This is a genomic window from Nocardia sp. NPDC058519 (assembly GCF_042719755.1).
In the GTDB taxonomy this organism is placed as follows: Bacteria; Actinomycetota; Actinomycetes; order Mycobacteriales; family Mycobacteriaceae; genus Nocardia.
Map to the genome: position 1 here is coordinate 56,769 of NZ_JBHXNK010000018.1, position 57,671 is coordinate 114,439.

Consider the following 57,671-nt stretch of genomic DNA (forward strand, 5'->3'; position numbering starts at 1 on the left):
CAGTTCGAATCCCCACCGCAGGCTCTGCGGGCCGCCGTAGTCGCCCAGTGACCAGGACCCGAGCATTTCGAACACGGTGAGGTGGGTGTCGTCACCGACCTCGTCGAGATCGGTGGTGCGCAGGCATCGCTGCAGGCTGGTGAGCCGTCGGCCCAGCGGGTGGGGCCGACCCATCAGATACGGGGTCAGCGGATGCATCCCGGAGGTGGTGAACAGCACCGGATCCCCCGGCGAGGGAACGAGCGATCCACCGGGCGTGGGCTCATGCCCGCGTTCGCGGAAGAAGTCGTGGAAGGTCTGAACGGTCTGGTCTGTCGTGATCATGGTGGTTGCTCCATCGATGTGAAATCGACCGGAAGCGACCGCACCTGGCAAGTCCGGCACCAGGACCGACGCACACCAGCGGACCGTTTCCGGTCGCCGGCATGGGAGAAAGAAGGTCAGGCGGCTGCGACCGGCGAGCTGAGAGCTCGTGCGGCCGCGGCGGCGATTCGTGAAGTGACCTTCATGCCTGCACGGTAGCAACCAGGCCGTGCCGAGCACGACCGATTATCTGCGCACCGGCCACCACGAGTGGACCCGAACGCATCAAAATCGAGGACGCGCGGGCGACTTGTTGATACAGTCCCAGACAGCTAACTACGGATGCGTAGATATTTGGTAAACATCCGTGTAGATCAGAGGTCGGATTCGGTCGAACAGCTCTGCGGCCGCATGGAACACGGGGTGATCGACATGGTATCGACAGACGGCAAAGTTGCTGTTCCAACGGATTTTGAGCTCGTCGTCAGGTTCTGTCTCGACTGGTGGCGTGACCATCCGCGACAGTCGGCCGAGACCGCTGGCCGACAGGTCACCATGGCGTGGCAAGCCACCGCAGAGCTGGTCCGGGCACTGCTGCAACGACGTTTTCCGCTGTCCGAATTCCTCCGGCAGAGCTCATTCATGGCAGGTGTCTCAGCCACCCCGACGCTGCTGGTCGCCATCCCGATCGCGGCCATCGTTTCGATCCAGATCGGTTCGCTGGTCAGCCAGGTCGGCGCGACGACCTTCATCGGCGCGGTCAATGGCCTCGGCATCATCCGGCAGGGCGCGCCGCTGGTCACCTCGCTGATGATCGCGGGCGCGGTCGGCTCGTCGATCTGCGCTGATCTCGGTTCCCGCACCATCCGCGAGGAGATCGATGCCATGCGGGTGATGGGCGTCGATCCGGTGCGCAAGCTGGTCGCGCCGCGACTGCTCGCCGCGGTGCTGGTCAGCGTGCTGCTGTGTGGGTTCGTGGTGTTCATCGGCTTCGCCACCGGCTATCTGTTCAACATCTACATCCAGGACGGCACCCCCGGTTCCTACATCAGCACCTTCGCCTCGTTCGCCGTCGCGAGCGACCTGCTGGTCGCGCTGGTGAAGGCAGCGGTATTCGGCGCACTCACCGCGATCATCGCCTGCGATTGCGGCCTCAACACCAAGGGCGGACCGGGAGGGGTCGCGAACGCGGTGAACTCCGCGGTGGTCAGCTCGGCGATCGTGCTGTTCGCGGCCAATATCGCGCTCACCCAGATCTACAACACCCTGTTCCCTTCCAAGGTGCTCTGAGATGACGAACTACCTACCGCCCCTGCTGCGTCCGCTCCGCGCTGTCAAGGCCGCGACCGACCCCATCACCGAGGCCAACGCGAGATTGGGACATCAGGGCGTCGTCTTCGTGGAGACGTTGCTGGCGATCCCGTTCGTCCTCCGGCACTACCGCAAAGAGGTCGTGCGGCTGATCATCGACGTCACCTGGGGCAACGGCGCGCTGGTGGTCGGTGGCGGCACGGTCGGCGTGATCCTGATCCTGTGCGGCTTCGGCGGCATCACCGTGGGAATGGAATCGCATTCCGCCTTGGATCTGCTGACGATGAGCCCGCTCACCGGCGCGATCTCCGGCTTCGCCACCACCCGTGAACTGGCTCCTCTGCTTGCCACCATCGCCTTCGCCGCCCAGGCGGGTTGCCGGTTCACCGCCCAGATCGGCTCGATGCGGATCGCCGAGGAGATCGACGCACTCGAGTCGATGGCGATCCGCCCGCTCCCCTACCTGATCACCACCCGCATGCTGGCCGCCGCGGTCGCGATCCTGCCGCTCTACAGCATCGGCATGGCCACCGCCTACCTCACCACCAAGGTCACCGCGTTCTTCCTGGGCGGCAACGGCATCGGCACCTACGACCACTATTTCCACCAGTTCCTCGACCCGGGCGACATCGTCTACTCGGTGCTCAAAGCGGTCGCGTTCGTGCTCGTCGCCACCTTCATCCAATGCCACTTCGGCTACATCGCCGCGGGCGGACCGGAAGGTGTCGGGGTCGCGGCCGGGCGCGCGATCAAGATGACGATCATCGTCGTCGTTTTCCTCAATCTGCTTCTCACACTCGCGATCTGGGGCGTCGACTCCGGCATCCGGATCTCCGGATAGGGGACAACTATGTATCCGGATCCCAGTGGACGCGGCTGGTCGCGCGGGCGGCTCAGCGTGGCCGGTGTAGCGATGACGCTGAGCCTGTCCGGCGTCGTCGCGCTGCTCGGGCTGCGCTACACGGGCCATTTCGAGGAGACCGTCGCGGTGACGGCACGGATGACCAGCACCGGCGACGGGCTACCTGCCCGCGCCGATGTGCGTTTCCGCGGACTGCTGGTCGGCGCGGTGTCGGAAGTGCAGATCGCCGAAAAAGGGCTGAGCCAGCGTGTGGAACTCGACCTCGAACCTGCCGCTGCCTCGGCCATCCCGGCCTCGGTGACGGCTCGTGTCGTGCCTGCCAACATCTTCGGAGTCACCTCGATCGAACTCGTGGACAACGGCCCGGCCGCGACGCCATTGCGCGCAGGTGCTGTCGTCGAGCAGGACACCAGCCGCGCGACGGTAGCCCTACAGACCACGCTGACCACGTTGCGTGACGTCCTGGATCGCATCCAGCCCGCCAAACTCGCCCGGGTGCTGGCCACCCTGGCCGAGGCACTCGACGGTGACGCCCGGATGCCCGGCTCCACGATCGAACGCCTCGATCAGTGGATCACCGAGGTCCGCGCGATGCCCGGGATCGGCGATCTGCTCGGCGACCTCGGCGCGGCAACCGCGGCGGTGAATCAGTCGGCACCCGAACTCGCTGATGCCCTGGGCAAATCGGTGCAGACGGCACACACGATCACTGTTCGCCGCAACCAGGTGATCGAACTGCTCACCTCGGCAGGCGCGGCCACCGACGCGACCCAGGCGTTGTTCGCCCGCAACCCGGACGCGGGCAAGGAGCTCGTCGTCGGCTTGGACGAGACATTCGGCGCACTCGCGGCGGATCCGTCGGCGTTGAGCGAAACCGTCACCGCGCTCGGTGATTCCCTGAGTCGCCTTGCCACCGTGTTCAATTGGGGGCCGAGCAAGCAGATGCAGTGGGACGTCACGGTCTCGTTCACTCCGTTCCGCCAGTACACCGCGGCCGACTGCCCGCGTTACGGCAGCCAGGCCGGACCACGGTGCGATACCGGCAGCGTTCCGGATTCCCCTGCCCCACAGTCTTATCCGGCCCAGTTGCTCCCCGGCTGGCTGGCGTCGGCGGGTCCTGCGCCGATTCCCACCATGCCCGCCCTGCCTGTCCTGCCGAACATTCCGGCCCTGCCGAACATCCCCGGACTCTCGCTACCCGGTCTGGTGATCCCCGGCATCACCGCACCGGCGAGTTCCGCTCCGCAACAGCCCGACCACCGAGCCGGACCGGTCGCGCTCACCGGCCCCGCCGCGGTAGCCGCGTTCCTGGGCGAGCGCCCGAACACCACCCAGCAGCTTCTGCTCGGCGCCGTCCTCACCGGTGCGACCGTGACAGTCGCACCGCCACCGTCAGGAGGTCACTGAGATGCGCAGCCGCACTATCTATTCCGGGCTCGCCGTCTTCGTCGCGCTGTCCATGATCGCGACCTACACGATCTGGTCGACCTTGCAACGTTCGGTGCCCGGGGACACCCATCGCTACAGCGCCACCTTCACCGACGTGCTCGGCCTGCGCACCGGCGACGACGTGCGGATCGCCGGCGTGCGCGTCGGCCGGGTCGACGCGATCGACCTGGTCGACCGCCGCAATGCCAGGGTGACCCTGTCCGTGCAGTCCCGCCAGCACCTGAGCACCACCACGAAAGCGCTGATCCGCTACCAGAATCTGATCGGCCAGCGCTATGTCGCGCTGGCCGTGGGCGAATCGGCGGGTGAACCGTTACCCGCGGGCGGCTCGATTCCTCTGGAGCGCACGGAATCATCGTTCGACGTCTCCACCATGCTGTCGGGCTTCGAACCACTGTTCAGCCTGCTGCAACCCGACGAGGTGAACTCACTGTCGGAAACCCTGGTGCAGGCGCTGCAAGGCGACGGAGTGTCGTTGTCGGCCTTGATCACTCAGGCCGCCGCGCTGGCAACGACCTTCTCCGAACGCGACGAGATCCTCGGCGCGGTGATCACCAACCTCAGCGATGTCATCACCAGCCTGGCCAACCGCAGCGGCGAGCTGGAGACCCTGATCACCCAGTCCCGCGCTCTGGTCAGCGGGCTGTACGAACAAGGCGCGGTGCTCGAGAGCTCGGTCACCGGGATCGCCGAGTCGACAACGAAACTCACCGACCTCATCACCAGGGTCGCACCGGGTATGGCGCAGGCACAGCAGCAGGCGAGCGAGGGCGTCGACCTCCTGCTGTCCAATGGTTCGCGCCTGGATCAGTCGGCGATCGAACTCCCGCTGATCCTTGCCGGGCTCGCGCGGATCAGCGGCAACGGCACCTACGTCAATACCTACGTCTGCAGCCTGGATGTCTCGCTGTGGGGCGTGCTGTTTCCCCGCGGAATGTTCTCCCAGGTCGGCGGCAACGAACACTCGGAGGTCTGCCGATGATCAAATTCCTGGTCTCCCTCGTCCTCACGACCCTGCGCGATGCGTTCCGCAACCGGAACTTCGCCCTCGGCATCGCGGCCGGGGTCACGGTGATCGTGCTCGTCCTCGGATCCGGGATCCTCTCGCGCGCACACCTCGGCGAGGACACCGTCCACGCGGAATTCGCCCAGGCCGCTGGTTTGCGGACCGGCAACAGCGTCGACGTGGCCGGGATCGAAGTCGGCACCGTCACCGCCGTGCGACTCGAACGCGACCGCGTTCTGGTCACGATGAGTGTGCGGCCCGACCTCGACGTGGGTCACGACGCGAAAGCGGCGATCAAGATGTCGACCATCCTCGGCAAGATGCATGTCGAGCTCGATCCGGGAACCGAGGGGCAACTACCGGGTTCGCGTATCCCGTTGTCGGCCACCACCGTTCCCTACAACCTGGCCAAGGTCGTGAACGATCCGAGATATCGCAATTCCTTCGAACATCTCGAACGACTCGATCCGAACGCGCTGCGCGCGAGCCTGGACGCGGTGAGCACGCAATTGGGCGATTCACCGCAGCTCACCGCCAAGTCGCTCGACAGCGTCGGCGCGCTGGCCAAGGTGATCGCCTCCCGGCGTGACGAAGTGGACCAGCTCCTCGGCAGCATGGATCAGGTCTCCGGACTGATCGCCGACAACCAGAACAGCGTGCTGGTGCTGCTGACCAACGGCCAGGCGATCGGCGACTCCGTGATCCAGCGCCGCGACCTGATCAGAGAACTACTCGACAACATCGCCGCCGCCTCGAAGATCCTGCAGGACATGGGCGTCGACGACGGCGGCAGGCTCGGCCCGCTCATCCACAACCTGAACACGATGTCGCAAGGGCTGGAAAAGAACCGCGAACACCTCGACGCGCTCTATCAGGTGATGCCGGTAGCGGTCCGCCAATTCAACAACTCGTTCGCGCAGGGACCCTACGGCGACATCTACCTGCCGTGGATTTTCCCGGACAACTGGCTGTGCCTGGCCGACGCGGTAGAAGGGTGCAAATGATGCGCAGAGTGCTCCAATGCCTCGCGCTGGCGATCGTCACCGGCATCGGTGCGGGCTGTTCCTCGATTCCGGTATCGCTACGCCCCGATGCTGTCCACCTCAGCGCCGACTTCGAAAGCGCCGCAGGCCTGTTCGTCGGCAATGACGTCTCGGTGCTCGGCGTCCCCGTCGGGCGGGTCGACGCGATCGAGGCCAAGGGCGCCTTCGTCGAGGTGCGGATGACCATCGAGCCAGGCGTCGAGCTGCCCGCGAACGTCATGGCCGCCCTGGTCTCCCCCCCAGCTCATCACCAACCGTCACGTCGAATTGACCCCCGCCTATACCGGCGAAGGGCCCACCCTCACCGACGGCACCCACATACCGCTGGCCAACACCAGGACACCGGTCGAACTCGACCGCATCCTGCGCAACTTCGAACAACTCGGCGAAGCCTTGAAGGGCGACAACGCGAACGGCCCGATGGCCAGCCGGGTGCTGTTCCCGATGCTCGACGGCAACGGTGACCGAATCCGCGAGACCCTCGACGCCCTCTCCACGACGTTCGAGGTGTCGCTGGCCAATCGCGACCAGATCTCGCGCACCATCGTCGAACTGAACGAGCTCACCACGATGATCGCCGTAAACGACCAGACCGTCCGGGACTTCAGCGGCCGGCTGACCGAACTCGTCGCACTGCTCGCCGAGCAGGCGCCGGGCCTGGCCGCGGTCCTCACCCAGGTGAACGACTTCATCGCCAACACCTCCACGGTGCTGGCCGAGAACCGTGCACCGCTCACCGACGCGGTGAACCGTCTGGTCACCATCACCGGCCAGATGCGTGACAACGCACGCGGACTCACCGAGATCGTCGATGTGACACCGCTGATGGCCGATAACTTCGCCCGCGCGGTCAGCACCGATCAGCGGGCGCTACGGCTTCACCTGCTCACCGATAAGTCGTTGCTGGACAACGAAACTCTGTCGCTGTTGTGTGCGCGGGTCGCCTTGCGCGCCGACGGCTGCCGGACGGGCAAACTCATGGACTTCGGTCCGGACTTCGGTCTGACTGCCGCCCTGCTGGGACTTTCCGAATGAACAGAACCACTCACCTCACCGTCACCGCGCTGGCCGCGCTCAGCGTCTGCTCGTGCACGGTCACCGTCGACAATGTCCCGCTGCCACGCCCCGGTGTCGACGGACCCTCCTACCGCTTGCACGCGGTGTTCGACAACGCTCTCAACCTGCCCGAACGAGCAAGGGTCAAGATCGGTGGCACCGACGTCGGGGTCGTCACCAGAATCGATACGACGAACTTCCTGGCCGATGTCGAGCTCGAGGTGCGCCGCGACATCGCGCTACCGCAGGGCACCCGTACCGAACTGCGGCAGCCGACCCCACTGGGCGACATCCATGTCGCCATCGTGCTGCCAGAGCACCGCCCCGGCACCCCGTTGCTCGCCGACGGCGATGTCATCGACCGCGAGCACACCTCGGCGGGCGCCTCGGTCGAGGAGTTGATGATGGCGATGTCGATGCTGCTCGACGGCGGTGCGATGAACCAGGTCGCCCGCATCACCTCGGAACTGAACGCGATCGTCGGCGGACGCGGACCCCAGCTGTCGCACCTGCTCACCGAACTCACCGCGACGCTGAGCGCGTTGAATCAGCGCACCGGGCAGATCGATTCGGTCTTGCACGGACTCGACGGGCTCACCTCCACCCTGCGCGCCCGCAAGGCCGAACTCGGTCAGGCAGCCGATACCTTCCCCGATCTGATCGCCGTGATCGCCGAGAACAATCGCGCCATCACCGATCTCACGACGAAGGTGTCCACGGTGACAGCCGCGCTCGGCGATTTCACCTCGACGACCGGCCCCGAATTCCTCAGCCTGTTCGACAGCGTGCAGGGATTGATGACCGGATTCACCCGGATGGGCGACAACTTGGGCACCACGCTGGACAGGCTCAACACACTGGGCCCGGTGGCGCGGGCGTCGATGCAGGGGTCGAGTCTGGCAGTCGCGGCGCGGATCTCGTATCTGGACATCGGCGCGCTCACCGATACCGAGGGCAGCAGGTTGCCCGACGGCACCGACGTCACCGCGTTCATCGGCAGCCTCGCCCAGGTATTAGCTCGGGTGCTCGGTCGGCTGCAAGGAGGCCACCGATGATCGCGCGCGCCGCTACCCTCATTGTTGCGTTGGCTCGCTGGGCCCAGCGCCACAAAACAGCCGGGGCCATGCTCGGCATGATCGGGATGCTCGTCATCGGATCCGGCTACATCGCCATCGACGTCGTCGGCGTGCGGCCACTGCACACGACCTACATCGTGCGGGTCCAGCTCGACAGCTCCGGCGGCCTGCTCCCGAACAGCAACGTCACTGTGCGCGGAGTGCGGGTCGGCGCGGTACGCGCCATCGCGCTCGACGGTGCCGGCATCCTCGCCGAGACCGAGATCGACAGCGCCACAGCGATTCCCGTCGGATCACCGGTAGCGATCGGGCGTCTTTCGGCCGCGGGCGAGCAGTATCTCGACTTCCGGCCGACCTCCGGCGAGGCGCCCTACCTCGCCGATGGTGCGACTGTGGCCGCCGACCAGGTGAGCACCCCGGTCACGATCGATTCGTTCCTGGACAACACCGGAGCCCTCATCGCCGGGATGAACCCGGACCGGCTCACCGTGATCGTCGACGAACTCGATCGCGCGCTGCGTGGCGGCCCCGATGTCCTGCGCAATGTGATCAGCGGTCTCAGCCAGGCGATGACCGGCCTCACCGGACTGCTCCCGCAGACCACCCAGTTGATCAGCAATCTGCGGGTCATCGCCGACACCACCGCCCACGCTCAGCCCGACCTCGCCACCCTGGTGCGCGGGTCGAGCGCGCTGTTCGACCAGATGAACGCCGCCGACCACGAGGTCCGCGAACTCCTCGACGACGGTCCGGGCAGGCTCACCACACTCGGCGGCGTGCTCACCGAAACCAGCGACCCACTGACCAGCCTGGTGACCAATTTCGTCGCCATCACCCGAGCGGCCCGCTTGCGGACCCCAGCCATGTCGGCACTGTTTCCCGCCTTGCGAGCCGGTGTCGTCGCCCTCGGAGTCCCGGCCCACGACAATGCCTTCCACACCATGGCAGACATCTGGCCGCGTCCCACCTGCGAGTACGAGACCATCCCGGTCTCCCCCGCCGGAGTCTCCGATGGTCGCGGCCGCCTCTACAACTACTGCGTCACCAGCCATCCCGAGCTGCAGGTCCGCGGATCGGCCAACGCGCCGCGCCCCGCCGGGCCCGACAACGGATCGGGCCCACCACCCGGCGTCACCGGCGACGAGCTCTCGGTCCCCCTGCCCGCCAACTGATTCCACCTACCGAGGACGTACCGATGACCACCGATCTCCAGTCACCTACCACCGACGACTCGACCTCCGATACGGCGCGACCTCGGCGAATTACCTTCCGCCGCATCATGATCCCGGCGGCTGCGGTGATCACTGTCGTCGCCGTCGCCGCCGCCTCCTTCCTCGCCGTGGACAACCACCGGATCCGCGCCCGCGAACAGGCGCGCGAGTCCGCGCTCCAGGCGGCCTGCACCTACGCCCCGACGCTGGCTCGCTACGACGCCAAAGATCTCGACACCTATTTCGCCGCGGTGCTGGCGGGCGCCACCGGCAGCTGGAAGACCGAATTCGATGCCACCAGTAGGGATCTGCGCGAGGTACTCACCCAGGGGCAAGTGGTCTCCACGGTCGGCAAGGTCACCTGCGCCATCGAGTCCGCCGACGAGACCTCCGCGACAGCGGTGGCCGTCATCAATCAGACCATCACCAGCCTTGGCACCAAAGGCGCGCCCGCTCCCGGACAGCTCTCGGTGAGCATGTCCCTGCGCAAAGACGCCGGCCGCTGGCTTGTCAGCGAAGTCAGCACCCCGACGCTTTCGCACTGATCGACAGGATCTTGGTGTACGAAATGCTGTCGATCGTGAAATGAGATGTCCGTCCGGCATTTTCGTTCGAAAAATGCCGTGCGACCCGTAGCGGCTCGCGATATGCACTGCTATCGTATTACTTGAAAGCTACACGCGAGTAGTAATTGATTCGACCGGCTCGCGATCGACAGCAAGAAATTTGGGGAGAATCGCATGGCAACATTACGCACCTGGTTGTCGCTACCGGCGGTGGAACCGGCCGAGGACTACGGATTCTTCGGACCCGATTCCGTCGCGTGGCGGGTATGGAGTTACCCGACAGGATTGACCATCGGCTTTCAGCGAGCGGTCGTCATCGAGGAACTCGACCCCGCACTGATCGCAGCGGTCGACAAGACCAGCGCGATCTATAGCCGCCCCCGCACCCGCTACGACCGGACATTGCGCTACTTCGCCATGGTGATGTTCGCCGACAGCCGGTCGACGGCAAGCGCGGCCGATATCTTGGTCAAGATCCATTCCAAGGCGGTGGGAATCGACCCGGTGACCGGTCGGTATTACGACGCGAACGATCCGCAATCACAGCTGTGGATTCACCTCACCGCGTGGCACTCACTGCTGATCGCCTACGAGAAATTCGGGCCGGGAAGGCTCAGCGCGGACGATGAATCGCAGTACTGGCACGAATGCGCCCGTGCCGCCGAACTCCAAACCTGCGATACAGCCGATATTCCCCGCACTCGCGAGGGCGTCGCACAATACTTCGAACGCATGCGGCCGGAACTCATCGGATCCGATATCGCCAAGAAGGCGATGAATCATCTCCTCGACGCCGAAGTGATGTTGCCGCCGATGCCGCTCGTGCTGCGACCACTGTTCAAGATCGTCGCGGCATTCCTTCGGCGCGGAACCTTGGCCACGATGCCGCGCTGGATGCGGGAGATGGCCGGCTTGCCGACCGGGCGCGTGCTGGACCTGCTCGTTGTCCCCTGGCTGAGCGCGGCGATGACAGTGGTCAGCTTGAACATCCGGCTGCAATTGCTGCTGCTGCAATTGATCTCCCCCTCGACCGTGCCGGTGGCGGCACCGGTGCTGCGCGCGGTCGCGCCGAAGAATCCGGTGACGATGACACCCCGACAGGCACAGAAGACATACGGATTCGACATCCCGTCACAAGCCCACCACGCACTCCGCGAGAAACAACGCAACCGCGTGCTGGGCGAGGGCCTCCCCCCTTCCGATGAGGGGCTCATCGAGTCACAGCCGATCCTCGGCGACATCGCCTGAATATCGAAGAGAGAGCAACAGTGTTGACAAAGATCATGGATCGACAGATCAGTATCCGTCAGATGATGTACCTGGCAATCGCCGGTGGCGTCCCCTATTTTGCGATCGGCGTGATCTGGTTGATCACCCATAACAGCCATGTGGGCAAGTTGCACGGGCTCGACCGGGTGTTCTCCCTCATCGGCGAGGTAATCGCGTGGCCGGTGCTGATCATCGCCGATATCGACCTGCGGTAATCGACCGGCACGAATCCGATAGTTCTCGGCTCAATCAGACCGAGTATCGGGGTCGCCCGCTCGAACAGCGTCGGGATCGTTGGGCAAGGTATGAACCATGGATCGCACAGTGGCACGCAATCTTTCGGGCGGAAAGCGTTGCGGATCCGACAACACCATCCGCCCCAGCACTTCGGTGAACCCGAGCATGACGTGCGCGATCAGTTCGACATCGGCCTCGCGGGGGCCACCGCGCACCGCGAAACCCGCCGTCAACAGCTCGACACACTGATCGACGAGCTTGTCGCGAGCCGCGCCGAGCAGCTCGCGATAATCGGTCGGCGCACCGTCGGCGTGCAGCAGAATCAGGCGCCAGCGGGTCGGCGCCGCGGCGACGGATTCGAGAAAGGCCATCACTGCCGCGACGTACTCCCGGTCGGGATCGGATTCCTGCAGGTCACGCGGCATGGCCGCGAAGACCTGTCCCATTCCCCGTGAATGTTCCCGGTGCAACAGGTGCGCCACCAACTCCGGTGCCGAGGGATACATCGCATACAGCACCGGCTTGGCGACGCCCGCCTCCTTGGCGACTGCCTGCATGGTCAGGTTCGCGAGCCCGGCATCACCGACGACACGGAGCGCGGCGTCGAGCAGTTGGGTTCTCCGCTCATCCGGCGGCAGCCGCGGCCCGTTGCGGCGCTTCGGGCGAGCGTTGGTCGGCAGACTCTCGGTACTCACCACAACATCATCTCTCACACCAGCAGTTGCCGTCAGCAATCCCTCTTGGAGAAATACCCGAACAACCGCCGCGTGAATTCGTTCATTCGGGAACGGGAATTAGCATCACCGCTCGCACGAAATTCGCGATTCCTAGGGACTCAGCACGAACTCAGCGGATTCGAGGGCCGAATCATGGGCCGGATATCCTCGTTTCGGCTTTCATGGGTCACACTGCGCAGCGCGCTTGTACCGGTGGGGTTTCGAGGTCGATGAGGTACGCGGCGACGATGTCGTCGACGCACCGGCTGGTTCCTGCCGAGGCGATGGTGTGGCGTTCGCCCTCGACCGTCAGCATGCTGCCGCCGAGCGCATTCGCCAGGCTGATGCCACCCTCGTATGGAGTGGTCGGGTCGCCGGTGATCGAAATCGTCAATGTCGCGGGCAAACCCTCGATGTCGGTGGCGTACGGGTAGTCCAGAGTCGGTGCGGCCGACCAGGATTCGCACCCGTCACGCGCGCCGTCGGCCCCTCGGCCGGGGTTCATGAACGGTGCGACTCGGTGGATCTCGCGCCGAAGCTCGGTTTCCTGTTCGGGGGTGTGGCGTTGTTCGTCCATGCAGTTGATGGCATAGAGCGCCTCGTTGAAGTTGGGCCAGCGGCCGTCCGGCGTCCGCTGAGCGAACACATCGTTGAGAGCGAGGAAGATGTCTCCTCGACCGGTACCGACTTCGGTGATCGCTCTGGTGATCGCCGGCCACGCGGCGGAATCATACAAACCGACGATGACTCCGCCGATAGCCAGGTTGTACGTCAATTGCCGTCCCGCACCGGCGGGGATCGGCTGGTCGATCAACGGGCTGATGACCTTCTGAAGATTCACCGCGGCCGCGACCGGGTCTGTTCCGAGCGGGCACTCGGGGCGAGTGGCGCAGTCGGTGGCCATGGCATCGAAGGCGCGTTGAAAGCTCGTGAACTGTGAAATTCGCCTTTCCGCAGTACCGAGCCGTGGGTCGACGGCGCCGTCGAGGACCATTGCCCGCACATTCCGGGGAAACATTTCGGCGTAGACCGCTCCGAGTCTGGTGCCGTAACTCTGGCCGAGGAAGCTCAGTTTCTCGTCACCGAGCGCGGCACGCAGAACATCCATGTCGCGAGCTGCGTCGCGGGTACCGACATGGGTGAGCACGTCCTCGCCGCCTGATCGTTCGGCGCACCGCTCGACCAGGGTCCTGGTGTCGTGCTCGGTCCATTTTCCGCCGACGGACGCACTGGGGAAGACATCGGGACCGCCGTTGTCCAGCTCTTCGTCGGTGAGGCAGTCGATGGCCGGTGTGGACGCACCGACGCCGCGGGGATCGAAGCCGATGAGGTCGAACTTCTCGGTGACGGGGCTGTCCAGCAACGCTGTCGAGGTGCTCGCGGCCATGCCGACCCCCGGCCCGCCGGGCCCACCTGGATTCAGTAGCAACGAACCGAGGGGTTCACCGCGGGCGGGCGCTTTCATCACGGCGATCCGTGCCGTGCGTCCGGTGGGGTCGTGGTAATCCAGTGGCACTTCGAGGCGGCCACACCGGAAATTCGGGTTACTTGCGATGGCTGCCTCGTCGGCGGCAGTCGTGGCGTACCCCGCACACGCTCCGAACCGCAGATCTTGTGCGTAGAAGCGCTCCAGTTCCGATGGTGGAGCAGGTGGCTGCTGCGATTGCGGAGAGACCGGGGACTGGGTGCACGCGGCCAGGGTGAGCGATACCAGCATGGCCGAGATTGCCAATGTGTGGCGCATCGGTCAGACCCTCTCGACAGGCCGGTCGCTGGTAGCAGCGACCAGTCGCTCGGTGGTGCGGCGGAAAGCCCACACCGTCACCAGCGCGGCGAGTGCGAGTAGTGGTGTGCCCATGGCGATTTTGGCGAAGGCGAGCCAGCCGGTGGCGTCGGTGTCGTAGAGCCTGTCCTGGACGATGTAGCGGGCAGCGAACAGGGCGGTGAAGGTGAGCGTCGCGATGTCGTGCAGGCGCAGTACCCGTCGATCATCTCGCCAGCGGTATTTGTTGCTGTGCAACAGGTTCCAGAGCATGCCGGTCAGTGGCCGCCGGGCCAGCACCGAGACGAGTGTGGTCAGCGCTCCGGCGAGGCTCGACCAGATACCCACGAGGAAGAATCCGTTCGCGGAACCGGTCCACGCGGCGACGCCACCGGCGACCAGGACGCCTGCGAGTCCGCCGCTCGCCTGTGCGATCGGCTCGCCGTTGATCGCACGCAGTGCGGTGAGAATCAGTGCGACGACAACCGCGGTTCCGATCGCGATGGGCAGTGCGACAAGGGCATTGGCGACTACGAATACAACGATAGGCACCGCCGTGTAGATCATGCCCTTCGTGCCGCCGAGGTTGTCGAGTATGGCCTGGGTCGGGTCGGCCTGTTCGGGCTTGTGCGAGTGTCGATCGGAGATGGTCATGTCGTTCTCCTCGTCAGGGTGTGCGCTCGTACCTTCACGCTGACAAGCCTGGCCGTGGAACATGACGAAAAACAGTGCGCGCCAACATGATTTGACCATGACGCGGTCACAGGTACGCCATGACGTTTGTCATGGCGTACCTGGAACCGGGCTGCCGCGCCCAAGCCTCAGATATCGACCATCTGGTGCTCGCCGAGACGCCCCGTGAGGTAGCGCAGGTGATCACCGGAGTCGCCGAGGGTGTGCTCGATCGCGGTGAGGCGGGCGGTGTAGTGCCCGACCGGATACTCGGCGGTCATGCCGATACCGCCGTGCATCTGGATGGCTTCTTGGCCGATATGCCTGCCGGAGCGGCCGATCCGCAGTTTCGCACGGGCGGCGACAATCGGATCGGCGGTGCCGTCGGCCAGCGACATCGACGCGTACAGGTTCATGCTGCGAGCCAGTTCCAGCGAGACGTACATGTCGGCGGCCCGATGGGTAAGCGTCTGGAAACTGCGCAGCGCGACACCGAACTGCTTACGGGTCGAGAGGTACTCGGTGGTGAGCCGCAATGCTTCGGCCATCGCGCCGACCGCCTCGGCGCCGAGGGCGGCCTGGGTGATGACGGTGATCTCGGCGATGACGGCTGAGGTGTCGACCGGTGTGCCGAGCGGTTCGGCGGGCGCGTCGGCGAAGGTGATGTCGGCGCCGCGTCGTCCGTCGTGGGTGCGGAAGCCTGTCCTGGTCACACCCGTTGCGCTGGGGTCGACGAGGAACAAGCCGGTGCCGCCCTCGGGCAGTGCGGCGCTGACGATGAGCTGTTCGGCGCAATCACCGTAGGGCACAGGGTGTTTGCGTCCGGTGAGCTGCCAGGTGTCGCCTTCGCGCTCCGCTCGGGTGTCGACCGTCGTCGTCGGTCGACGCACACCGGGCTCGGCGTGGGCGAAGGCCAGGCGCAGCGCACCCTCGGCGATCAGCGGCAGCAGTTCCTTGCGCTGAACGGCCGACCCGGCCTTGCTGATGATCGCGCCCGGCAGCAGCGCGCAGTCCAGCACCGGTTCCGGTGCCAGTACGCGGCCGAGTTCCTCCATGACCAGCATCGTCTCGATGGGCCCGGCGTCCATGCCGCCGTCGTCGGCGGAAATGGTCAGCCCGAGCAGCCCGATCTCGGCGAAGGTGGACCACACCTGGGGGTCCCAGCCTTGTTCGCCCGCGATGACCTGGGCGCGGTGTTCATGGGTGTAGTGGCGCGTGAGCACGCTGCGAACGGTGTCGCGCAGCATGTTCTGTTCGGTGGTGAGTTCGAAATCCATGGCCGTGTCTCACAATCCGAGGATCGTCGAGGCGATGATGCTGCGCTGCACTTCGCTGGATCCTCCGTAGATCGATGTCTTGCGGTAGTTGAGATAGGTGGCGGTGCTGCGCCGCGCCCAGTCGGCGGTGTCGCCTTCGCGGGCGAGGGAATCGGAGCCCGCGATATCGACGAGCAGCTCGGTGACCGCCTGCTGCAGCTCGGTGCCACGCAGTTTCAGAATCGAGGAGACCGGGTCCGGCGTCCCGTCGGTGGTGCCCGCGACGACCCGCAATTGCACGAGTTCCAGTGCGAGCAGCTCGTTTTCGAGTTCGGCGATCCGGGTGGCGAAGACCGCGTCGTCGAGCAGGGTGCCGCTGTCGAGCCGGGTCTGCTTGGCGTATTCCTTGGCCAGCCACAGCCGCACCTTGGTCTGGCCGACCGCGGCGATGCCGGTGCGCTCGTTGCCGAGCAGGAACTTGGCGTAGGTCCAGCCCTGGTTCTCCTGGCCGACCAGCTGGTTCGCCGGTACGCGCACGTTCTCCAGGAACACCTCGTTGACCTCGAAACCGCCGTCGATCAGTTCGATCGGGCGCACCGTCACCCCGGGAGAATCCATGGGGAACAGCAGCATCGAGATGCCTGCCTGCTTCTTGGGTGCGGACGGGTCGGTGCGGGCCAGGCAGAACATCCAGTCCGCGCTCTGGGCGGCGGTGGTCCAGGTCTTCTGGCCGTTGATCACGTAGTCGTCACCGTCGCGCACGGCGACGGTGCGCAGCGAGGCCAGGTCGGACCCGGCATCGGGCTCGGAGAAGCCCTGGCACCACCAGATGTCGAGGTTCGCGGTGGCGGGCAGGAAGCGTTGCTTGAGCTCTTCGGAACCGAACTGGGCGATCACCGGCCCGATCATGTTGGTGTTGAACGTGAGTGGCTCCGGCACCGAGGCGAGCTGCAGTTCGTCGTGCCAGATGTGGCGCTGCACCGGAGTCCAGTCGCGGCCGCCCCAGGCGGCGGGCCAGTGCGGCACCGCCAGCCCGTGCGCGTTGAGGATGCGCTGGGTGGTGACGATGTCGTCTTTGCTGAGGTCGGCCATGCGCCTGGCTCGATTGCGGATGTCGGCGGGGATTTCGCGCCGGAAGAAGGCACGCAGCTCGTCGCGGAAGGCGAGCTCGTCCTCGGTCAGTGCCAATTGCATGGCGAGTATGTTACACAGAGGTCCAAATGTTTCAAATAGCAGCCGGCGAGCAGCCCCTATGCTGAGCGGTGTGACGCGAGCCGAGGGAACCAGAGCGCCGGGACGACCGGCCGCGGCCAGCCGCGAAGATGTGCTGGCAGCCGCGATCGAGATGTTCCTGGCCGGCAAGCGGGTCGACGTGAACGCCATCTCCGCCCACCTCGGACTCGGCCGGACCAGCATCTATCGCTGGTTCGGCTCGCGCGACGGCCTACTCGGCGCGGCCATCGCCAACCAGCTCGAGCGCATGATCGCCCACGCCGAACGCAACAGCACCGTCACCGGCGGCGAACGGCTCAACGACATCCTCGACCGCACCATCTACTGGCTGGTCGAAGACGATTCGCTGCGCACCTATTTCGACAACGAATCCACCGCTGCCCTGCGCCTGATCACCCGCAGCGACGGCCCCGTCCACCAGGCCGCCGTCGCGATCGTCGATCAACTCATCGCCCGCGCCGAGGAGCAGGGCTACCGTCCGCCCATCGAGCGCGCCACCCTCGCCTACGCCCTGGTCCGGCTCTGGGAAGCCTTCCTCTACAACGACGCCGTGGCCGGTTTCCGCGGTGACGTGGAACGGTTGCGCCTGGTCCAGGCCGCGCTGCTACGGACCTGACCGGGCCGAACCCGGGCAGTCACTTGCGGGTGGCGAAGTCGGGGTGCGCTCGACCGGTCATCAAGGGCAGGTCGAGATAGGTTTCGATGCCCGGCTCGGCGCGGCACACGTAGGGAATCGAATTCACCAGGTGGTTGGCGGTGGCGACGATGCCAGGGGTGGTTTCCCCGGGTGCGCCGGAGTTGAATCCGGTGAAGGTCATCAGGGCGCTCGGGCTGCCCTCGACAGCCACTTCGTAGCGTTCGCCCGCCGACCCCAAAGTCCATGGCGGATCGAGGTTCTCCTCCCCCATCAACCAATTGACCGCGATCCGCGCGACGGACACGCCACCGATCACCGCATCCCACTGGAACCGCTGGGCTGCCACGGTCCCCGGCTCGATGATCCCGATCGGACTGTCGATACCCGCCGTCGCGACCGCGACCTCGTGCGTGGTGACGATCTCCGCGTCGGTATCGAACCCCATGCCGTCGAGAATCAGGCGCAGCGATTGGATGAAGCCACCGCCGAGAATCTTGAGCATGGGGCCGGACCTGGCGTGCTCGGGCGTGGCGCCGAACCGCATGATGTGCCGCAAGACGTCGGGCGCTTCGTAGTCGCGCATGTCCGAGAACTCTTCTGCCCGAACGAAAGTCACCGCCGAGGTCATCACCGACAGGGCCAACGGGAACAGATCGGTGATTCCGCCCGGCCCGATGCCGGTGCCGTGCAACGTCACCCCCGCCTCCCGTGCGGCGAGTGCGAGATCGGCATCGCGGTCGGTCGGCCGGAACCAGCCCATCGGTGTCACCACGTTCTTCCCCGATCGCAGCAGCGCGAGGACCTGCTGCTTGTCGGGGAGCAGCGGCGAGTAGACGACGCAGTCCGCGTCCAGTTCGCACAGCGCTTCGGCGTCGGTGGTGGTCACCACGCCCATCGGCTCGCCACCGAGGAGTTCGCCGACGTCACGGCCGTCCTTGTCCGCGGAATGGACCCAGCAGCCGACGAGTTCGAGTTCCGGATGTCGGGCGATGGCCGCGATCGCCGATTTCCCGACGCCGCCGGTCGCCCACTGCACTACCCGATAGGTCACAAGCGCCCCTAGCTGTTCCTTGCCGCGCGGCGGCCCGCGCAGAGCCGACACTGGCCGGTTTCCACACTAGAACACGTTCCAGAATGATCGGGCGGATCGGACAGAACCGGCTAATCGGCACCACGGCGCGGCTCGACCGCGCCCTAGGCCATCAGGCTCAGCAACCCGAGGTTCTCGGCCAGCGCGCCGTCCTGACCGAGCGCGGTGAAGTCGGCCTCGACGTCGGAGCGGGCGAGCTTGCCCGCGCGCACCGCCCGGTAGCGCACATACGACCAGAGGAAGACGTCGAGGTTGTCGAAACGGGTCCCGCCCTCGACCACATCCTCCTCGTGGAACCACACCGCGACCTGACCGGTGGTGAGCACGACATAGAGGTTGCCGCCGCCGTCGGCGCCGATGGAGAACACGTCCGCGTCGGTCAGTTCGGTGGTGTAGTCCGCATCGAGAATCCCGCAGCCGTTGCCGGCGAAGTCGAACGCGTAGGACCAGTCGAAGATGTCGAGGAACTGCGGCAGCCGACCGGAACGGACCCGGCGGTCGAAGGCCGCAAGCGCGGCAGCGTCGGCAGGTGCCAGCCTGTCGAGAAACGGTACAACTGAACGGGTTTCGGCGGGAACGACGACGGGTTCGACGTCAGGGAACCAGCGGGCGAGATCGTCATCGAGGCCGCGATCGGTATAGCCGACAAGGTCGGTGAGAGTGAGCGTCACGCCGAGATCATAGAAACGGCATCCGACATGTGCGCGCCTTCACCCGATCACCGTCGACTCCTCTCGGCGAGAACAGCTTTCACGATGCGCGCCGGATGATCGGGAAGGGGTAGGTGCCATCGACGACGGCGGTGACGGGCAGGTAGGCGCGAAACATCAGGTAGAACTCGGTCGCGGGGGCGGGTAGCCAGTTGGCTTTGTCGTCGGTTGGTTCGGCATGGCTGACGGTGATCGTGATGTTCCCGTCCGGGTCCGCGCGGAGTTCGCTGTGACTGCTGATTTTGAACCGGTGCAGGTCATTGGGCACCAGGTAGCCGTCGAGGTCGTACGTCGTGACCGACCAGAACCCGGCGGGGTGATTGGGCAGGTTCGCGGTGTCGACGGTGAGGGTGTAGGTGTGGGCGGCCCCGTTCATCCGCTCGCCGCGCTCGTCGTAGAACGTCGTCGGGTACAGCGCTTCCTCGGGCGGCAGCATGCCGTAGTAGAGCAGGTTCACCCAGGCCCGCAGGGTGTAGTCGGTCCCGTAGTCGCGAACGCCGGTGTTGTCCGGGTCGCCGCCGACCGCGGACCAGTCCCAGCCGTTCCGGTGCAGGAAATGCACGCCGAGCTGCTCAGCCTTGGATTGGTCGGCGCCCATGTCTGTGAGGAACTGCCAGCCGTCGAGCGTGCCCTGATAGAGCCCATCACGCACGGCCGGGTCCGTCGGTTCGGTGAAACCGTCACGGGTCAGACCGAGTTCGGCGAATCGGTCGAAGTGGGCGCGGTCGCGTTCGGGGATCGGGGTGCCAGGCATCATCTCGCCTACGGCTTTCCAGAATTCAACGGGGTCGGCCTTGACGCCGGGCACCGTCGATCCGCGTTCGGGCCATGATCGGTCGCCTGCTTCGGTGTAGGTGATGCCGCGCTTGCCCGCTTTCCAGTCGGCCAAGGTGGTGACCGACATGGAGTCCTGGATGGCGTGGATGGTGGACAGGTCGTCGGGACCGTAGACCAGGAACCGGCCCAGCATGGCACCACACTCGGTGGGTGATTGGATCACCGGCATTCCGTCGGGTACCTCGCCCTCGTAACGGGGGCCGACGAGCAGGTGCGGGCCTGGCTCCGACTTGCCGGTTCGGGTGCCGTAGGAGGCATAGACGTTGGTGAACGCGTCGTAGAACGGCAGCACGTAGTAGCGGTCGGGTTCGACCTCGGGGAACACGACCACCAGTGGACCGTCGGCGAGGGTGTAGCCGAAGGCGGTGTAGAGAGTGTCGCTGTTGGGGCTTGGCACCGTGCGCACCGTGTCATCCAGGAGATTCCGGAACGCGGTCAGCGCGTTGTCGGGGCCGAATCTGGCGTTGTGCATCCGGTGCTGGCGGCGGGTCTCCACCAGCGGCTGGACGTAGAGGAACGCGTCCAGGATCAACTGCTGGTCAACCGGCTCACCCATGAAGGCCTCCTCGCACGACGGATCGGATCGTGGCTTCAGGCCCGATGACAGTGCCGGGCCCGCGTCCCAGGTTCACTCTGGCCCTGACGCCACGTCACCGCCTCATCCGTTGCGGGTGATCGCAAGCAACCAGCGCTGCTCGACATCGAAGCTCACCGGACCCATCCGTGGCTGTGTGCACAGCGAACTCCGTCCACCTTGCGGATCTCGACCACCGACAACCTGTGGCCCAACCCTTACGGCTGCGCTCGACAACTGCTAGAAGACGCGACTGCCGCTCGTCGTACTCGACCGGCCGGCGCGACCAAAATCTTGGAGGATCTATGAACAGCGAACCCGTTGAGTTAGCTATCGCCAGCACCGTCAGAGACGGCGATCGTGAGTTGCGCATAGAAATCGCCGAACCCCAGCAGGACCACACAACGCGAGGCTGGCGGTGCACTTACCGCGTCGAAGGCGCGCGGGCGCACGTAGCGCACGGCCCGGACAGGTTGGCCGCCATCTACGCCGCGATGATCGATATTCCGAACGCGGCGGCACGAGCCGGCTCGGTAGGCCGCCCGACCGACTCGGGCCGATCACGAGTACCCGAAGGTTCTCGGCCCCGTGTCGGCACCTCCGCCGGATCCGCGGCGCAGGCCCGCGAGTTCGGCCCACATCTGGCGGCGCGGGCGGTTCATACCGCCGAAGGCCCGGTGGTGATCGCACTCGGACGGCCACGCCAAGACCCCGATCGTCCGTATACCTATCTGTGCCCCTTCCGGATCGACGATCGCACCGAAGCATTCGGGCAGGGAATGAGCGAGGTGCACGCTGTGATGTCGGCGATCCGCGGTGTGGGCGCGATCCTGGGTATTCCGCTGGACTGGCCCATGCCGAGCCCATCGACCGGCAGGTAATCCTTCTGGTCCGAGTTCGGATGCCGTGGGGTATTGAAAACACGACTCGCCTCGACCGGCAATCCGGTCGAGGCGAGTCCTTCCCCGTGCACCCACACTCCGCCGCCACGTCGCGCGGGCGTGCTCCAGCGTAGACGCTGCGGCCTCCTGTACCTGGGAGCCGCGCCCAGCCTCACTCGAATGAGCGCGCTGAGCCGGCCCCCTCTGATAGCAAGTACCACAGGAATTTTCGTTGGCCGATCAGCGGTGGAAGCTAGGCAGGCGGCCGATAGGTAACGTCTCTGGCTATCGCTTCGTCGATCTGCTCAGGAGTGAGCAGACCCACGGTGTGCGACACAGCCGCGCCGGCGGCCGCGGTGCGAATCGCGAGCGCAGCGGCTGAGACATCGTCCGGGACGTCACCGATGACGAACAGGTCGTCGTCGCCGAAAGCGAAATAGCACGCTTCTACCCGACCACCCACGCTCTCCACCATTTCGGTGATGGCCGCGCGGCGGGCGCTGCCGCCCTCCGCCAGTAGGCCTTGCGCCCCCTCCTGGAGATAGCTGACTCGCCACATGTATTTGGGCATACCTACCAGCCTCCTCTGTTCCGGGCGATCTCGGCGAGACCGACCCTACGGGCCGACCACCCCCCGAACCATCCAGCGCGAACACCGTCGTCGCAATGATGCTGCAACGTAACTGTGGCGATATCCGAGATCCGAGGGACAGATCGCCGCAGCCGTCGAGTTCCGGAGGATCTCGTCAGCGCAGCCGCCGCATTGCTCGTTCGGCCGCGTTGGCGCCGCACATGCCGTGCGCGCCGGGGCCGGGTGGAGTCGCCGCCGAGCACAGATAGTGGCCGGGTAGGCCCATGTCGTAGGGCTGCAATGTTTTTCGGGGGCCGAACAGCAGCTGTGGGATGTTCTTGGCGCCGGTCATGATGTTTCCGCCGACGTAATTGGGGTTGTAGTCGGCGAATTCTGTGGTGGAACGGGTGGTCAGGCCGACTACGCGGTCCCGGAAGCCTGGTGCGAAGCGTTCGATCTGGGCGATGATCGCTGCGGTGGCGTCACCGGTGTAGCCGTTGGGGACGTGCGCGTAGGTCCATATCGGGTGTACCGAGCCCGCGGACCGTTGCGGGTCGGCGAGGTATTGCTGGCCTACCAGGACGAAGGGGCGCTGCGGCATCCGGCCTGCGTGGATGTCGCGTTCGCCCGCGGCGACCTCGGCGAAGGAGCCGCCGAGGTGCACTGTGCCCGCGCGTCGTGCGGTCTCGGTCGTCCACGGGATACCGCCGTCGACGGCGAAGTCGACCTTGAAAGCGCCGGGGCCGTAGCGGAACCGGCGGTAGGCACGGACAATCCGCGTGGGGAGCTGATCGCCGAGGATCTCCGCGACCGCTGTCGGTGCGAGGTCCCAGATGGTGATATCGGAGGGTGGTAGGTCGGCGAGAGAGCGCACTCGGACGCCGGTCTCGATCTTGCCGCCGTGATCGGCCAGTACCGCGGCCATGCTGTCGGCGATCTGCTGGGATCCGCCGACCGCGACCGCCCAGCCGTGCCGGTGTCCCGCGGTCAGGATGCCCAGCCCGATGCTGGCGCTCAGCGGGCGCCCGAGGGGGTGGAAGGCGTGTGCGGCGATACCGCCGAACAGTGCCCGTCCCGTTTCGGTACGGAAGGCTCGCGCCAGGAGCGTGGCGGGCGCGGTCGCCGGAATGCCGAAGCGCGCCAGGTGGACCGGGTGCCGGGGAATCCGCAGCAGGGGGCGCATGATGTCGGCGCCGATCTCGTCGTAGTTCGCGACCGGGCGTTCGAACAGTGCGCGCCAGAGCCGTTCGTCGGCGCCGAGGCCCGTGGCGGTCTCGGCGACCGAGCGGTGCAGCACTCCGGCGGTGCCGTCGTCGAGGGGATGGACGCAGTCGAGTTCCGGCCACGCCCAGCGCAACCCGTACCGTTCCAGGTCGATGCGCCGCAGGAACGGCGACCCCACGGCCATCGGGTGGATGGCCGAGCAGTGGTCGTGCAGCAGACCGGGCAGGATCGCCTCGCTCGAGCGGGTGCCGCCACCGATCGTGTCGGCCGCTTCGAGGACCGTCACCTCCACCCCCGCCAGAGCCAGGGTGATAGCCGCGGCCAGTCCGTTGGGGCCACTGCCGACCACTGTCGCCGTTGTCATCGACGTTCCTTTCCTTGTTCGGAATCTCCTGCGGTGCCGAGTTATTCGGCCCGAACCACCACGTCCTGGTGCGGCGTGTCGGCGCCGGTGACGTCTTCACGCCGCCAGGTCACCGTGAGGGGAATGGGCCCGTCCGGCAGCCACGGCATCGCCGCTACCGCATCGGCGACCTCCCATGTCCCGCGTTCGATGACGCCCAGCGCCGCGTCGACCACCATGTACTTCTGGGTGCTCTTGTGAACCGGTTGCGACTCCACCCACACCACGATCCATTCTCCCGGAGCGAACCCGACCCGTGCCTGGACCGCGTCGATCAGGTCGAGGTTGTGCAGGTGGCCGTCGCCGAAGTTGAAGCCGATCAGGGAGTTGCAGGCGAACTCGGCTTCGCGCACGGTCCAGCGATCGATGTCGGGAAGGTGCTTGTACAGCAGGGAGAACAAACCGCGGCCCTGGCTGTGCATGGAACGCCAGGCGATGGTCTGCTGCATGGTGATCTCGGCGACCGCGGGCGGATATCCCATGGCCAGCAGTTGGTCGACCTGGTTGTCGGCGGGGCGGTGCGCGATGGTGTTCAGCTTCGCCTCCGCGCCCGGCGCGAATGCCCACAGCGCCGAGGCCCAGTTGCCTGCGTACTGGCGCATGGACGGCAGGAACGACACCAGATCGGGGCGCAGGTTGCCCAGCACGGGGAAGAAAGCGAGCCCGGCCGCTATCGCCACCGTGAGCCACGGAGACGACATGTCGAATACGCCGTAGCCGCCCGAATTAGGGAAGCCGAGGAACAGGAAAACGGTGAGGTAGGCGAACAGGATGTTCCACTCCAGCGGTACGGCCAGCGGGAAGGTGGAGGTGATGAACAGGTGGAAGATCACCATCATCGCGACACCGGCCAGGGTCAGCCAGTGGTTCGTCGAGAACAGCAGCACGATCGGGGTGACCACCTCCACTGCGGTACCACCGGCGTGGGCCAGGAACGAGGCGACCCGTGACGGTCGGATATCGCGCGGGAAGTCGCGGTAGTGGGCGCGTTTGATCGACCGGAACGGCATGGCGGGACTGTTGGACACCATCGGAGGCACCACATTGGTGAAGTGCTTGCCGAACTTGGAGACGCCCGCGCCGACCCACACGATCACGATCAGCAGCTTGGCCGCGATGATCATGTCGGTGAACGGCAGCACCGCGAAGAACAGCAGCGCAGGCAGGTACTGCTCGCCGCGAGCTGAGAGGAAGATCGTCTTGTCCCGCAGCCCACACAGGATGTAGAGCACGATCGGCGCGATCAACAGCACGGGTCGGACCAGCCCGGATGTGTTGTCCGGCAGCGCTTCCAGCAGCGAAGCGGTCGCTCGGCCCGGTGCTACCAGAGCGATCACCAGCGAGGCGATAAAGCCGAGGTACAGGCCCACATCGACCGCGGTGCGCGAGTCACCGTTGGTGAACGGCACCCGATGCCACGGACGCAAACGGATGCTTCCCAACCGGGCGAAATACAGGATGCCGCCGGTCATCGGCTTGAACTTGCCCGCCAGCGGCCCCCAGGAGCCCGCCACACCGACGGCTTCCAGCAGCACAGTCCACAGGACCAGCTTCTGGTAGACGACCGGCTGGTTCCACCACTGCGCCACATCCCAGAACGGACCGGTACCGGAGGTCGCCGTCGCGATCGCGACACCGCCGATCATATAGAGCACAAGCACTTTCGCGAGATACACGGTATGGATCATCTTCGGCGTACCGAAACCGTATTCCGCCCAGTGCAGCGCCAATGTTCGAATACGTTCGCGCAGTGGCAAATCCAAGAATGTCTCGGTGTCCACCGGCGGGAAATCTCCCGTCTTGAATCCCATGGCTCGATCCCTTTCTTTCCTGCATCCGGGCGCGAGTGACCGCGACCGAAAGGTGGTCTTTCGTTCGAATCGGGTTGTGGTGCAGAACTGCTCAGGCGCGTGCGGCCATGACCCGCAGCTGCTTCTTGTCGATCTTGCCGACCGGATTGCGCGGCATCTCCTCGGTCAGCACGATCGCGGCGGGGACTTTGAACGCGGCGAGCTCGGCGCGGCAGTGCTCGGTCAGCTCTTCGATGGTGACCGTGGCCTGCGGTGCGGTCACCACATGGGCGACCGGCACCTCGCCCAGTACGACATCGGGCACACCCACCACGGCGGCTTCGTGGACGGCCGGATGCCGGTAGAGCGCGTTCTCGATTTCCTTGGGGTACAGGTTCTCGCCGGCGCGGATGATCATGTCCTTGATCCGGTCGACCAGGACCAGGTAGCCGTCGTCGTCGAAATAGCCGACGTCGCCGGTGTGCAGCCAGCCGTCCACCACGGTGTCGGCCGTTTCCGTCGGCTTGCCGAGATAGCCGCGCATCACATTCGCACCGCGAACGACGACCTCACCGGGTTCACCGGGCGGCAGCAACGAGCCGTCGGCATCCATGATCGCCACCGTCTGGCCGGGCAGCGGCAGCCCGACAGTGCCCGGCTTCCGTTGGCCCGGTGCCGGATTGAGGGTCGACGCGCAGGTTCCCTCGGACAGACCGTAACCCTCGACGATCGGCACGCCGAAGCGCTGCTCGAACCGGGCGATGAGCTCGGCGGGCATGGGCGCGGCACCGCAGATCGCCAAGCGCAACGAGGAACTGTCGGGGCATGGACCTTCGGGCTGAGCCACCAGCATCGCGTAGATGGCAGGCACCGCGGAGAAATAGGTGGGCCGGACCCACTCGACCGTGTCGAAGAACCCGGAGGCGGAGAACTTCCCGGCGATGGTGGCGCGCCCGCCCGCCAGCAGTGGCGACAGCACGCTGACCACGATGCCGTTGACGTGGAACAGCGGCAGGATCAGCAGACTGTGGTCGGTCTCGTTCAGACCGATCGCGTCGATGATCATCGCGCACATGGCGGCGAGGTTCTCGTGGCCGAGTAGCACGCCCTTGGGCCTGCCCGTGGTGCCGCTGGTGTAGATGATCAGGGCCAGGCTGTCGGCCGATATGGCCGCGGCGACGGGGCCCGCCTGCTCCGAGAGCGCTGCGACGTCGAGAGTGACTGCGGCCCTGCCGGATTCGCCGATTACTACTTCGGCGCCCGAGTCTTGGATCTGGTACCGGATGTCGTCGTCGGTGAGCCCGGGATTCACGGGAGTGACCGCGGCGCCGAGCCGCCAGGCCGCGAACAGGGCAACCACGAGGTCCACCCGGTTGGGCAGCACGACCGCGACGACGTCGTCGGGCCGCACTCCCGCGTGATGCAGGACCGAGGCGGCGGTGTCGACCCGAGCGCGGAACTGCACGTTCGACAGTGTGTCGGTGTCGTCGGCGATGCAGTTCCCGTGCGGGTCGACAGCCGCTCTGGCCTCGGGCAATTCCGCGATGTGTCGCATGATTCCTCACCGATAGTGAATGTGATCTGGGTTACATCACTCACGGTAGGACGCGGATTCGGCGCCGACTACGGGCCCGCGACCCAGCGCTGCGCCGCCGTGTTGTGCCACGAGCACAAACCGCGCCACGCACTCGAATGCCGGGGGTACTGTCTGCGGCCATGGCCCACGACAACGATCCACTCGTGCGGGCGGTGGCGGGCCGGATCAAGGCCGACATGGACCACCTGTCACCGACGATGACCACGATGTTCACCGAGGTCATCCCCGAATTCCGGCACGACGACGAAGTGCGCAGGCTGATGGTGGCCAGCACCGAGTCCAACCTCGCCGCGATCCTGGACATGCTCACCCTGGCCATCGGCCTCGACGACATCACTGTCCCACCGGCCGCCGCCGAGTACGCCCGCCGCTTCGCCCAGCACGGCCTGGCGCTCGAGGCACTGCTGCGTGCCTATCGGCTCGGCGAGAACATGTTCGTCCAGTGGACGATGGCCCTGCTGGCCGAGCTGAACCCGCCCACCGACGTCGCGCTGTCCACCGCCGCGCGCATCGCCTACCTGGTCAACAGCTATATCGACCAGGTGATCGAGGGCTTGATCGACATCTACGAGAACGAGCGCCGGCGCTGGGACGCGCGCACCGACGCCGCCCGCGCCGCGCAGGTGCGCGCCGTCGTCGACGCCGACGATCTGGATGTGGGCTCGGCCGAGCAGATGCTGTCGGCTTCCCTGCGCGGCTGGCACCAGTTCGCGATGCTGTGGACGCCGCCCGGAACCCGCGATCCTCGCGCGTCCTTGCGCGCGGGCACTGCCCTGTTGGCGGCCGCGACCGGCAAGACGCCGATGACCGTCGAGGTCGATGATCACAACCGGTGGGTGTGGATCTCCTCGGTGGCACGACCTGTGCTCGACACCGAACAGCTCGCCCTCGATCTGCGCGCCCAGCCGAATCTGTCCATCACCCTGGGCGATCCGGCCACCGGCCTCGAAGGATTCCGCCAGACCTTCCGCGACGCACAGCAGGCCAGGGCCGTCGCACTGACCAGGCGAGACCATGGACTCACCGTCCATTCCGACGTGGCATTGACCGCCCTGTTCGCCGACCGGGTACCCGAGATGCAGGTATGGGCCGGGCGCGTCCTCGGCGCGCTGATGGGCACCGACGAGACGGCCGTACGGCTGCGCGAGACCGTTCGCGCCTTCCTCGACGCCCGCGGCAGCTACACCGACGCCGCCGCTCGGCTACACGTCCACAAGAACACCGTCCACTACCGGGTGCGCAAAGCCGAAGAGCTACTCGGATATCCGCTCGGTGAGCGCAGGCTCGACATCGAAGTGGCCCTGCTGACCTGCGCCCAACTGGGCATCCCCGAGGCTCCGCACAACCTTCGTCGAGGCCGTCGTCCCTCGGCCGAGGCGAAAGCGGACGACGCAACCTGACGTCCCGCCCTGGTCGCGAGATAGCCGGGCGGGCACCTACGCGTGGGATTACCGGTCGAGTTGCCGAAGCCAGGCGAGATAGGCCGACGTTTCCGCCCGGAGATCGTCGACCGGCCAGCCTTCGGGTTGCAACGCCGCAGGAAGGGCGGGGTCGGTGGTGAGCAGGTCGAGCGCGGCGCTCACCACAGCGAATCGTGCTGCCGGGTCAGGGTTTTCGATGGCGTCGAGCAGGGCGTGAGCACGCGCCGACCAATCGGTCAGCGGCCACAGCGCAGCGGTGAGTTCGGCGGGATTCTCGACGGCTCGAAGTCGAAACCGGGTCGTGGTGGTGGCCAGGTCCGCGGGCAGCGCGCGGACGAGGTTGGCCGGCCGCAGCCAGACTCCCTCGCGGAGTTCGGCCAGACGAAGCGAGAGCAGCCTCGCGCGCAGGGCCGCGCGCTCGGCCGACGGGCGGCCGACTGCGGTGATGACGACCTGATCCCAGTCACCGTCCCAGAGACGAACAGGCGGCGCGGCGAGCTCGGTCCGACGCGCCCGCAACGCGGGGTCGAGTGTGTAGGCGCGATGTTCGCGGACCAGCTCCCCCGCGGCCACCATCCGCGACACCGCGACACGCACAGCCGGTTCCGGATAGCCGACAGCGGTGGTAGCGGCACAGATTTCGCTCGAGGTCATCGTGGGCGAATCAGCCGCTATCAGAATCCGGATCACCGCCGAACGAGCCGACACCGGGCGGACCCGCGCGTCGAAGCCGGTAACAGCGGATTTCACGAACCCGAGTCTACATATTTCACTATTGCCACGACTGTCGGTCAACTGTAACGTCGCACAGCATGACAACGAGCACATCCACCACCTCGTTCCCGCTGGCCGGGCGCACCATGATCATGTCGGGCGGCAGCCGCGGCATCGGGCTCGCGATCGCCGTCGCCGCCGCCCGCGAAGGCGCCAACATCGTGCTGCTCGCCAAGACCGATACGCCCGACCCCCGGCTGCCGGGCACCATCCACACCGCCGCCGCCGAGATCGAAGCCGCCGGAGGGCAGGCGCTGGCCGTGGTCGGCGACGTGCGCGACGAAACATCGGTAGCCGATGCGGTGGCCCGCGCGGTCGAGCGTTTCGGCGGCATCGACTACTGCGTGAACAACGCCTCGGCGATTGCCCTCGCCCCCACCGAGGAGCTGCCGATCAAGCGATTCGACCTGATGCAGCAGATCCAGCTGCGCGGCACCTACCTGCTCTCGAGTGCGTGCCTGCCGCACCTGCGCCGCAGCGACAATGCCCACATCCTGAGCCTGTCGCCGCCGCTGAATCTCGCACCCGAATGGCTCGGCGCCTACCCCGCCTACATGCTCGCCAAATACGGGATGTCACTGCTCACCCTGGGCTGGGCCGCCGAATACGCCGAGCACGGCGTCGCGGGCAACTGCCTGTGGCCCGAGACCCTGATCGCCACCGCGGCGGTACAGAACCTGCTCGGCGGCGACGACGCGATCGCCAAAGCCCGCACCCCGCAGATCATGGCCGATGCCGCGGTGGCACTCTTGCGCAAGGACGCGCGGAACGTCACCGGGAACACGTTCCTCGACGTCGACGTGCTGCGCGCCGAAGGCATCACCGATCTCTCGCCCTACGGTGGTGCGGGCGATCTGGAATACGACATCTTCGTCGACCCGCCACAGAAACGCGATCCCGCCTGAACGGCGAGCGCCTGAAACCCCTCACGCCCCCCGAGCTTCAGCGTTCGTGTCCACGCTGACGAACGAAGTGGATGGATCGCTTGCGGTGATCGCATTTTCGAACTCGCTGACGGTTCCAGGCCACGCATTGGTGATCGTGCCATCTGCACGCTTCCACCACGCCGTCGCTACACCACCGCACCAGATGGTCTGGGCGAGAGCATGATCCAGACGATCGAGGTAGGTCGCCATTGCCCGCTCGGTCACCTCCAGCGGTGCACCCAAGCCGGTGCTGAGGGCCAGGCACCGCATGATGTACCGGGCCTGATGCTGTTTGAGCGAGGGGTTGCTGTTCGAGGGGGTGAACGAATGCGGGCCTGCGATCATGTAGAGATTCGGAAAGCCCGGTACCGCGAGACCGTAGAAGGCGGTCGGTCGTCCTCGGCGCCGCCACTGGTCATGCAGGTCCAGACCACCGCGGCCACGGATCTGCACCCCACCGAGAAACGCAGGCGCACGGAACCCGGTGGCCCACACGATGACATCGGCGCGGCGCTCGGTGCCGTCGACGGTGCGGATTCCGTCCGGGCTGAGCCGATCGATGCGATCGGTGACCAGTTCGACGTGTGGCTGGGTCAGCGCCGGATAGAAACCGCTGTCGAGGAGGATGCGCTTCTCCCCGATCCGGTAGTCCGGGGTGAGTGCGGCGCGCAGCTCGCGATCGCGCACCTGCCGCCGAAGATGGCCCCGCGCAACGAGTTCGGCCGGTCTCGCTGACCACCCGCCGCGCATGATCGGTGCGAGCACCATGTCGGCAGCATGGGAGATCCCAGCCCGGTACAGCTCGTGCAGACCGGGGACATGCGTCAGTGCCCACCGCGATATCGGGCCGAACGACGCGGCCGGTTTCGGCAGGACCCAGGACGGGGACCGCTGATACACGGTGACACCGGCCGCGACGCGGGCCAGCTCGGGAATCATCTGTGCCGCTGAGGAACCGGTGCCGACGACCGCGACCTGCCCGCTCAGGTCGGCGGTGTGGTCCCATCGCGCGGAGTGGAACGCACGACCGCCGAAGATCTCCGTTCCGCGCAACTGCGGAATCGCGGGTCGATGCAACTGCCCGAGTGCCCACACGACCGCGTCGGTGCGGATCAGGTCCCCCGTGCCGGTACACAGTGTCCAGGTGCGGTCCGTGTCGGAGTAATGGGCGCTCACCACGGAGGCGTTGCAGCGTAGATGCTCGCGCAAACCGTTGCGGTCGGCGACCTCCCGCATGTAGGTCAGGATCGCCTGCCGGTCCGGATAACGCACCCGGACATCTCGATAGGGGTCGAAGGCGAAGCTGTACAGGTGCGCGGGCACGTCGCAGGAACAGCCCGGATAGGTGTTCTCCCGCCACACCCCGCCGACCTCGGGTCCTTCTTCGAGGATCAGGAAGTCGCGTGCGCCGGCCTTTTTCAGTTCCGCGGCCATGGTGAGGCCGCCGAACCCGGCCCCGACGACTACAACGTCATGCTTGATCGTGGGCCCGGTCAAAGCCGCACCTGGGCGCTGCCCGATCGCGTGGCACCGACGGCGGCTGCGGAAATCGGCAGGCGTGCCTCATTGGGGCACGCGAGAACGACAGGTACATCTACTGTGGTCATCGCAGAGTTCTCCAATTGTCTGCATGTGCTCTGTGGGCGGTGGCAACCGCTGCGCAGAGTTGTTTTTCGGGTGTCTCCCCGTGCTCGCGGGGAGACACCCGATCCGGTATCCGAAGAGAATGTGCGCAATCATTCAGCAATCGGTTCGTTCGACAGGTGTCCGTCGGTCGAGTCGGGGTGTCGTCATATTTCGGGCGCGATATGAGAACTGGGGCGCGACGAATCGACGCTCGCCGCGATCGCGGGCGTGGCGCGGTAGTTCTTCCTGATTCGACACGCCACCGGGAACGAACGAATCAGGTTATCCAGCGGCTATTGCACTTGGTTGAAGTCTGTAGCGGAAAGTGCGCGATCCACGTAGGCGATTAGCACGACTTATTGTGTGCGCTAATCGAATGGGCAGGGTGGTGACCCTGGGTCGCACGATCAAGGACTCGGCGGCGCATCGGCGCCGAGTACCTCTCGGCCGATTTCGCCGGCCAGTACCTCGGTCGAGTACGCCATGAGTTGCCCAGCCTCGGCGTCGCGCAGGTGCCGCTGAATCGGTGACCCACGCAGATAACCCGATGCTCCACCCACGCGCACACCCAGCTGCGCGACATCCACAGCGACCTTGTTCGCCAGATACTTCGCCCGAGACAGGGTGGAGAAGAAGGCCGGGTTCGCATTGTCGGCTTCGCGCAGACCCTGGTCGTAGAGGGCGTGTGCGGCGGCGAGCCGGATCTGCACGTCGGCGACCTCGTGTTGCACCCACTGTTGGTCGGCCAGCGGATTGCCAAGGATCATCCGCGACCGCGCGTGTGCGACCAATGCGGCAAGCGCCGCGTCGGCGATGCCGAGAGAGATGGCGGGCAACCCGGCCGGGATCACCGCGAAATCACCCGGTCCCGGTGCGCGACCTCGGTATTCGGCGCGCAACACGGTGTTGTCGAAGGCCAGCAGTTGACTGCGGGTCGCTCGCAAACCGAGGGTGTCCCAGATCGGGATGATCGAAACGGACTCGTCCGGTTTCACCCCGAAGAACGTCGGCGCCCCCGAGACCAGCGCGTTCACCAGTAGGTAGTCCGCGATCTCGCTACCGGAGACGAACCGTTTCGCGCCGGTGAGCGACCAGCCGCCCGCCACGGGTTCGGCCACTTGCTGCGGCTGCAGGAAGCGGTTCCCGCTGCCCGGTTCGGACAATGCGTTGGCGAACCGCTTACCCGCGAGGAACTCCTCGGCGAAGAACGTCCCCGCCGAATCGGCGGTCAACTCCGCCAATGCGACGCCCGCGCCGGCGTGCATCACCCAGATCGTCGCCGTGGACGGATCAGCCTTCGCCAGAATCCGGACCACTGTCCCGAACGACTGGTAGCTCAATCCCAGCCCACCGAGCCGTCGAGGCAGCACCGCCCGATCGACCTGCGCATCGTGCAGCGCGGTCAGCTCCGCGACCGGAATCTCGGCCCGCTCGTCGTAGTCGGCCGCGTCGGCGGCGAAACCCACCGCCAGTTCGGCCACCCGATCCAGGATCTCCTGCTCACCCGACTCCCGCGACGAACCGACTTGCGCGCTGATCACGAACTGCCCTCCGCTCCACCGGGATTCGATCACCGCCGCGATGGCCGCGGAGATCATTCGACCAGGATACGCAGCGCGCCGCGCTATGCCTCGGGATACGAGAACAGACAACCACGGCGAAACCGTACGGACTCGTAATTACAAGGTAGTCAACATAATTCACTCCCGCGAATGCCAACCGAGGAGGTTCGAGCGCGGATATTCTCAGGGCATGGACACCTCGGTTGTCATCCAGCGTCCGCCTGTCGCAGTGTTCCGGACGGCGCGGGACGGGGGAACCGTCGCGAGCCTGAGCGCCGCGGTCCGGGCCGCGGCGACGCGGACCGCGGGCGCGCTGGCGGAGGTGCCGACCCACGCCGGTCCGGTCGAGCGCACGCCCGCGTTGCAGCGAGGGGTGGCCGCTGTGGGCGAGCTGGTCGACGCTCTGGCCGCCGAGGCGCCACCGGTCGTCGGTGAGGATCTGCCCGCGGAATCGGTGAGTCAGTCGTTCTTCCGGGTCCGTGAGGTGGAGCTGTCCGACCAGCAGGCGGCACTGCACGGTGCCCTGGTCATCCATCGCGGTGTGGCGGACCTGTGCAGGGCCCCGCTGTCCGGTGCGGATCTGGCGGTGGAGGTCGCGGGCATGCGGCAGGCCGTGCTCGACCTCACCGGTGCCGCGGAGGCCGACGGGCCGACCGATGCCCTCCCCGTTCCCGCTGCGGTGGAAGGTGTTTCGCTGGAGAGCGAGTGGACGGCCCGGTGGCTGGTCGGGCATCAGGTGCACGTCCTGTTCAACATCTGCGCGGCCATCGCGGTGACCGATGCCGCGCACCATCTCCGCCACGGCGCGACCGAGGCCGCGCTGGACCGGCTCGACCATGCGACCACCTACGTGCGTGGCTTCCCGGCGGCGATGACCCACGCCAGCACGATCCCGGTGGACTACTACATGGCCGCCGTTCGCCCCAGCATGCAGCCACCGGAGGTGTCGATCCCCTTGAGCGGGCGGCAGCATCGCGGCTACAAGATCTTCCGCAGCGCGATGAAGGACCTGCTCGCCGTGGTCCCGGACTCCTACGATGCGCTCTCGGCCCGCGATCCAGAGCTCGCCGCTGCCCGCGACGCACTCCTCGAGGCCGACCTCGTCGACAGCGAACGTCATGTCACGCTCGCCTACTCCATGGTGCGACTGCGCCGTTCCATCGCGCAGTTGCCCACCGGCCCGGACAATGCCGTCGGTGAGCTCCGGCTGATGCGCCATCGGCGGGCCGCGCAGTACGCACCGCTGATCCGGTTCGGCGATCACTACATCGCCAACGCCGTGTCCGCCCTGCGGCACGGATGAGAAGCAGATGTGCTGAACCGGGAGAGCGTCGATGCACGAAATCACTGACACCGTCGATATCGCAGACCTGGAGTTGACTCCAGCTGATACCTCCGAGATCGATCAACTCGCTCGTGCGCTGTGTTCCGGAGAGCAGGACCGGGTGGACGACCCGGCGTGGGTCGCGCGCGCCCGGCACTCCTCGGATGCGTTACCGCTGACGCTGCGTCGCGGCGTTCGGCAGTTCCGCCGGCACTCGGGACCACTGGGATCGCTGGTGATCCGCGGCCTGCCGGTGGACGAAACGAGGTTGCCCGACACACCATCGACGGCGGACTCGGTGCAGCGTGCCGCGGTGGTCTCCGCTGCCGTACTCACCATGATCGCCTGCGGGCTCGGCGACCCGATCGCGTATCTGGCCGAGAAGTCCGGCGCCCTCGTGCAGGACGTGGTACCGGTGCGTGGCAAGGAAACCTTCTCGGGGAACGCCGGTTCGGTGTTGCTGACCTTCCACAACGAGAATGCCTTCCACCTGCACGAACCCGACTATGTGCTGCTGCTGTGCTTGCGCGGCGACCACGATCGGATCGCCGGTCTGCGGACCGCGTGTCTGCGCCGAGCACTGCCCTTGCTCAGCACCGCGGCCCGGGAAGCGCTGTTCGCACCGGAATTCGTTACGGCACCACCACCGTCGTTCCCTTCCGACAACGCCGTGCGCTCACCGCAGCCGCTGCTGTCGGGTGCGGTCGACGACCCCGATATCCGGATGGCCACGATCGCTACTACCGCGCTGACCCCGCGCGCCGAGGCAGCGCTGACCGAATTCGGCCGAGCCTGCGACTCGGTCGCCCGCACCACGGTGCTCACCCCTGGCGACCTGGCCATCATCGACAATCGGGTCACTGTCCACGGCCGCACCGCCTTCCGGCCTCGCTACGACGGCGCGGACCGCTGGGTACAGCGCACGTTCGCCGTCTCCGACCTGCGCCGCTCCCGCGACCACCGACCGGACGACGGATACGTCCTCACCCGATGACCTTCTCCACGATCAATCCACAGCCGCCGTCTCGGTCGTAACAGGCTGCGCCGCTGAGGCTTTCGTGGGCGATGCAGGCCACCACACCTTGTCGCCGAGTAGCGCGAACAGTGCGGGGACGACCAACGTCCGCACCACGAACGTATCGAGCAGGATGCCGATCCCGACCACGATGCCCAGCTGGGTCAGGGTGATCAACGGCAGCACACCGAGAACGCAGAACACCGCGGCGAGGACGACGCCGGCGCTGGTGATGACAGCGCCGGTCGAGGCGACGGCGCGCACCATCCCCTGGGTGGTGCCGTGCGCGCCCGCCTCCTCGCGCGCCCGGGTCACCAGGAAGATCGTGTAATCCACACCCAGCGCGACCAGGAACAGGAAGCCGAACAGCGGCACGTTCGTGTCCAGCGCGGGGAAGCCGAAGACCGAGCCACTGATCCAGCTGCCCGCACCGAGCGCGGCGAGCGCGCTGAGAACCGTGACGCCGACGAGCAGCACGGCGGCAGGCACCGCGCGCAGCAGTGCCAGCAACACCAGCAGCACGACGGCGAGGATCAGCGGAATGACCAGCGCCTGGTCTCGGCGGGCAGCGTCTCGGATGTCGAGTGCTTCGGCGTCGGAACCGCCGACGAGGGCCTCGGCGCCGGGGACCGCGCCGACCGCGGTCCTGATCGCGGCGATGGTGGTGAACGCTTCCGCCGAGCCCGGCGCGGCGTCCAGCACAACCGACCACCGTGTCGAACCGTCAGCGGATACAGCGCCTGCCGTGGCGCGCGAAATGCCCTGTACGCCATCGAGTGCCGACTGTATCTGTGCGGTGGTCGTGCTCCGCGCGATCACCACGGCCGGATCCGACGAGCCGGACGGGAAGTGTTCGGCCATCGTCTCCAGCCCATCGACCGACTCGGCCTCGACCCGGAACTGCTCGGTTTGCGAAAGCCCGATGTCGGTGGCCGCGAGCCCGGTCGCGAACACGATCAGCACCGCCGAAGCCGCCCCGGCGACCACGGCCGGTCGCCGCACCACCCGCTTCGCGACGACCGCCCAGACGCCCTGCTCGGCCGCGTCGCGACCGTCCGCGCGCGGCACGAACGGCCAGAAGACCCGCCGCCCGCACAGTGCCAGCATGGGCGGCAACGCGGCGAGCACGAAGATCAGCGCCACCAGGAGGCCGGCCGCTGCGAACGCGCCGAGGCTGCGGGTGTTGGGCAGCAGTGCGAGCAACAGGGTCAGCAGGGCAAGGACCACGGTGACATTGCTGGCGACGATGGCGGGCGCGGCGTGACGCACCGCGGCGCGCAACGCCGCTCGGTGGTCGGTGTGGCGATGCAGTTCGTCGCGGTAGCGCGACACCAGCAGCAGTGCGTAATTCGTTCCCGCTCCGAAGACCAGAACGCTGGTGATGCCCGAAGTCGAACCGTCGAAAGTGAGGCCGGTGAGCTCGGCCAGCAGTGTGCCGACGCTGGTGGCGACGCGGTCGGCGAGACCGACCACCGTCAACGGCACCAACCACAGCACCGGCGATCGATAGGTGACGATGAGCAAGGCCATCACCACGATCGCGGTGACGATCAGCAACAGCGCGTTCGCACCGGAGAAGGAGTCGGCGATGTCGGCGCCGAAGGCCGGTCCGCCGGTGATCTGCACGCGCAGGGTATCGGGTAGGTCGGTGGCGACGGCGGCGCGCAGTTCGCCGATCCGGTCGGTGAGCGCGAAGCCGTTGAGCTGCGCGGACACCGGAATCTGGGCGAGCGCGGCGCGCCCGTCGGGAGCCAGGATCACCCGGGCGCTCTCGGTTGACGGCACGCCGGCGCGGGCGAGCGCCGCGTCCATCGCCGCGAGATCGCCGGGTGCCAGTGTGCCGTCGTCGGTGCGCGTGACCACCATGATCGCGGCGGCCGTTCCGGCATCGGGAAACCGTGCGGCGGCCTCGGCCGCCGAGGCGGATTCCGCCGACCGCGGCAATGACACCGGCGCCTGGCCCGCGCTGTCGTTGCTGCCCGCCAGTGCCATCACCGCCATGGCTGCCGCGACGACAACCAGCAGCACCGCCCACGATCGCCGACCGGTGACCAGCCCGGCGAAGCTGTCCCATCCGTTTCCGGAGTTCACTCGCATCACGCGGAAAACTATTTCAGAAACTTAAGTATTCGGCAATGCCGACAGTTTCGGCAGCTAAGCTCGCTGTCTGGCAGAGAGAGGAGATCGCGCGTGGGTGACGACACCACCGACCCGGAACCAGCCGTCAGCCGGTCGGAGTTGGAAACCGAGATAGCTCGGGATCTGCGTGCGATGACCGCGATCTCCGAACAGATCGGTCACGTCTTCGCGCAATCGAACGACCTGCGCCCCAACGATTTCCGGGCCCTGATGCATGTCGCGACAGCCGACGCCGAGGGCTCGCCGGTGAGCGCGGGCCAGCTGAGCAAGCTGATGGGCGTCTCCGCACCCGCCGTCACCTACCTCGTCGAGCGGATGATCGAATCCGGACACCTCGAACGCGTGTCCGACCCGGCCGACCGGCGCCGGGTCCACCTGAGCTATACCGACCAGGGTATGTCGGTCGCGGCCGGATTCTTCGGGCCCCTCAGCGCTCGTACCCGCGCCGCGATGGCCGCGCTGCCCGATGCCGACCTGACGGCCGCCCACCGCGTGCTCGTCGCGGTCACGGCCGCGCTCCGCGAGTTCTATACCGAACTACCGGACTCGGGGCACGCCGCCGAATAAGACCTGGTAGATGGCCTCGTCGGGACGCTGGGCAACATGAGCCCGATCACAACCGACGTCTCGACCGATCGCCGAGCCTGCTCGCTACGAATAACGAGGAGCTCTCAGGTCGATCGGATTAGGTGATCTATGACAACCACAGTGGGAATATCAGCGGAGTTCGCTGTCATCCGCGGGGTACTGCTGTCGAGCACGCCGAGTGCACGACCGGAGGTCCTGCAGTCCGTCGAGCAGCGCGTCGATCACGGTGGGTCGATCGTCAGCGCACTGGACGCCCTCACCGAGACGGAACCGCGCATCGCGGACGTCGCCGTCGCGTACCACACGCCACAGGAACGGAAGAAGATCGTCTCGCAGCTGGCGTCCGGCAGCTGGCAGACATCGTCGCTGGTCTCGATCCGATCGGCGCTGTTCGCGCTGGTCGGCGGCACGCCGGAGCTGGACGAGTTCAGGACCGTGGTGGTGCTGAACCTTACCGATCGCATCGCGACCGCCGTGCTGGTCGGGGCAGATCGTGGGCAGATCCTGGCGTCGGACTCCTGGACCACCCAGTTCGGCGGCGACACCGCCGCCGATGGTCCCACCGAAGTGGTCGACGCGGACCCGATGAGCGAGACGATCGGTCGAGTGCGGTCGATGCTGGCTTCGATTCCGACACATCCCAGCGTGATCGCCCTCGGTGGCTCGGGGGCGGCCGAACCCGATATCGCGGCGATCTTGCAGGACGAACTCGCCGCGCCTGTTGTCCTCCTGCCGGACTTCGCCGACGCGGCCGCGCGGGGAGCGGCGCTGATCGCTGCCGACCAGGTGCACAACCGGTCCGCCGCAGCACCGAAAGAGCCCCGGAGCCCCAGGCGGGCACCGCTGGCCGCGGCAGTCGCCGCGGCGCTGCTCGTCGCGTCCGGATTCGCGGTGACACAAGTGCTGGACGACAGCTCATCAGCTGTGGGTTCTCCCGACACGACCAGTGCGTCGCCGCCGCCGAATTCAGCGACGGGCATCGAGCCCACGACCGATGCACAAGGTCCGATCTCGCCCGCGGGCTCTGCCTCACCATCGACGGCCGCCCCGACCCCGGCACCAGACCCTGGCCAGGCGGCAGGCGTCGGCCCCGCTACCGGGGCGCCACCGGCGACCGCCCCGACCCCCGCTCCGCAGTGGGATCCAGTGGAACCCGAGTGGGTGCCGGAGGAACCCGAGTGGGCTCCCACCACTGCGGCGAACCCGAGAGCTCCATCCACACCGGCGAGCTCACAGCAAGAGGCCACCCCGACTGGCACGCCGACACCGACAAAGGTCGGCGCCCCCGACCAGAACGGGCTGTTCCCAGGAGAAGCCCCACCCCCACCGGCCGGTGCCGACCCCGCAGCGGAACGCGCATGGTGGGACAACCACTGGAACCTGAAGCAACGTTGGTTGCACGGCCGCTGAATCGCCCCACCTGCCCGCCCAGCCGAACCCCACACTGTCAGCCGGAACGCGGATTCATGGGAATCACATAGGGCGCGATCGAACCGAGCTTCTCGCAGGTCTCCTCGAATTCACGTTCGGGTACGGAGTCGGCGACGATACCCGCGCCCGCCCGCAGCCACGCGCCGTCACCCTCCTGATAGACGGCCCGCAGGACGAGGGCGGCGTCGAGGGCGCCGCTGTGCGATATCCGCAGGACCGCACCGGAATACAGGCCGCGGGGTTCGTCCATCCGTGAGATCGCGTCGAGCGATTCGCGCTTGGGAATGCCGGAGGCGGTGACCGCCGGGAACACCGCTTCCAGTGCGTCCCAGGCGGTTCGGTCGTCGGCGAGCACGCCCTGGACGAGCGATGCCAGATGCTGGACGCTCCCGCGTTCCCGGATGCCCATGAACTCCTCGACGCTGACCGACTCCGGTGCGCAGATCGTGCGCATCTCCCCCACCGCGGCCAGCACCGACACCGCGTGTTCGTAGATCTCCTTCGGATCGGTGCGCAGCTCGGTGCGGGCAGCGGCATCAGCTCGCGCGCCGCGACCGAACGCGCGCGTGCCGGCCAGCGGCTGCGTCGCGACCCGGCGGTCCTCGTCGACGGTGACGATCACCTCGGGACTGAAACCGGCTGCCGCGGCACCATCGAGCCGGAGCAGGAACGAGCGAGCAGGCGTATTCGCCCGCCGACCGAGCTCGTAGGTCGCCGGGAGATCGACCGGGAAGGGTAGCCGCACCGAGCGGGACAGGATCACCTTCTGATACTGACCCTGCCGAATCTCCTTGACGGCCTGCGTAACCCGGCCTCGATAGGCGGATTCCCCTGTCCGGATGTCGATTCCGACCGCGGCGTGATCAGCCGACTGCGCGGGAGCGGTGAGCTGGGCACGGATGCGGTCTCGGTCACTCACCTCCACACTGCGGATCGACACGCGCCGACCGTTGAGCCGTACCTCGGTGCGGGGGACGATGAGTCGAACCAACGGTCCGCTCGGCGGCGCGGCACCACGGCGACGCACATGCGCGAGCAGTTCCGCGAATCCGAAGTTCACCCGGCCGTACGCGTGCCAATCGTCGATCGGCAACTGCGCCAGCGCCGCGTGTAATGCGCTGCCCGGCGACCCGGACCACTCCCGGACGTACTCCGTGTCGCCGCAACGGCAGTAGATCCGCTGTGCGTCCATGGTGACGGTCGCGAGTCTGCCTGCGGCGAAACACCATTCACCGGCACCCTCGTAGAGCACATAGTCGTCGACGGCCTCGCGTGCCAGGCCGACGGCCGAGGCGATCGGGTCGTGGGCAAGGGCGAAGGACTCGAAGTCGTACTCGATCATCGGTTCGCCTCGTTCAGTGCCGCGTCCGCGGCGCGGTCGGCCGACAGCTCCGCGCCCGGGTCGCGCCGGTCCAGGATCGAACGCAGGATCTCGCCCGCGCGGACGGCGGTGGCCGACAACAACGACGAGGTGATGCCGTGCGAGTGCTCGGTCCCGCCTTGCAGGTACAGCCCGCCGATCGAATCGGGCATGGCCAGCCGGTAGTCCCGTTCGATCTGCCAGCGGCCCTGTTCGTCGGTCCGGCAGTGCTGGGCCAGCTCCCCCAGTAGCGGCGACGGGTCGGCGGGCAGGTAGCCGGTGGAGTAGACGACCACATCGGCGTCCAGCACGGTCTTCTCGCCGCTGGTCGAGGACTCGACGACGACCCGGACTCCGTCGCCGGTTTCGACCACCTCCGTGACCCGCGACGCGTTGAAGATCCGTAGCCGCTGCTCACCGCCCACCTTCTCCCGGTAGCAGCGGCGGTAGAGATCGTCGATGAGGTCGAGATCCACGACCGAATAGTTGGTGTTGCCGTGGTAGGCCATCAGCTGCTGCTTGACCTCTTCCGGCGCGGAGTAGAAGGCGTCGACCCCGTCCGGGTCGAAAATCCGGTTGGCGAACGGACTGTCGTCCGACGGGCTGTAGCCGTAGCGCGCGAAGACCGAACAGACTGTGGCAGCGGGGAATCGGTCGTGCAGGAAGGCGGTTACCTCGGCGGCGCTCTGCCCCGATCCGACGACCACGCACATCGCGGGGTCGGTCAGCTCACCGACGCGGTGCAGCAGCTCGTGGTTGTGCCAGACGCGGTCGGTGGGCGTGATTCCCTCGGGCAGGCGTGGCCGCAGACCGGTCGCGAGCACGACATTGCGGCCGTGGAAGACCCGGCCGTCGGCGAGGCGCACTTCGAACAGGTCAGCCACCGGCGTCACCGAAACGACCTCGCTCCCGTAGGACACCAGGTGCTCGACGCCCGCGGCAGCCCACTCCAGATAGTCGTGGAACTCGACCCGAAGCGGGAACAGCCGCTTGTGGTTGATGAAGTCGACCAACCGCCCCCGCTCGTGCAGGTACGCGAGAAAGCTGTACTCGCTGACCGGGTTTCGCATGGTGACCAGGTCCTTCAGAAACGACACCTGCATGGTGGCGTCCTCGATCAACATCCCGCGATGCCACCCGAAACGCGGCTGGCGCTCCAGGAAATGGGCCGACACCGCAGCGTCGGTCTCGGCATCGAGTTCGCTGACGGCGATGGCCAATGCGAGGTTCGAGGGGCCGAAGCCGACCCCGATCAGGTCATGGACCGGAGCATCGTGACATACCGGCATTTTTGTCCCATCCACTCGATGAAAGCGCAAAGCTAGCCTAGCCTAAGTTAGGTCAGGATTGGCTTATTACGTTGTCGGACAAAGTGATCCGGCGCGAGGAGGAAGCATGCGAGTCGCGATGTTCGGGTACCAGACCTGGGGTCACCGCACCCTCGAGGCACTACTGAACGCGGGCCACGAGGTGGCGCTGGTCGTTACCCACCCCAGGAGCGAGCACGTCTACGAACGGATCTGGGCCGACTCCGTCGCAGATCTCGCCACCGAGAACGGCGTACCGGTGGTGATCGCCAACCGGCCCGACGACGACATGGCCAGAGCGGTCAAGGAGGCCGAGCCCGACATCATCGTCGCCAACAACTGGCGCACCTGGCTGCCGCCGGAGATCTTCGCGCTGCCGCGATACGGCACCCTCAATGTGCACGACTCCCTGCTGCCGGCCTACGCGGGCTTCTCGCCGGTGATCTGGGCACTCATCAACGGGGAGAAGGAAGTCGGCGTCACCGCGCACATGATGAACGAGGACCTCGACGCAGGCGCCGTCGTGGTGCAGCACTCGGTGCCGGTCGGCCCGCGAGACACCGGAGCCGACCTGTTCCACAAGACCGTCGATCTCATCGAACCGGTCGTGACCGAAGCCCTGGCGCTGCTCGCCGACGGACAGGTCACGGCGACCGAGCAGGATCCCGCCATGGCCAGCTTCTTCCACAAGCGGTCGCTCGAGGACAGCCGCATCGATTGGACCTGGCCGGCCGAGGACATCGAGCGACTGATCCGCGCCCAATCCGACCCCTATCCCAATGCTTTCACGCTCCACCAGGGCCGACCGCTGCGAATCGTGCGCGCCTCGGTCTCCCAGCGCGCCTACGGCGGCACGCCCGGCCGCATCTTCATTCCCGAAGGCGAGGGCGTGGTGATCGTCGCCGGTGCGGACGCGCGGCGCGGACGCAGCCACGGGCTGGTGATCGAACGCGTCCGGACCGAGGACGGCACCGAGGTCGCCGCCCGTGACCACTTCCGCACCATGGGCGGCTACCTCGGCAGGTAGGCGCTCAGCCGCCACTCGACGGCTCGGACATGGCGACGGCGATCTTGCGCGGTCCGGCGAACGGCTCACGGCCGTGCGCCGTCGCCATGTTGTCGACGATCAGCAGATCGTCGCGCCGGTAGTCGAATCGCGTCGAGGCCTCGCGGTAGCACTGGCGCAGATGGCCGACGACGTCGTCGGGAATCGGCGCGCCGTCGCCGTAGTAGGTGTTGTTCGGCAGTCCGTCCCATCCGTAGATGTCGAGCAGCCCCTCGCGCACCGACGGATCGAGGCTGCTCTCGTGGAAGAGCACGATGTGGTTGAACCACAACGGTTCTCCGGTCACCGGATGGGGGTGGACGACATCTCGAACAGCCTTGGTCCGCAGGGCATTACCCGCGCGCCACTCGGGTTCGACGCCGCCCGCCGCGCACAGTCGCTCCACCTCGCGGCGGTCCTCGGTGCCGAAGGCGGTCCACCACCGCAGACCGATGTCCTCGCCGTAGTTGCGCACGACCATCCAGCGTCGTCGCTCGAACTCGGCCCGGACGGCCGGATCGATCAGTTCGTAGACCTTCCGCGTCGAGGCCAGCGGTGTGGCGCCCTGGGTCTGCGGCGGTTCGACGCAGTGGAAGAACAGGGTCAGCGGCCAGATCGCCTGATAGGACATCTCGTTGTGGAGGGGGATCTCGGCGTGCTGGGGGTATTCGGTGGAGGTGTAGACATTGCCCTTGATCCGGGTCCGCGGCGAGGACTGCTCGACGTAGGTCAGCAGTTCCCCCGATACGGCGCGCACACAATTCGCGAACCCGTCGGCTCCCCCGATGTCGAATCCGCGCAGCAGCACCGCGCCGTGTTCGGTGAGCCGAGCACGAATCGAGGCGCGGTCGTTGCGCAGTTGTTTCACCGCTGGGCCTGTTCCGTCGACAACGAAGGGCATTGCCAGTGGCGCCGATGGCGTATCGATGGTCATCCATCCTCCAGAACCTCTGAATGATTAGGTTAGCCTATGCTATTTTGACGCTCAGTTTCCGTCGATTTCGACGAAAACCGTTGAACCCCTTACCGACAGCCGCGGCATCTGTGCCGAGACCGGTCGCGCAGCCCTGCGAAGGAGCACTCATCCATGAATCAACAACCCGTTTCGCGGCGGTCCTTGAACCGTCGCCAGTTCTTCGGGTTCGGCGCCGTGACCGTCGGGTCGGCGGCGCTGCTCGCGGCCTGCGGCACCAGCGGTGGATCCGACAACGATGCGGTGCAGCCTGATTCGGCAGACTCCTTCCCGGTGACCGCCACCGACAAATTCGGCCCCGTCACCATCGACCGGGCGCCCGCGACGATCGCCTCCGTGGGCCGCACCGACCACGATGTGCTGCTCGCACTCGGCATCACCCCGGCCACGGTGTACCGCTTCGTCCCGCCCATGACGAAAGGCGTCGGCGTCTGGGCCGAATCGAAACTCGGTTCGGCGAATCCGACGATCCTGACCAACCCGATCAATATCGAGCAGGTACTGGCCGTGCGGCCCGACCTCGTCCTCAATGTGCAGTCCGCGGGCGACGAGACCGAGTACCGGGCGCTGACCAAGATCGCACCCACGCTCGGGCTGCCGCCGAACACCGCGCCGAACACGGTGACCTGGCAGGACTCCACGCGGATCATCTCCGCGGCGGTGGGACGAAAAGCGGACGGCGAGAAGCTGATCAGCGACACCCAGGCCGTCCTGGACCGGGCGAAGGCCACGAATCCGGCCTTCCACGGCAAGACCGTGTCGATTCTGCTCGGCAGTGCGCGGCAACTGGGCGTGTACACCGTCAACGACACGCGGATGAAGATCGCCACCGCACTGGGCCTGGTGCCCACGGCGTACGTGGCCGGGCTGGACTCCTCGAAGTTCTTCGTGGAGATGTCCTCGGAACTGGTCAACCAGGCCGACGCCGACGTCGTGGTGGTGTTGACCAGGGAGGGGCTCAGCCGCACCGACACCCTCGCGCAGTACCCGGCGCTGGCGGCGTCGCGGGCCGCGCAGGAGAACCGTCTCGTCGTCGTCGAAGACTTCAACATCTCGTTGGCGCTGGCCGCCGGTTCGGTGCTGAGCGTGCCGTATGCCGTCGACGGTCTTGTGCCGCTGCTGGCGCGCCGCTTCGCCTGATCCGGCGTTGTCGCTTGCCCGGCCGCGCGTCCCAGCGTCGCGGCCGGGCAGGGGCGCCGTCATCTCCCGCGCAGATGGTCCGCGACGATCGGACCGATCTGCTTCAGTGAATGCGGAGCCATCAGCTCGTCGTGGTCGAAGTTCACCGGGTAGTCGTCGATCCGGCCGGACAGGTAGGGACGCCAGCCGGCCAGTGCCGCGCCTTCGCCGTCTTCGGCCGCGAAGAACACCACGTCACCGGTGAATCTCGACGGCGCCGCGGTGCGGTCGATCCGGGTGATCGCGAGCAAGCTGTCGACCAGCTCGCCGATCTCGCCCTCCGCCAGACCACCGAACACCCCACCGAATTCGGCGGCGTAGCCGCGCACGGTCGCCGCGGTGACGGTCACCGGATCCAGACCGCTCACGTCGTAGCCCGCTCGTTCGAGCCAGCGGTAGTACAGCGTCGACAGGTCCGGCGGTGGATCACCCACTGCCCCAGGCGGATCCACGTCCGCGTAGGCGTCCAACAGCACGAGCAGCGGTACCTCGTGCCCCCAGCTCTCGAGCACGGTGCCCACCATCTGGGCGATCCGCCCGCCCAACGACCAGCCGAGCAGGTAGTACGGCCCCTGCGGCTGGAGCGCGACGATCCGGGCGGCGTAGCTGCGCGCCAGGTAGGGAATGCCGGGGGCGGCCAGGTGGTCGGCGTCGATGGCCGTGGCCTGGAGCCCGTAGACCGGCCGGTCCCGATCCAGATGCGGGAGCAGGCCCGAATACATCCACGCCAGACCGAGTTTGGGGTGCACGCAGAACAGGGCGGGCTTGTCGCCGGTGCGGCGGATCGGCAACAGCGGCGCGAACGCTCCCTCCTCCCTGGTACCGGTCGGCAGTGCCGCCACATCGCCGATATCGACGATGCGCGCCAGCGCGGCGACAGTCGGGGCATCGAAGACGGTCCGCAGCGCGACCTCCACACCGAGTTCGGCCTGCACCCTGGCCACCAGCCTGGTCGCCAGCAGCGAATAGCCACCGAGCTCGAAGAAGGAGTCGTCCGCGCCGACCCGTTCCACGCCGAGGATCTCGGTGAACAGCGCGCACAGCGTTTCCTCGGTCGAGGTCGTCGGCGCGCGGTGCGGTGCGGACGCGCCGAGCTCCGGTATCGGCAGCGCCCGGCGGTCCACCTTGCCCGACGGGCGAAGTGGTAGCTCGCGAAGGCAGACGACCGCGGCGGGAATCATGTGTTCGGGCAGCCGGCTGCGCAGGAACCCGCGCAGCTCCTCGCCGGTGACCGGGTCGTCCCCGCTGGTGGCGCAGTAGCCGACGAGCACCGCCACCTTGGTCGAGGACCGGGTCGTGACGACCACGGCATTGCGGACCGAACGGTGTTCGGCCAGTACGGATTCGATCTCCTGCAATTCGACCCGCATCCCGCGGATCTTGACCTGGTCGTCGGCTCGGCCACGGAACTCGAGGGTCCCCTCCGGGGTCCAGTAGCCGAGGTCGCCGGTCCGGTACATGCGCTCGCCCGGCGGGCCGAACGGGTCGATGACGAACCGTGCCGCCGTCGCCGCGGGATCGTTGGCGTATCCGCGGCCGAGGGGCAGCCCCGCCACGTACAACTCGCCCTGAACGCCGATCGGGACCGGCTGGAGCAGCTCGTCGAGCACATAGATGCGGGTGTTGGGATTCGGCCTGCCGATGCTCACCGAGCCACGTTCGGTGCCGGGCTGGTAGATCAGGTGGCTGACCCCGATCGTCGCCTCCGCCGGACCGTAACCGTGGTACATGATCGCATCGCCCAGCCGGTCCCGGAACCGGGTGAACAACTCGGGAGTGAGCGCCTCACCACCGCACCACACATGGTGGAGCGTGCCGGACACGTCCTCGATGCTCGGCAGCCCGAGCATCACGTCCAGCACCGAGGACACCAGGTAGGCGAAGCTGACCCGGTGTTCGGCGATGATGTCGAGCAGCCTGGCGGAATCCCGTTCGGCGCCGGGTTCGGCGATCACCAGCCGGGCTCCGGTGACCAGCGGCAGGAATATCTCGTTGATCGAGATGTCGAACCCGAGCGGGGCTTTGAACAGGGTCGCGTCACCGGGTCCGAATCCGAGGAGGTCGGCCTGCCAGAGCAGGCGGAAGCAGATCGGCCGGTGCCGGATCATCGCGCCCTTCGGGCGGCCGGTCGTGCCCGAGGTGTAGATGACGTAGGCGAGGCTGTCGCCGGTGAGCGCCGGTGCGGGGCTCGCGGGTGCGGCCGGCGGCAGCGGGGTGGTGACGGGATCCACGGCCAGCACGTCGATACCGGCCAGATCCGGTAGATCCGCGCGGTTGCTCGCGGTGGTCAGCACCAGTCGCGCGGCCGAGCTCCGGCAGATCTCGGCGATCCGCGCCGCGGGCAGCGACGGTTCCGCGGGCGCGAACGCCGCGCCGCAACGCAGGACGGCCAGCAGCGCGACGACGAGTTCGGCGCCGCGGTCGAGATGAATCGCCACGATCTGCTCGGGCCCGATCCCGTACGCGGCGATCCTGGTGGCCAATGCCGCTGCCCGGCAGTCGAGTTCGGCGTAGGTGAGCCGGGCGCCCGCACCGACCACCGCGACGGCCTCCGGCGCCCGCCGAACCTGCGCGGCGAACAGCTCTGGCAGAGTGACCTCCGGTTCGGGCGCCGCGGTGTCGTTGAACTCGTAGAGCAGCCTGCGGCGTTCGGCGGCGTCGAGCACGTCCAGCTCGGCGAGCCTCGTTTCCGGTGCGGCGGCCATGATTTCGAGTACCCGGAGCAGCTTGGCCAGCATCGACATCGCCGTCGTCGCATCGAACAGATCTGTGCTGTAACCGATTTCGAGGTCGAGCCCGGCTCGGCCCGGTCGATCGGTGAACCGGAACGACAGGTCGAATTTCGCGACCGGCAGTTCAGGGACGACGAGCAAGGTCCGCAGACCGTCCAGGTCGACCTGCCCCGGTGCGTCGTCGTAGGTCACCATCGCCTGGAACAGCGGATGCCGGGCAGGCGACCGTTCCGGATTCAGCGCCTCGACCAGTCGCTCGAACGGCACATCCTGGTGTTCGAGGCCGCCGAGGACCGCGTCTCGGCTGCGGGCGGCGATCTCTCGCAGGGTCGGATTGCCTGCGACGTCGTTGCGCACCACCAGGGTGTTGACGAAGAAGCCGACGAGGCCGGTCAGCGCGTCGTCGGTGCGGCCCGCGATCGGTGTGCCGAGCGGAATATCGGTTCCCGCACCGAGTTTGGCCAAGGTCACCGCCACCGCCGCCTGAACGATCATGAACTCGCTCGCGCCGAGGTCGCGCGCGAGTTCGCGCAATCCGCTCGCCGTGGACGCCGGTACGGATGCGCGCACGGCACGGCCGCGGTAGGACGGCTGCCGGGGACGCGGCCGGTCGGTGGGCAGGGCGAGTTCGTCGCCGATGCCGTCGAGAGTGTCCTGCCAGTAGCTGATCTGGGTGGCGGCGAGACCGGCGGGATCGTCGGCGGCGCCGAGAAGATCGCGTTGCCACAGTGTGTAGTCGGCGTACTGCACCGGCAACGGCGACCATCGCGGCGCACCGCCCGCGCGGCGGGCGCGATAGGCGGTGCCGATGTCGTCGAGCAGCACACCGGTCGACCAGCCGTCGCCCGCGATGTGGTGCAGCACCACCGACAGCACGTGCTCGTCTTCGGCATCCTCGTTCTCGCAGTGCCACAACCGGAATCGGATGGGGAGGTGGCGGTCCAGCTCGAACGAGTGCCCGGCGGCCTCGCTCAGCTCGATGTCCCACCGATCCGCGGCGATGTCGCGCACCTCGAGTTCCGGTCGGCACTCGGCCGCGTCCAGGATCCGCTGCCGAGGTCCTTCGGCGTCGGCACCGATGACGGTGCGCAGACTGTCGTGCCGCGCGAGCACGTCGGCGAGGGCCTCGCGCAAGGCCGCCACGTCGAGCGGACCGGTGATGCGCAGGGCGAAGGGGATGTTGTAGTGCGGCGTCGGACCTTCGAAGCAGTACAGGAACCACAGCCGCTGCTGTGCGAACGACAGGGGAATGCGGGCGTGGCCGGCCTGCGGTCGCGGTGACGGACGGGTGCCGGTCGCGGTGTGCTCGATCGTGGCGGCCAGGCCCGCGACCGTCGGCTGGTCGAAGATCGAGCGTGCGCTGATCTCGCGCCCCAGGCGGGTCCGGACCCGCGAGACGAGTCGCGTGGCGAGCAGGGAGTGCCCGCCCAGCGCGAAGAACGAGTCGTCGGCGCCGATCCGGGACGGGTCGTGGCCGAGGACCTCGGCGAACAGCGCGGCGAGTACCCGTTCGGTGTCGGTAACCGGAGGTCGGCTGCCGGTGCCGTCACCGAAGTCGGGAGCGGGCAACGCGCGCCGGTCGAGCTTGCCGTTCGCGGTCAGTGGGAGCCGGTCCACCTCGACGAACGCCGTGGGAATCATGTACTCGGGCAGTCGGTCACGCAGGTGGGAGCGCAACGCGACCGGATCCGGGGAACTGCCGACGACGTATGCGACGAGGTAGGTGCTGCCTGGCCGGTCGTCGCGGGCCACTACCGCGCACTGAGCCACGTCCGGGTGGGTGGCCAGGGCCGAGGTGATCTCGCCGGGTTCGATGCGGAAACCGCGGATCTTCACCTGGTCGTCGGCGCGGCCGATGTAGTCGAGCTGTCCGTCCGCCGACCGTCGGGCCAGGTCACCGGATCGGTACCGACGCTGTCCGGGCGCACCGAACGGGTCCGCCACGAACCTGGTCGCAGTGAGGCCGGGTCGGCCGAGGTAGCCACGCGCGAGTTGTGTTCCGCCGACGTAGATCTCCCCGTCGACGCCGACGGGGACCGGGCGCAGCGCGGGGTCGAGCACGGACACGTCCAGGCCGGGCAGCCCCCGGCCGACGGCGCTCGCCGCCGAGACCGTGTGCGCGGCACCGAGCGTCAGATGGGTGACATGCACCGTGGTTTCGGTGATGCCGTACATGTTGACCAGGCGGGGCGCGTCGTCGGCGTGGCGCCGGTACCACTCGGCCAGGCGCGTCGGTTCGAGCGCCTCGCCGCCGAACACGATGAGGCGCAGGGCGAGTGGGGCACCGGTGCGTTCGGCGTCGGCTCGCGCGAGTTCGTCGAAGGCCGACGGTGTCTGGTTGAGGACGGTGACCTGATGTTCGGCCAGCAGGTCGAGGAAATCGCCGGGCGACCGGGTCACCTCGCGCGGCACGACGATCAACCGCCCACCGTGCAGCAGCGGCCCCCACAGCTCCCACACCGAGAAGTCGAATGCCGCGGAGTGGAACAGCGTCCACACGTCGTCGGGGCCGAGATCAAGCAGTGGCCGTGCGGCGGCGAACAAGGCCACAACACTGTGATGGGAGACCACGACGCCCTTCGGCGTTCCGGAGGAACCGGAGGTGTAGATGACGTGCGCGGGGTGGTCCGGGTGCGGTCTCGCGATCGGCTCGTGCCGATCGAGCGGAGCGCCCCCGGACTCGGGCTCATCGTCGACGGCGAAGCAGCGGAGCCCGAGATCTCCCGGGACCGCCTGATTGTCGCCGGTGATCACGGCGGCGGGCGTGGCGTCGCCGAGGACGAATCGGATGCGGTCGGCCGGGTAGTCGGGATCGATCGGCACATAGGCCGCGCCGGACTGGAGGACACCGAGGATCGCGACCACGAGATCGGCGGAGCGGCCGAGCAGGATCGCCACCCGGTCCTCCGGGCCGATGCCCGCCCGAATCAGCTTGCCCGCGAGCCGCTGTGCCCTGGCGTCGAGTTCCGCGTACGTCAGTGCCACCGGCCCGCTCACGACCGCGACCGTGTCGGGCGCGCGGCGCGCTCGAGCGAGGAAGAGTTCCGGCAGGGTCGCGGCGGGGACAGCTACGGGGTCACCGTGCCCGGCCCGCAGGAAGGCAGCGCGTTCGGCGACGGTGAACGGGTCGATCGCCGCCACGGGCGCGTCCGGATGCGCGACGATCTCGGCGAGGGTCGCGACGAGCCGGTCGAGCAGCGTTCCCGCCGCGACGTCATCGAACGCGTCAGGCCGATATTGCAGAGTGAGTTCGAGGGCACCGGGCGCAGGCACGGCCATGAGCGTCAGCGGGTAGTGCGTGGCGATCGGGCGGTCGACGGCGCTACAGCGCAGACCGGCGTCGCGCTGCACCCGGGTGATCGCGTCGGCGTCGAACGGGAACGACTCGAACACCACCAGGGAGTCGAACATCTCCCCCACGCCGGTGCCGATCGCCTGCTGGATGTCGGCGAGCCCGACGTGATGGTGGTCGAGCAACGCCACCTGCTCGGCCTGCATCCTGGTGAGCAGATCGGCCAGTCGCTCACCGGCGGGAAGACGAACCCGGACCGGCACGGTGTTGATGAACAACCCGATCATCGATTCGACGCCGGGCAGGTCGGCGGGTCGGCCCGAGACAGTCGCCCCGAATACCACATCGTCGCGACCGGTGAGCCGTCCCGCGAGCACACCCCATGCGCTCTGGAGCACGGTGTTGACGGTGACGCCGAGGCGCTGCCCCAACCGGTTGAGCCCCGCGACCAGCTCCGGTTCCACGGCCCGGCCGACCTTGTCCGGCAGCGACGCCGATGTCCCCCGCACCTGGGGGGCGAGCAGCGTCGGCTCCCGAATCCCGTCCAGGGCAGCGGTCCACGCCGCCGTCGAGGCGGCGCTGTCGCGCTGCCGCAGCCAGGCGAGGTAGTCGCGGTAGGGCCGCGGTGCAGTACCGTTGCCCGCCGTTCCCGCGGTGGCGTAGAGGGTGAACAGGTCGCGCATCAGCAAGGGCGTGGACCAGCCGTCGCTGATGATGTGGTGGTTGGCCAGCACCAGGCGGTGCGACCGGTCGCCGAGGCGGATCACGAGCAGTCGCAGCAGCGGCGGCTGCTCCAGGTCGAACCGGGTGCGCCGGTCCCGCTCGACAAGTCGGCGGGCCTCGGTCTCGGCTTCGGGGTGATCGGACAGATCGACGTGCGTCCATGGGACCTCGACGGTGCGCAGCACGACCTGCATCGGCTCGTCGAAATCCCGGACGATCGCGGCGCGCAGCACCGCGTGCCGTGCGACCAGCGCGGCCATGGCCGCGCGCATCCGGTCCTGGTCGAACGGTCCTTCGAGGTCGAGGACGAGTTGCGCGACGTAGACGTCGATCGTCGCGGGATCGTGCTCGTCCCACGTCGCGTGGAACAGCAGTCCCTGCTGGAGCGGGGACAGCGGCAGGATGTCCTCGATCCCTGATCCTGGGGCGGTCACGACTTCCTCCATTTCGCTTCGAGGGCGTCGAGCTGGGATTGGTTCAGCGACACCAGGGAAAGGTCCGACGGCGTGTGGCCGCCTACTCCGGGCCCGGCCGCGTACCGGATCAAGGCCGTGAGCGCGGCACGCCACCGCTCGGTCATGGCGTGCACGTCGGCGTCGGTGAGGATTCCGCTCGCGTACATCCAGTGCGCGGTCATCCGCGCCCCGTCCGGTCCGACCTCGGTGACGGCGTTGACGACCAGCGCGGTCGGCACCGGCATCGCCGGATCGTAGGCGGCACCGAGCCCACCGCGGCTGATCGACCACTCGCCCGCCCCGGCGTCCACCCTGCCCAGATAGTTGAAACCCAGTTGCGGACCAGCGAATTCACGAAGTCGCGCCTGTGCGGCGGAGTCCAGATAGCGCAGCATCCCGTAACCGATGCCGTGGTCCGGCGTCGCACGCAGGTGCTCTTTGACGCGCTTGACGGCGACCCCGGCGGCCGGTCCGGCCGCGAATGCGTCGTCGAGGTCGATTCCCGCCAGATCGAGGCGGACCGGATATTGCGTGGTGAACCAGCCGACCGTGCGCGACAGATCCGCGCCCGGTACCGCGGACTCCTCGCGGCCGTGTCCCTCCATGAGCACCAGCACCGACTCGGCGTCGGATCCGCTGTCGCGTCGCCAGCCGGCGACGGCGAGGCCGAAAGCCGCCAGCAACGCGTCCTCGACGGTGCCGAAGAAGGCCTGGGGCACCGAGGTGTGGAGAGCTTCGGTCGTCTCGGCGTCCAGTTCCACGGTCACCGATTCGACGCTCGACCACGTGTCCCGAACGGGGTCCGGTCGGCGCGATCCCAGCAGATCGTCGGGGCCGTGCAAGACGGTCTGCCAGTAGTCGAGCTCCCCGGCCCGCGACGCGGCCTGCTCCACCGATCCCCGCGACCAGGTCCGCACGGAGCTGCCCACAGGGGGCGGCGCCGGGTCCGCACCGGCGGCGGCCGCGCGCCACGCGCCCGCCAGGTCCTCCACGAGAATGCGCAGCGACACCCCGTCGACCACCAGGTGATGGGCCACGAGCAGCAGCTGTCCCGGGCTCGACCCCGTGTCGAACCACACCACTTGCGCCATCACCCCGTTCACGGGATCGAGGCGGTCCGCGGCGGCCTCGCGTTCGTCGGCGACGAGGTCGGCCGTGATCGCCTCGGCGACTTGGACCCTACGGACGAGCGATTCCACGCGAATCGCGCCGCGCGGGCGGACATCCAGGTGTGGCTGCACCGCGCGCACCAGCCGGGCGCGCAGGACATCGTGGGTGTCGAGCACCGCGGCCAGCGCGGGCACGAGCGTGCCGAGGTCGAGGGGCGGAACGTCGACGAGCACCCACATGCGGTGCCGGTCACCGAGCAGACCGCGCTCGGCGAAGGACCGCATGATCGGCGACGCCTCGACCGTTCCGACCGGATCGTCGGGCGCGGCAGCGGGCCGCGGTTCGTCGTCGCGGGTCGCGTAGGCGGCCAGCGCTGCGATCGTGCGATGTTCGAAAACGTCCTTGGGCAGGATCTTCAGGCCGGCCTTCCGTGCCCGGCTGACGAGGCCGATCGCGAGGATGCTGTCCCCGCCGACTTCGAGGAACGAGTCGGTCACGCCGATGCTCTCGTTGTGCAGAACCTCGGCGAAGATCCTGGCCAGCGTTTCCTCCGCGACACCGGACGGCGGCCGGGAAGTGTTCGCGCCGATCACGAATTCCGGTGCGGGCAGTGCGCGGCGGTCGGTCTTGCCCGACGGTGACAGCGGTAATTCCGCCAGCACGACCACGGCCGCCGGGACCATGTGTTCGGGCAGTTCGCGGGCGAGATACTCGCGCAGCGCGGCACCGTCGGCGGAGCCCTCCTGCTCGGCGAGAACGGCATAGGCCGCCAGATACAGTCCGCCGGGTCCATCGGAGCGGCCGACCACGACCGCGCGGGCGACGGCGGGATGCCGCTCGAGCACGGCTTCGATCTCTCCCGGCTCCACCCGGTATCCGCGGATCTTCACCTGTTCGTCGACCCTGCCCACGAATTCGAGCGCGCCACCCGAGTTCCATCGCACCTGGTCGCCGGTGCGGTAGAGCCGCCCGCCCGACTCGGAACCGGCGGGGACGAACGGGTCGGCGATGAACCGCCCCGCGGTCAGACCCGGCCGACGCAGATATCCGCGAGCCAGCTGCACCCCGCCGAGGTAGAGCTCGCCGGTGGCGCCGACCGGAACCGGACGCAACGATCGGTCCAGCACATAGCACCGAGTATTGGCGACCGGGCGGCCGATCGGGATCGAACCCGCTGGTCGCGCCGCGTCATCGCCGATGCCGATGTCGTACAGCGTGCTGCCGACGGTGGTCTCGGTGGGCCCGTACTCGTTGATCACCTCGATCGTGCCGGTGGCCGGGGGCTGCCATCCGGTCAGCGCTTCCCCGCGCAGCGCTTCTCCGGCGATCACGAGTGTGCGCGGACCATCCGCGGCGAAGAGCTCCGACGGCAACAGCGGCAGATGACTCGGCGTGACCTTGAGGAACGACGCGGGCCCGGTAGCCGTCGCGATCGCGTCCGGTCCCTCCGCGCACAGCTCCACCACGCCACCGCAGAGCAGCGGCCCGTAGAGCGGCGTCACGGTGAAGTCGAAGGATATCGACGAGTGCAGCAACGTGCGTCCGGCCAGTCCGGTGAATCGGCGGATGGCCCAGTCCAGGTGGTTGCTCATCGCGCGGTGCGAGACGACAACGCCTTTGGGCACGCCGGTCGACCCGGATGTGTAGATGACGTAGGCGGGGTTGTCCGGTCGCAGCGGGGTGGTTCGGTCCCGATCGGACAGGGCCTCGCCCGACAGGGACGCCAGCCGCGCCGCGAAGTCCGGCGCGTCCAGCAACCCGCGGGGCACGCCCGCGTCCGGGAGCTCCGCGGCCACCGCGCTCGTGGTGAGCACGAGATCGGCGCGTGCGTCGTCGAGCATCAGGCGCACCCGATCGGCGGGATAGGACGGATCGACCGGAACGTACGCCGCGCCCGCCGCGAGGGTTCCCAGCGCCGCGACCACCATCTCGGCGGATCGCGGGACGGCCAGCGCGACGGTGTTCTCCGGTCCGATGCCTCGGCCGACCAGATACCGGGCGAGCCGGTTGGCGCGCGCATGCAGCTCGGCGTAGCTCACTTCGACTGTGGCCGAACCATTTCCGGGTTCGATGAGCGCGGTCGCCGTCGGCGTACTGGCGGCTTGTTCGGCGAAGCGGTCCGGCAGCGGGCGGGCGTCGGCCGGTGCCGCGGTGTCGTTCCATTCGCGCACGACCCGCTCACGTTCGCCCGGTGTGAGCAGGACGAGCTCGCCGATCGGTGCGGTGGGCTCGGTGAGTACGGCGTCGAGCAGCCGATCGAGCTGACCGAGCAGCCGCGCGACCTGGTCGTCGGCGCCCTCGCCCGCCGGATAGTTGGCCTCGACGGACATCTCGTCACCGTCGGTCTCGACCGCGAGTGTCAGATCGAAGCGGGCATCGCTGCCGGGGACATGTCGCCTGCTCACCTGGAAACCGGCGGCGCGCAGCGGTTCCAGCATCGGTGCGCGCAGCGACAGCACGACATTGAAAAGGCGCCCGTCACCGCGCGGCCGTTGCGCGTCGGCGGTTCTGGCGATGTCGTCGAGCTCGACGTGCTGGTGGATGTAGCCGTCCAGGCAGGTTGTCCGGCACCGAGCCAGCAGCGTGGCGAAATCGTCGGCGGGATCGACCTCGGCGCGCAGCGGGATCGTATTGCCCAGGTAGCCGATGACCGACTCGGCGCCGGCGAAGTCACGATTGACAACCGGTGCGCCCACGAGGAATTCGCGTGCGCCGGTGTAGTTGTGCACCAGCGCGGAAAACGCGGCGAACAGCACCATGAAGGTCGACGCGCCTTCGCGCCTGGCGAGCTCCCTGACGCGCCGCCCGGTGCCCTGTCGCATCGGCTGGGCCCGCTCCTGTCCCGGCCCGCCCGCTCCGCCGGAGATACCGGGCAGATCCAGCACCGCGGGCAAGGACGCGAGCTTGCCGCGCCAGTACGCGAGCCCGGCTTCGTCGGCAGCGCTCGCCCCGAGTGCGGCGTCGGCGAACTGCCTGGCCGCTCGATCGTGCGGCAGCGACGCGCCGCCGAGCAGGCGCCGGTAGCCGTCCATCAGCTCGCCGAAGAACACCGCCGTCGTCGCGTCGTCCCACACGATGTGATGAGCGACCACGACCACTGTGCTCGTCGCGTCGCCGGTTCGGATCACCCGGACCCGCAGCGGCGAATCCTTCGACAGGTCGAACGGACGCCCGGCGACAGCCCTGGCGAGTTCGTCGACGCGCACGGCACGCTCCCCGTCGACCAGCTCGCCGACGTCGAACTTGTCGTAGACAGCGGGCAGATCCTCGGCCACCACTTGCACGGGCCGGTCGTCGTCGATGCGATAGGTCGTGCGCAGGATGTCGTGCCGGGCGACCACCGCGTG

Annotated in this window: 43 protein-coding genes and 1 pseudogene (2 of these 44 cut by a window edge); 22 read left to right on the forward strand and 22 right to left on the reverse strand. The window is 67.4% G+C overall.

Annotated features, from left to right (window positions below):
* Positions 1 to 324 carry the start of an alanine--tRNA ligase-related protein gene (locus ACFWPK_RS20370; protein WP_378917984.1) on the reverse strand. The gene continues 861 nt to the left of window position 1, outside the view, so 324 of the gene's 1,185 nt are visible here — the first part of the coding sequence; it begins with the start codon at positions 322 to 324; its stop codon lies beyond the left edge, outside the window.
* 411 nt (positions 325 to 735) lie between these two features.
* Here ACFWPK_RS20370 and ACFWPK_RS20375 point away from each other — a divergent pair, with 411 nt between their 5' ends.
* From ACFWPK_RS20375 to ACFWPK_RS20430, 12 genes and pseudogenes are all read left to right on the forward strand, one after another.
* Positions 736 to 1,593: an MlaE family ABC transporter permease gene (locus tag ACFWPK_RS20375; RefSeq protein ID WP_378918141.1), complete on the forward strand. Its 858-nt coding sequence runs from the start codon at positions 736 to 738 to the stop codon at positions 1,591 to 1,593.
* A gap of 1 nt (position 1,594) precedes the next feature.
* Complete coding sequence (locus tag ACFWPK_RS20380) at positions 1,595 to 2,455, forward strand: MlaE family ABC transporter permease (RefSeq protein ID WP_378917986.1); 861 nt, start codon at positions 1,595 to 1,597, stop codon at positions 2,453 to 2,455.
* 9 nt (positions 2,456 to 2,464) lie between these two features.
* Positions 2,465 to 3,883 carry an MlaD family protein gene (locus ACFWPK_RS20385; RefSeq protein WP_378917988.1) on the forward strand — a complete coding sequence of 473 codons (1,419 nt, stop codon included), beginning with the start codon at positions 2,465 to 2,467 and terminating at the stop codon, positions 3,881 to 3,883.
* 1 nt (position 3,884) lies between these two features.
* Positions 3,885 to 4,907, forward strand: coding sequence for an MlaD family protein (locus ACFWPK_RS20390; RefSeq protein ID WP_378917990.1), 1,023 nt, complete (start codon positions 3,885 to 3,887; stop codon positions 4,905 to 4,907).
* Positions 4,904 to 5,935: an MlaD family protein gene (locus ACFWPK_RS20395; protein ID WP_378917992.1), complete on the forward strand. Its 1,032-nt coding sequence runs from the start codon at positions 4,904 to 4,906 to the stop codon at positions 5,933 to 5,935. The genes ACFWPK_RS20390 and ACFWPK_RS20395 overlap by 4 nt, the downstream gene beginning before the upstream one ends.
* Positions 5,935 to 6,150 (forward strand): annotated as a pseudogene (locus tag ACFWPK_RS20400) (MlaD family protein); the annotation flags it as partial. The gene ACFWPK_RS20395 and the pseudogene ACFWPK_RS20400, both read left to right, overlap by 1 nt.
* Positions 6,151 to 6,241: 91 nt before the next feature.
* Entirely contained in the window at positions 6,242 to 7,009 is a 768-nt protein-coding gene (locus ACFWPK_RS20405; RefSeq protein WP_378917994.1) for an MCE family protein, read from the forward strand.
* Positions 7,006 to 8,085, forward strand: a complete 1,080-nt coding sequence (locus ACFWPK_RS20410) for an MCE family protein (RefSeq protein ID WP_378917996.1) — start codon at positions 7,006 to 7,008, stop codon at positions 8,083 to 8,085. Before ACFWPK_RS20405 ends, ACFWPK_RS20410 begins: the two co-directional genes overlap by 4 nt.
* Positions 8,082 to 9,278, forward strand: a complete 1,197-nt coding sequence (locus ACFWPK_RS20415; RefSeq protein ID WP_378917998.1) for an MCE family protein — start codon at positions 8,082 to 8,084, stop codon at positions 9,276 to 9,278. Before ACFWPK_RS20410 ends, ACFWPK_RS20415 begins: the two co-directional genes overlap by 4 nt.
* 23 nt (positions 9,279 to 9,301) lie before the next feature.
* A complete protein-coding gene (locus tag ACFWPK_RS20420) occupies positions 9,302 to 9,862 on the forward strand; it encodes a hypothetical protein (RefSeq protein ID WP_378918000.1) in 561 nt (186 codons plus the stop codon).
* A gap of 195 nt (positions 9,863 to 10,057) precedes the next feature.
* Positions 10,058 to 11,131, forward strand: a complete 1,074-nt coding sequence (locus ACFWPK_RS20425; RefSeq protein WP_378918002.1) for an oxygenase MpaB family protein — start codon at positions 10,058 to 10,060, stop codon at positions 11,129 to 11,131.
* A gap of 62 nt (positions 11,132 to 11,193) precedes the next feature.
* Positions 11,194 to 11,367 (forward strand): hypothetical protein, encoded by a 174-nt coding sequence (locus ACFWPK_RS20430; protein WP_378918004.1) that lies wholly within the window; start codon positions 11,194 to 11,196, stop codon positions 11,365 to 11,367.
* Between the two features lie 30 nt (positions 11,368 to 11,397).
* Here the strand turns inward: ACFWPK_RS20430 and ACFWPK_RS20435 are convergent, their stop codons facing one another.
* The 5 genes from ACFWPK_RS20435 to ACFWPK_RS20455 all read right to left on the reverse strand — a co-directional run bounded on the left by ACFWPK_RS20435 (position 11,398) and on the right by ACFWPK_RS20455 (position 16,989).
* The gene (locus ACFWPK_RS20435; protein WP_378918007.1) at positions 11,398 to 12,084 is read right to left on the reverse strand and encodes a TetR/AcrR family transcriptional regulator; all 687 of its coding nucleotides are present in this window, start codon (positions 12,082 to 12,084) and stop codon (positions 11,398 to 11,400) included.
* A gap of 208 nt (positions 12,085 to 12,292) precedes the next feature.
* The gene (locus ACFWPK_RS20440) at positions 12,293 to 13,849 is read right to left on the reverse strand and encodes an alpha/beta fold hydrolase (protein WP_378918009.1); all 1,557 of its coding nucleotides are present in this window, start codon (positions 13,847 to 13,849) and stop codon (positions 12,293 to 12,295) included.
* A 3-nt stretch (positions 13,850 to 13,852) separates the two neighbouring features.
* Entirely contained in the window at positions 13,853 to 14,521 is a 669-nt protein-coding gene (locus ACFWPK_RS20445; RefSeq protein ID WP_378918011.1) for a DUF3159 domain-containing protein, read from the reverse strand.
* 167 nt (positions 14,522 to 14,688) lie between these two features.
* On the reverse strand, positions 14,689 to 15,816 hold the full coding sequence (locus tag ACFWPK_RS20450; RefSeq protein WP_378918013.1) for an acyl-CoA dehydrogenase family protein: 1,128 nt from the start codon (positions 15,814 to 15,816) through the stop codon (positions 14,689 to 14,691).
* A 9-nt stretch (positions 15,817 to 15,825) separates the two neighbouring features.
* On the reverse strand, positions 15,826 to 16,989 hold the full coding sequence (locus tag ACFWPK_RS20455) for an acyl-CoA dehydrogenase family protein (protein WP_378918014.1): 1,164 nt from the start codon (positions 16,987 to 16,989) through the stop codon (positions 15,826 to 15,828).
* A gap of 70 nt (positions 16,990 to 17,059) precedes the next feature.
* Between ACFWPK_RS20455 and ACFWPK_RS20460 the strand changes: the two genes are divergently transcribed.
* Positions 17,060 to 17,644, forward strand: coding sequence for a QsdR family transcriptional regulator (locus ACFWPK_RS20460; RefSeq protein WP_378918016.1), 585 nt, complete (start codon positions 17,060 to 17,062; stop codon positions 17,642 to 17,644).
* A 19-nt stretch (positions 17,645 to 17,663) separates the two neighbouring features.
* On the opposite strand, the gene ACFWPK_RS20465 is transcribed toward ACFWPK_RS20460, so the two are convergent.
* The 3 genes from ACFWPK_RS20465 to ACFWPK_RS20475 all read right to left on the reverse strand — a co-directional run bounded on the left by ACFWPK_RS20465 (position 17,664) and on the right by ACFWPK_RS20475 (position 20,858).
* Positions 17,664 to 18,716, reverse strand: a complete 1,053-nt coding sequence (locus ACFWPK_RS20465) for a dihydrodipicolinate reductase (protein ID WP_378918018.1) — start codon at positions 18,714 to 18,716, stop codon at positions 17,664 to 17,666.
* Positions 18,717 to 18,859: 143 nt separating this feature from the next.
* The gene (locus tag ACFWPK_RS20470) at positions 18,860 to 19,426 is read right to left on the reverse strand and encodes a hypothetical protein (protein ID WP_378918020.1); all 567 of its coding nucleotides are present in this window, start codon (positions 19,424 to 19,426) and stop codon (positions 18,860 to 18,862) included.
* Between the two features lie 79 nt (positions 19,427 to 19,505).
* Positions 19,506 to 20,858: a DUF1254 domain-containing protein gene (locus ACFWPK_RS20475; RefSeq protein ID WP_378918022.1), complete on the reverse strand. Its 1,353-nt coding sequence runs from the start codon at positions 20,856 to 20,858 to the stop codon at positions 19,506 to 19,508.
* Between the two features lie 323 nt (positions 20,859 to 21,181).
* On the opposite strand from ACFWPK_RS20475, the gene ACFWPK_RS20480 reads away from it, so the two are divergent.
* Positions 21,182 to 21,757: a DUF6968 family protein gene (locus tag ACFWPK_RS20480; protein ID WP_378918024.1), complete on the forward strand. Its 576-nt coding sequence runs from the start codon at positions 21,182 to 21,184 to the stop codon at positions 21,755 to 21,757.
* A gap of 253 nt (positions 21,758 to 22,010) precedes the next feature.
* On the opposite strand, the gene ACFWPK_RS20485 is transcribed toward ACFWPK_RS20480, so the two are convergent.
* The 4 genes from ACFWPK_RS20485 to ACFWPK_RS20500 all read right to left on the reverse strand — a co-directional run bounded on the left by ACFWPK_RS20485 (position 22,011) and on the right by ACFWPK_RS20500 (position 27,300).
* The gene (locus ACFWPK_RS20485; protein ID WP_378918026.1) at positions 22,011 to 22,328 is read right to left on the reverse strand and encodes a GYD domain-containing protein; all 318 of its coding nucleotides are present in this window, start codon (positions 22,326 to 22,328) and stop codon (positions 22,011 to 22,013) included.
* Between the two features lie 175 nt (positions 22,329 to 22,503).
* Positions 22,504 to 23,916, reverse strand: coding sequence for a phytoene desaturase family protein (locus tag ACFWPK_RS20490; RefSeq protein ID WP_378918028.1), 1,413 nt, complete (start codon positions 23,914 to 23,916; stop codon positions 22,504 to 22,506).
* 41 nt (positions 23,917 to 23,957) lie between these two features.
* The gene (locus tag ACFWPK_RS20495) at positions 23,958 to 25,766 is read right to left on the reverse strand and encodes a DUF3556 domain-containing protein (protein WP_378918031.1); all 1,809 of its coding nucleotides are present in this window, start codon (positions 25,764 to 25,766) and stop codon (positions 23,958 to 23,960) included.
* A 91-nt stretch (positions 25,767 to 25,857) separates the two neighbouring features.
* Positions 25,858 to 27,300, reverse strand: coding sequence for a class I adenylate-forming enzyme family protein (locus ACFWPK_RS20500; RefSeq protein WP_378918033.1), 1,443 nt, complete (start codon positions 27,298 to 27,300; stop codon positions 25,858 to 25,860).
* A 161-nt stretch (positions 27,301 to 27,461) separates the two neighbouring features.
* Here ACFWPK_RS20500 and ACFWPK_RS20505 point away from each other — a divergent pair, with 161 nt between their 5' ends.
* Positions 27,462 to 28,742 (forward strand): PucR family transcriptional regulator, encoded by a 1,281-nt coding sequence (locus tag ACFWPK_RS20505; RefSeq protein ID WP_378918035.1) that lies wholly within the window; start codon positions 27,462 to 27,464, stop codon positions 28,740 to 28,742.
* Positions 28,743 to 28,790: 48 nt separating this feature from the next.
* Here ACFWPK_RS20505 and ACFWPK_RS20510 read toward each other — a convergent pair whose 3' ends face one another.
* Positions 28,791 to 29,513, reverse strand: a complete 723-nt coding sequence (locus tag ACFWPK_RS20510) for a PaaX domain-containing protein, C- domain protein (RefSeq protein WP_378918037.1) — start codon at positions 29,511 to 29,513, stop codon at positions 28,791 to 28,793.
* Positions 29,514 to 29,575: 62 nt separating this feature from the next.
* Here ACFWPK_RS20510 and ACFWPK_RS20515 point away from each other — a divergent pair, with 62 nt between their 5' ends.
* Positions 29,576 to 30,442, forward strand: coding sequence for an SDR family oxidoreductase (locus tag ACFWPK_RS20515; protein ID WP_378918039.1), 867 nt, complete (start codon positions 29,576 to 29,578; stop codon positions 30,440 to 30,442).
* Positions 30,443 to 30,463: 21 nt separating this feature from the next.
* Here ACFWPK_RS20515 and ACFWPK_RS20520 read toward each other — a convergent pair whose 3' ends face one another.
* On the reverse strand, positions 30,464 to 31,960 hold the full coding sequence (locus ACFWPK_RS20520) for a flavin-containing monooxygenase (RefSeq protein WP_378918041.1): 1,497 nt from the start codon (positions 31,958 to 31,960) through the stop codon (positions 30,464 to 30,466).
* Positions 31,961 to 32,496: 536 nt separating this feature from the next.
* Positions 32,497 to 33,687 (reverse strand): acyl-CoA dehydrogenase family protein, encoded by a 1,191-nt coding sequence (locus tag ACFWPK_RS20525; RefSeq protein WP_378918043.1) that lies wholly within the window; start codon positions 33,685 to 33,687, stop codon positions 32,497 to 32,499.
* A 154-nt stretch (positions 33,688 to 33,841) separates the two neighbouring features.
* On the opposite strand from ACFWPK_RS20525, the gene ACFWPK_RS20530 reads away from it, so the two are divergent.
* Positions 33,842 to 34,954, forward strand: a complete 1,113-nt coding sequence (locus ACFWPK_RS20530; RefSeq protein WP_378918045.1) for a hypothetical protein — start codon at positions 33,842 to 33,844, stop codon at positions 34,952 to 34,954.
* 31 nt (positions 34,955 to 34,985) lie between these two features.
* A complete protein-coding gene (locus ACFWPK_RS20535; RefSeq protein ID WP_378918047.1) occupies positions 34,986 to 35,969 on the forward strand; it encodes a TauD/TfdA family dioxygenase in 984 nt (327 codons plus the stop codon).
* Between the two features lie 12 nt (positions 35,970 to 35,981).
* Here ACFWPK_RS20535 and ACFWPK_RS20540 read toward each other — a convergent pair whose 3' ends face one another.
* Positions 35,982 to 38,087, reverse strand: coding sequence for an MMPL family transporter (locus ACFWPK_RS20540; RefSeq protein ID WP_378918143.1), 2,106 nt, complete (start codon positions 38,085 to 38,087; stop codon positions 35,982 to 35,984).
* Between the two features lie 174 nt (positions 38,088 to 38,261).
* Here ACFWPK_RS20540 and ACFWPK_RS20545 point away from each other — a divergent pair, with 174 nt between their 5' ends.
* Together ACFWPK_RS20545 and ACFWPK_RS20550 are read left to right on the forward strand one after the other, a co-directional pair.
* The gene (locus ACFWPK_RS20545; protein ID WP_378918146.1) at positions 38,262 to 38,696 is read left to right on the forward strand and encodes a MarR family winged helix-turn-helix transcriptional regulator; all 435 of its coding nucleotides are present in this window, start codon (positions 38,262 to 38,264) and stop codon (positions 38,694 to 38,696) included.
* Positions 38,697 to 38,825: 129 nt separating this feature from the next.
* Complete coding sequence (locus ACFWPK_RS20550; protein ID WP_378918049.1) at positions 38,826 to 40,127, forward strand: hypothetical protein; 1,302 nt, start codon at positions 38,826 to 38,828, stop codon at positions 40,125 to 40,127.
* A gap of 37 nt (positions 40,128 to 40,164) precedes the next feature.
* Here the strand turns inward: ACFWPK_RS20550 and ACFWPK_RS20555 are convergent, their stop codons facing one another.
* Both ACFWPK_RS20555 and ACFWPK_RS20560 read right to left on the reverse strand, forming a co-directional pair.
* A complete protein-coding gene (locus ACFWPK_RS20555) occupies positions 40,165 to 41,490 on the reverse strand; it encodes a salicylate synthase (protein ID WP_378918051.1) in 1,326 nt (441 codons plus the stop codon).
* A complete protein-coding gene (locus tag ACFWPK_RS20560; protein WP_378918148.1) occupies positions 41,487 to 42,764 on the reverse strand; it encodes a lysine N(6)-hydroxylase/L-ornithine N(5)-oxygenase family protein in 1,278 nt (425 codons plus the stop codon). The genes ACFWPK_RS20555 and ACFWPK_RS20560 overlap by 4 nt, the downstream gene beginning before the upstream one ends.
* Positions 42,765 to 42,903: 139 nt before the next feature.
* Here ACFWPK_RS20560 and ACFWPK_RS20565 point away from each other — a divergent pair, with 139 nt between their 5' ends.
* Positions 42,904 to 43,842 carry a methionyl-tRNA formyltransferase gene (locus ACFWPK_RS20565; protein ID WP_378918053.1) on the forward strand — a complete coding sequence of 313 codons (939 nt, stop codon included), beginning with the start codon at positions 42,904 to 42,906 and terminating at the stop codon, positions 43,840 to 43,842.
* A 4-nt stretch (positions 43,843 to 43,846) separates the two neighbouring features.
* Here ACFWPK_RS20565 and ACFWPK_RS20570 read toward each other — a convergent pair whose 3' ends face one another.
* Positions 43,847 to 44,794, reverse strand: a complete 948-nt coding sequence (locus tag ACFWPK_RS20570) for a TauD/TfdA family dioxygenase (RefSeq protein WP_378918055.1) — start codon at positions 44,792 to 44,794, stop codon at positions 43,847 to 43,849.
* A 153-nt stretch (positions 44,795 to 44,947) separates the two neighbouring features.
* On the opposite strand from ACFWPK_RS20570, the gene ACFWPK_RS20575 reads away from it, so the two are divergent.
* Positions 44,948 to 45,973, forward strand: coding sequence for an ABC transporter substrate-binding protein (locus ACFWPK_RS20575; protein WP_378918057.1), 1,026 nt, complete (start codon positions 44,948 to 44,950; stop codon positions 45,971 to 45,973).
* A gap of 59 nt (positions 45,974 to 46,032) precedes the next feature.
* On the opposite strand, the gene ACFWPK_RS20580 is transcribed toward ACFWPK_RS20575, so the two are convergent.
* Entirely contained in the window at positions 46,033 to 53,193 is a 7,161-nt protein-coding gene (locus tag ACFWPK_RS20580) for an amino acid adenylation domain-containing protein (RefSeq protein ID WP_378918059.1), read from the reverse strand.
* Positions 53,190 to 57,671, reverse strand: partial view of an amino acid adenylation domain-containing protein gene (locus ACFWPK_RS20585; protein WP_378918060.1) — the 3' portion only. It continues 264 nt past the right edge of the window; the window shows 4,482 of its 4,746 coding nt (coding positions 265–4,746); its start codon lies off the right edge, out of view — the gene reads right to left on this strand; the stop codon is at positions 53,190 to 53,192. The genes ACFWPK_RS20580 and ACFWPK_RS20585 overlap by 4 nt, the downstream gene beginning before the upstream one ends.

Bases quoted from the DNA above. Each gene is read 5' to 3' on its own strand.
- ACFWPK_RS20375 (WP_378918141.1), top strand. From the start codon at position 736: ATGGTATCGACAGACGGCAAAGTTGCTGTTCCAACGGATTTTGAGCTC.
- ACFWPK_RS20380 (WP_378917986.1), top strand. From the start codon at position 1,595: ATGACGAACTACCTACCGCCCCTGCTGCGTCCGCTCCGCGCTGTCAAG.
- ACFWPK_RS20385 (WP_378917988.1), top strand. From the start codon at position 2,465: ATGTATCCGGATCCCAGTGGACGCGGCTGGTCGCGCGGGCGGCTCAGC.
- ACFWPK_RS20390 (WP_378917990.1), top strand. From the start codon at position 3,885: ATGCGCAGCCGCACTATCTATTCCGGGCTCGCCGTCTTCGTCGCGCTG.
- ACFWPK_RS20395 (WP_378917992.1), top strand. From the start codon at position 4,904: ATGATCAAATTCCTGGTCTCCCTCGTCCTCACGACCCTGCGCGATGCG.
- ACFWPK_RS20410 (WP_378917996.1), top strand. From the start codon at position 7,006: ATGAACAGAACCACTCACCTCACCGTCACCGCGCTGGCCGCGCTCAGC.
- ACFWPK_RS20415 (WP_378917998.1), top strand. From the start codon at position 8,082: ATGATCGCGCGCGCCGCTACCCTCATTGTTGCGTTGGCTCGCTGGGCC.
- ACFWPK_RS20420 (WP_378918000.1), top strand. From the start codon at position 9,302: ATGACCACCGATCTCCAGTCACCTACCACCGACGACTCGACCTCCGAT.
- ACFWPK_RS20425 (WP_378918002.1), top strand. From the start codon at position 10,058: ATGGCAACATTACGCACCTGGTTGTCGCTACCGGCGGTGGAACCGGCC.
- ACFWPK_RS20430 (WP_378918004.1), top strand. From the start codon at position 11,194: ATGATGTACCTGGCAATCGCCGGTGGCGTCCCCTATTTTGCGATCGGC.
- ACFWPK_RS20440 (WP_378918009.1), bottom strand. From the start codon at position 13,849: ATGCGCCACACATTGGCAATCTCGGCCATGCTGGTATCGCTCACCCTG.
- ACFWPK_RS20445 (WP_378918011.1), bottom strand. From the start codon at position 14,521: ATGACCATCTCCGATCGACACTCGCACAAGCCCGAACAGGCCGACCCG.
- ACFWPK_RS20450 (WP_378918013.1), bottom strand. From the start codon at position 15,816: ATGGATTTCGAACTCACCACCGAACAGAACATGCTGCGCGACACCGTT.
- ACFWPK_RS20455 (WP_378918014.1), bottom strand. From the start codon at position 16,989: ATGCAATTGGCACTGACCGAGGACGAGCTCGCCTTCCGCGACGAGCTG.
- ACFWPK_RS20475 (WP_378918022.1), bottom strand. From the start codon at position 20,858: ATGGGTGAGCCGGTTGACCAGCAGTTGATCCTGGACGCGTTCCTCTAC.
- ACFWPK_RS20480 (WP_378918024.1), top strand. From the start codon at position 21,182: ATGAACAGCGAACCCGTTGAGTTAGCTATCGCCAGCACCGTCAGAGAC.
- ACFWPK_RS20485 (WP_378918026.1), bottom strand. From the start codon at position 22,328: ATGCCCAAATACATGTGGCGAGTCAGCTATCTCCAGGAGGGGGCGCAA.
- ACFWPK_RS20490 (WP_378918028.1), bottom strand. From the start codon at position 23,916: ATGACAACGGCGACAGTGGTCGGCAGTGGCCCCAACGGACTGGCCGCG.
- ACFWPK_RS20495 (WP_378918031.1), bottom strand. From the start codon at position 25,766: ATGGGATTCAAGACGGGAGATTTCCCGCCGGTGGACACCGAGACATTC.
- ACFWPK_RS20500 (WP_378918033.1), bottom strand. From the start codon at position 27,300: ATGCGACACATCGCGGAATTGCCCGAGGCCAGAGCGGCTGTCGACCCG.
- ACFWPK_RS20505 (WP_378918035.1), top strand. From the start codon at position 27,462: ATGGCCCACGACAACGATCCACTCGTGCGGGCGGTGGCGGGCCGGATC.
- ACFWPK_RS20515 (WP_378918039.1), top strand. From the start codon at position 29,576: ATGACAACGAGCACATCCACCACCTCGTTCCCGCTGGCCGGGCGCACC.
- ACFWPK_RS20525 (WP_378918043.1), bottom strand. From the start codon at position 33,687: ATGATCTCCGCGGCCATCGCGGCGGTGATCGAATCCCGGTGGAGCGGA.
- ACFWPK_RS20530 (WP_378918045.1), top strand. From the start codon at position 33,842: ATGGACACCTCGGTTGTCATCCAGCGTCCGCCTGTCGCAGTGTTCCGG.
- ACFWPK_RS20535 (WP_378918047.1), top strand. From the start codon at position 34,986: ATGCACGAAATCACTGACACCGTCGATATCGCAGACCTGGAGTTGACT.
- ACFWPK_RS20540 (WP_378918143.1), bottom strand. From the start codon at position 38,087: ATGCGAGTGAACTCCGGAAACGGATGGGACAGCTTCGCCGGGCTGGTC.
- ACFWPK_RS20545 (WP_378918146.1), top strand. From the start codon at position 38,262: ATGACCGCGATCTCCGAACAGATCGGTCACGTCTTCGCGCAATCGAAC.
- ACFWPK_RS20550 (WP_378918049.1), top strand. From the start codon at position 38,826: ATGACAACCACAGTGGGAATATCAGCGGAGTTCGCTGTCATCCGCGGG.
- ACFWPK_RS20555 (WP_378918051.1), bottom strand. From the start codon at position 41,490: ATGATCGAGTACGACTTCGAGTCCTTCGCCCTTGCCCACGACCCGATC.
- ACFWPK_RS20565 (WP_378918053.1), top strand. From the start codon at position 42,904: ATGCGAGTCGCGATGTTCGGGTACCAGACCTGGGGTCACCGCACCCTC.
- ACFWPK_RS20570 (WP_378918055.1), bottom strand. From the start codon at position 44,794: ATGACCATCGATACGCCATCGGCGCCACTGGCAATGCCCTTCGTTGTC.
- ACFWPK_RS20575 (WP_378918057.1), top strand. From the start codon at position 44,948: ATGAATCAACAACCCGTTTCGCGGCGGTCCTTGAACCGTCGCCAGTTC.